The following is a 57,671-nucleotide window of genomic DNA, read 5'->3' as shown; positions in this document are numbered from 1 at the left end:
GGGAAGGGGAGCTGCCAGGGTGGTCAGGACCGTGGTGCCGGGCAGCTGGGCGGCCAGGGATTCGGCTGTGGGGGCCGTGCGGCTCCAGACAAACACCACGTGGTGGCCGGCGGCGACTAGTGCCGGGCCTAGTTGGCTGGCTACGCGGCCCGCGCCAAATAGCCCAATTCGTAATTGTGGGCGAGGTAAACCGCTCATTCAAATGAGGTTATTTGGTTGCCGATGTTGCAGCGAATATATTTTGGGACGGCTCGCCGCACTTCAGCGATACAAAGTGGCCGAGTACTATTCGGGAGCTAGATAGTTATGCTAAAAATTAGCAATTTGTGCACTCAAAATTACTCGATAGCATGCCGCCGCGGCCATTTTCCAGAGTCCTTTTCCTCGCGCTTTATTCTTCATCTTTTTCCAATGCTTTTATGAAAGACAAGTACACCCCTCCGGGGCTGAGGGCCCGCCTTCGGCACCTGGCCTTGGCGGCGCTGCTGGCGTGCGGGGCTACCACGGCCCACGCGCAGTTTTACAGTGCGGCCAACGTACTAAACCAGGCCGGCACCTACACCGACCTGGGCAGCAGCGGCACGGTTATCACCACGCCCAACTTTGATGATGCGAACTCGGCTGTGCAGACGCTGCCGTTCCCGTTTACTTATAGCGGAACGGTATTCAATGAATTTGTGCTGAATACCAATGGCTTTTTGAAACTGGGCTCGGTGGCTCCGGCCGCGCCGTTTTTTTCGAGCTATGCCCAGGAAGCCTCCACGGGCGGCCCGCTGAACTCGGCCACCGAAACCAACCTGGTGCTCCCGTTTAACACGGACCTGGAGGCCGGGACCGGCACGCCCGAGTACCGCATGGCCACCACCGGCACAGCCCCCAACCGGGTGCTTACTATTCAGTGGAAAAACGTGAGCGACAAAACCCGCGCCGCCAGCAGCACGGCCGCGGGCAACATCGACAAGCAATTCGCCAATTTCAGCTTCCAGGTGAAGCTGTATGAGTCGAGCAACGCCATCGATTTTGTGTACGGCACGGCCACGCCGTCCAGCAATCAAACCAATGCCAACTTTATTGTAGTTGGGCTGAAAGGTACCAGCACCGCGGCCGCCCAGGTAATTACGGCCATCAAGGCGTCGAACAGTCCGTGGAGCGGCACGGTGTTTCAGGCCGGCCCCTACACGTCGGCCACCAATGCCTTCAACATCCGCGCCACGCCCACGATACCCGGCGGCGCGCCGCTGCCCGACCCGGGGCGCACCTTCAGCTTCTCCGTTCAGGTAGCCAACGACGCCGCAGCGGCCTCGATTCAGGGCTACGGCTCCATTGCCGTGCCGGTGGGCAATCCGTTCTCGCTGCGGGGAGTGGTGCGCAACTCGGGCTCCACGGCCCTGAGCAACACACCCGTCACGCTGACCATCAGCGGCGCTAATACTTACACCCAGACGCAGACGGTTCCCTCGCTGGCGCTGAATGCCACCGGCCTGGCCACGTTCACGGGCATTTCGCTGCCCAACGTGGGCACCAATACGGTGACTATTTCGGTGGCGAGCGACGGCAACAACGCCAACAATTCCGTCTCGCAGACGATGGAAACCAGCGCTTCGACGTTCTCTTTTATCGTGCCTGGCGTGCCCCAATCCAACAGCTACGGCTTCTCGCCCACTACCTCGGGGTTCACGAGTGCCTTCTGCGCCAAATTCACCGTGAACGGGGCCCGGGCCGTGACGGCGGTGCGCGCCGTGATTGGCAACGACCCCGACCTGGCGCCCAACGCGGGCAACGGGCAGCGCACCACCACGGTGTTCGGCGTGGTAATCAACGCCACGACGGGGGACGTCCTCGGCCGCTCTCCCGATTACGTGCTGACCACGGCCGACATTGGCCAACTGCACACCTTCACGTTGGCGGCGCCCACTACGGTGCCGGCCGGTGATTTTCTGGTGGGCCTGGCGCAGGTAGTTCCCGCCGGCACCGCTGCCGATGCCGTGTTCCCCATGGCTTATCAGGCGGAAGTTCCCGCCCGCCCGGGCTTGTTTTTCAGTACCGGCGTATCGGCCACCGGCCCACCGCACGATAACACGGGCGATAACGCCCGCTACATGCTGGAAGCCGTGACGGCCGCGCCCTCCAACAACGACCTGGCGGTGGTCGAGATACAGGGCTATGGCTCCGTTGCCGTGCCGGTGGGCAACCCCGTGGCGTTGCGCGCTGTAGTGCGCAACAGTGGGGCTGCCGCCCTCAACAACGTGGCCGTGACCCTCACCATCACCGGGGCCAACACGGTGACGCAAACCCAAACGCTGACTTCGGTGGGCGTGGGCGGTACGGCGCTGATAAACTTCACCGGCATTACGCTCAATAACGTGGGCGCCAACACCGTAACCGTATCGGTGCCCAACGACGACAACAACGCCAACAACTCGGTAGCCCAACAAATGGCCACCAGTGCCACGCGGTTCTCGTTCATCACCCCCGGGGTGCCCGCGGTCAGTAGCTTTGGTTTCACGCCGAACACGACCGCCCGCACGTTGGCGTTCTGCGGCAAGTTCACCGTGAATGCTGCGCGCGACGTGACAGCGGTGCGCGCTGTGATTGGCAACGACCCCGACCTGCTGCCCAGGGCGGCCAACGGCCAGCGCAGCACCACCGTGTATGGCGTAGTGGTAAATGCCACCACCGGCGCATTGATTGCCCGTTCTCCCGACTACGTGCTGACGGCGGCCGACCTGGGCCAGCTCCACACCTTCAACCTGTCGGCCAACGTGCCCGCGGGCGACTTCCTGGTAGGCCTGGCGCAGGTAGTACCCGCAGGCACCGCCGCCGATGCGGTATTCCCGATGGCCTACCAAGCTGAAACGCCCGCCCGCCCGGGCACCTTCTTCATTGCGAACATCACGACGCCGGGCGCCCCAGTAGACGGCGCCGTGAACGATGCCCGCTACATGCTGGAAGCGGAAGTATCGGCTCCAGCTACCTGCCCCGTGCCCACGGCTTTGGCCATCACGGGCAGCACGGCCACGTCGGTATCGTTCTCGTTTACGGCCGCGGCCGGGGCCACTGGCTACCAGATTGTGTACGGTCCGCAAGGCTTCACGCCCGGCACTACGAGCAGCACGTCGGCCACCTTCACCGGCACCACTTACACCCTGACGGGCCTCGCCGCCGGTACCACCTACGATTTTTACGTGCGCACCATTTGCAGCGCCACCGACCAGAGCAACCTGGCCGGGCCCGTGCGGGCCACCACGGCCTGCACCGCGCCCACCATCAGCACGTTCCCCTACACGCAAAACTTTGACGTGGTGGCCTCGGGCCAGACCTTGCCCTGCGGCATTACCTTGGCCGACGCGAACAACGACGGCTATACCTGGCAGGCCCGCGGCACTGTGCCCGCCGCCCTCAGCTCAACCAGCGTTGCCCGCTCGGCCCCGAATGCGATGGTATACGTCTACAACGACGCTGACATTACTGTGGGCGCCAACGACTGGTTCTACACGCCGGCGTTGGCCCTGAACGCGGGGCAGAGCTACCGCTTGTCGTTCTACTACCGCGTGGCCACAGGTGGCTACACCGAGCGCCTGGAGGTGAAGTACGGCACCGCCGCCACCCCAGCCGGGCAGACCAACACCATTTTCAGCAACAACGCCATTACCAACACGGCCTATGCCGTAGCCAACAACGCCAGCACCCCCGCCGTACTGGACATTACGCCCACTACGGGCACGTACTACATTGGCTTTCATGCCATCAGCGGCGCCAGTCAAGGCTTCTTGGCTGTCGACGATGTCATGATTTCGGCCAGCCCCCTGGCTACGTCAGAGGCGTTGAAGCGCGCCATCAGCGTGTTCCCAAACCCTTCGGCCTCTGGGGTTTTCAACCTGGAAATCCACGGCGCAAACGCCAGGAAGCTCTTGGGTGTGGAGGTTACCAACATGCTGGGCCAGCGCGTGTACACGGGCACGGCAAAAGACAACTTCCGTAGCGAAGTGAATCTGTCGTCGCTGGCTCCGGGCATCTACAACATCAAGGTGCGCAATGGTGAAGATTACACCATGCAGCAGATTTCCATTGTGAAGTAGGGTGTCGCTTTGTTGATGAAAGGGCCGTCCAGTCTGTGGGCGGCCCTTTTTGTTGGGTGGGGAAGCCTGAGCCCCCGGAAACCTCACCCCCGGCCCCTCTCCCGCGGAGAGGGGAGCCACGGCTCAAAAATCAGCTCAATTTTAAATCAAAAGGCCCGGCTCAATATTGAGCCGGGCCTTTTGATTGGTTAACGCTCAGCTCCCCTCTCCGCGGGAGAGGGGCTGGAGGTGAGGTTCCGCCGGGCCGAGCCGCGAGGAAAACCTAGCCCACCGCGGGCTGCGGCCGGGTATTTCGGTTGCTCGGCTGGCTTTGCGCTTCTGGCAAAAGCTCCACAGGAGCGTCTTTGCGTCCGCGCTGGCGCAGGCTCAAGCCGAAGCCGAGGGCCATGAGCAGCGTGCCGCTCCACAGCAGGTTGATGAAGGGCTTCTCCATGGCCTTCAGGATGACATAGTCCTTCTGCGTAGTGCTCACGGCAAAAGTGAACTTGCCAGCTGTGGGGTCGATGGCGTTTAGGCTCAGGCGCACGCCGAGGTCTTCTACCTCGTCGGGCACGCGGCCCACCATGCGGTTGCGCACCACAAACACTGGGTGGGCGTGGTACTGGCGCTTCTCCCCCGATACAATCATGTCGGCCTGCATGGCGAGGTCGCCTTTTTGCAGGTTGAGGCCGGCAGTTTCGTGGGCCGGCTCAATGGCCCGGAACACCGCGAAGTAGTCGTTCAGGAAAATGGTGTCGCCGACGCTCAGGATGTGCTCCTTGGCCTCGCTCCAGGTCTTTTCCTTGCGCGGGTCGAGCACGGAGCTGATGTGCGAGTAGATGTCGTGGCCCCAGAACTTCTTGATGGCCGGCGAAGCCAGCAGGCCGCCCATTTCCTCATTCACCTGCGCCCTGGGGTACAGCACAAACTGCTCGCCCGACTTCTGGTCTTTGTAGGTGATGCGGTAATAGGTGTTTTCGGGCAGGATGTCGAGCGTGTCGCCGGTCTTGTAGTAGGTCTTGCCTTCGCTAGCGATGGGCGCGCGGGCAATGGCGCGGTAGTCGTCGTCGGTGCGGAACAGGAACTGCTTATCGACGTAGCCGGGCACGCCGGGCACGTCAAAATACTGGCCGGTATAGGTCAGCTCGTAGCCGTGCATGGGCGCGGTCTCGTTGCGCCACAACAGTACGTTGTCGCGGTTCAGCTCTTCCGTGAATTCCCGCGAATACAGCAGGCCCGAGACGTTGCGCGAAATGATTTTTGAGTAGCCCGACGAAGCCAGGATGCCTAGCAGCATCAGGGCGATGCCCAGGTGGGCCACTGCCCCGCCCGAGAGCCGCACCCCGCGCCGCAGCAGCGTGAAGATGGTGCCGAAATTGGCCAGCACCCCAAACAACCCGGCCAGTACCAGCACCACGTAAGCCGGCGAAATCGTCAGGCCATTGTAGCGTACCAGCAGCACCACCAGCGCCGTGCCCAAGAGGGATAGCAGCGTGGGCGCGGTCAGGGAGTTGACCAGGGTGGTCTTGTCGTTGCGCTGCCACCACATGATTTGGGCTAGGCCGGAGAGCAGCGCCACAAACACGCCCATCCAGAGCTGCAGCTTGGAGTAGTGGGCAATCTGGTCGGCGGGCAGGGCCACGTTGGTTTTGATGCCAATCAAGCCCATCAAGGCATTATAAACCGGGATGCTGGTGGTGAATAACACCTGGAAAGCGCCCAGGCACAGCACCGTAGCGCCCACAAATACCCACAGCTCGGGGTTGTAGGCGTTGAGCTCTTTCTCCGAAACCGGGATTTCCTTCCAGCGCCACACCAGCAGCGCCACCGCCAGTACCGTGAACGCGCCCAGGTAAATGAGCAGCTGGCCCGACAAGCCCAGGTCCGTAAAGGAGTGCACCGAGGCATTGCCCAGCACCCCGCTGCGGGTGAGGAAGGTGGCGTACAAAATCAAAATAAACGTGGCCACCACCAGCGCAAACGAAGTGCGCAGGCCCAGGCGGCGCTTCTGCCAGAGCACCATGCCGTGCAGCGAGGCCACCAGCACCAGCCAGGGAATGTACACGGCATTTTCGACCGGGTCCCAGTTCCAGTAGCCGCCAAAGTTCAGGGTTTCGTAGGCCCAGTAGGCACCCATTACCACGCCCACGCCCAGCACGCCGCCGCCGATGAGCGTCCACGGCAGCGCCGGTTTTACCCAGGCGGTCAGTTCTTTCTTCCAGAGGCCGGCAATAGCAAAGGCAAACGGCACCAAGGTGAGCGCAAAGCCCAGAAACAGTGTGGGCGGGTGAATCACCATCCAGTAGTTCTGAAGCAGGGCGTTGAGGCCGGTGCCGTCTTTGGGCACGAAGTCGGGATTCATCTTAAACACCGGCAGATCGGTGAGGAAGTCGCGCAGCAGGATAAACGGCGACGAGCCCACTTTCACACCGCCCAGCACCACGCCCAGAATCATGCTCACCAAGAACAGCTGCACGCCGCTGAACACCGCCATTACCGGCGCCTCCCACTTGCGGTTGTAGCGGATGATGAACCCGCCCAACACCACGTGCCAGAAAATCCAGAGCAGAAACGAGCCTTCCTGGCCTTCCCAGAAGCAGGAAATCATGTACTGCACCGGCAGGTGGTTGGAGCTGTGGCTCCAGGCGTAGTAGTACTCGTAGCGGTGGGCGTGGATGATGTTGAACAAGCACACCACCACCGACAGCACCGCCGCCCCGTGCACAAAAAACGCCCCGCGCGCTATGCGCAGCCAGCTGGCGTCGGTATCGCCCAAGGCCCGGCCCCGCGAGGCCTGGAAGTAGCTGTAGGCAGCCACCAGCGCCGCTGCAAACGCGACGATGACGCTCAAGTGGCCAATGTTTCCTATTAATAAGTTCATAAGCAAAAAATCAAGCGGGAACCGGCGCGGTAGCACCGGGGCGCAGTACTTCGTAGCGGGTTAAAATTCTCTCGTGAAAACTGGCGGGGAGAAGTACCCAGTCGTGAACATCAACAAAAATGGGTAGGTTACTTTCCGTCAGGGCGGCGCGGAAGCGGCTAAGCGTAGCGGCGGGTAATTCCTGCAGTTCGGGGGAGCGTAGTACTAAGTCGAGGTCGCTGCCCTCGTAAGCGTCGCCATTTACGCGGCTGCCATAGGCCCATATGGCTACCGAGACTGGGAGCGTGAGGGCTGCCAGGCGCAGCACCAGGGCCAAGTCTTGGGGGCGCAGGTCGAGCATAAGCGTGGGGTTAGCCTTGGTAGCGCATTCTGACCAGGAAGGAATCCGAGTCAACAATAAAAGCGGGCAGCGTTGTCACAATTTTCTCGGCGAAAAGCGGGCCGTATTCGTGGGCAGTCGTGTTCCGGTTGTCGCGGTACAAGAACCAACGGTCCACTTCGTCTACCGAAAGAAGCCCGTGGCTCGCCGCGAGGCCAAACACATTCTTGTAATTCATCTCGGCCAGCTCGCGCGTGGAGGTGAGGTACTCGCGCAACACCCGGCGCAGCAGCTTTACCACGATTTCCAGAATCAACTCGAATTCCTTCACGCAAGCAGCCCGAAATAAGTCGTGGTCATCCGAGTCGGGACCATGTTGCAGCAGGCAGCTATGCGCCCGCTTCAAAGTGCCCAGGCATCGCTCCAAAGCGCTAAAGTCGAGTCCTTCCATCAACTAGCGCGTAGCCGTGGCCCCCTTCAAATCCTTCTTCACGTACTTGCTGGGGCACTTGAGCAGGATGTTGTCGGCCATGAATACCTGGCCCTTCATGCTGCCGGTAATCACCACCTGCTCCGACGCATCGAAGTCCTGGGGCTTGGGGTTGTTGTACACCACGCGCTGGGCCACGCGGTTGGTGTCTACCAGGGTGAAGGCGAAGTAGTTGGGGTCCGTCATGGGGTCGTATTCCAGCCCAATGGGGCGCTTTTGGCTGTCGCGCAGGAGCTTGCCCACCACGTGTACTTTGGTGGTGTTGCCCTCGGCGGCCCGCTGCCGGGCCTCGCCGAAGCCCACGTACACGCTGGCATCGGCGGTGGTGCTGAGGATGATGGCGGCGGCCACCGCAATGATGGCCATGATGAAAATGTGCGACTTCTTCATAATCACTGATTAGCTCGGATATAAGCGGCTTCCACGAATACTGTAGTCAGCGCTTATGCTCGAAATGGTAACAGCATGCGGGTGGCTTGGGTGCCCGGCTATTTTTTTATTTCCTGCTCCAGTTTGCTCACTTTGCGGTCGAGCGATATCAGGTAGAATAACAAGCCGGCGACGATAATGACTACGGCGGCTACCACCACGTAAATTTTGCCGCTCGCCCGCAGGCCATCGGCCATTTCGGGGGCATCAGTTGCCTGAGCCAGAGCCGCGTGGGAAGTAAATAAGAGGAACTGCAGCAAGCACAGCGCGCCGGCGAGGCGAGCCAGGAGGTTATTTTTCATCGAGTTTCAATTGCAAAAACGCCAGCCGGCTGCTCACTTGGGTCATCCAGAAGGCAAAGAGAATCCAGCCGATAACGGCGGGGTAAAACACCATCCGCATGGTGCTGTCGAGGTCGTACTTGTTGAAGCCCGGGTTGCCGGTCTGGCCGGGGTGCAGGCTGTTGCCCGAAATGCGGGGCAGGATAAACAGTAGCGGAATGGCCGCCGCAAAAGCGAAAATGTTGTAGATGGCCGACACGCGGGCCCGCTGCTGCTCGTCGCGGAAGGAGCCGCGCAGCACCAGGTAAGCCCCGTAGATGAGCAGGGCCACGGCGGCGGCGTTCAGGCGCGGGTCGGGCGTCCACCAGGCGCCCCAAGTGTACTTGGCCCACAGGCTGCCGGTGGCCAGGCCCAAGATGCCCAGCACGATGCCGCTCTTAGCCGCTTCGTGGCTCAGAATGTCGAGCCTAGCCGACGGACTGCGCAGGTACTGCATGGAGCGGAACACCGACGTGCCCAGTATCACCATCATGGCAAACCACATGGGCACGTGGAAATACAGGTTGCGAATGCTCTCATTCACAATGGCCAGCCGCGGCACGGGCAGCAGGAAGCCCGCCACCGCCGAATACAGCAGCAGAATGACGGTCAGGACTTTCCACCAGGTAAATTTCATAATTAACCCCTCCACAAATACGGAAACAACAAATAAGACACGGCCCCCACCAGCATGTTCAGGGCCAGCAGCGTGAGCAGCGACTGCTGGCTCACGCTGTGGTCGAGGCCGTCGAGGGCGTTTTTGCTCACCTTGATGAGCAGCAGCAGCATGGGCACCATTATCGGGAAGCCCAGCACGGCCATGAGGGTGGCCCCATTGCCGCCAGCCTTGGCCGCAATGCCCGACACCAGCGTAAGTGTGGTGGCAAACCCCACCGCCCCCAGCAGCAGGTTGCCCACAAACAGCGGCGCGTCCTGAATGGGATTGCCCAGAAACACCGTGTAGAGGAACAAGCCCAGCAGCGCCACCCCGCCCAGTAGCAGCGCATTGTAGAGCATCTTGGCCAGAATAATGGCCTGGGGCCGCACCAGCGTATAGTAATAGAGGCGCTGGCCGGGGCTTTCCTGCATGAAGCCCTTGGCTACGGCATTGATGGCCGCAAACAACAGGATAACCCAGAGCAGCGCATTCCAGGCGGGCGCCGGAGGCTGCCCACCGCGTAAACTGAAGCTCAAAAAGCACACAAACACCGTGCTGCCCACGTACAGCAGCAGCCCCCCCAGGGCCGCGCGCTGCCGCCATTCGAGGCGGAAGTCTTTGGCTAGCAAGGTGGAAATTTCGTGGAGCAGGGGCACGGGCAGCGTTTCAGTTTCGGGCCGCAAAGATACGACCGAACCCGCCCGGAACGGATGATAAACCAAGGGCAAAAAAGAAGGTCCGGCTGAGTTGAGCCGGACCTTCTTGATATGCGCCACTAGTATTAGAAGTCGTAGCCGAGCGAGAAGTAGAACTTCGGGCCGTGGGTAACATAGTCTTCCTGGCCCCAAGCCACGTCTACCTTGCCGTAGAAGCCCAGCAGCGTGGTGCGGGCGCCCACCCCGTAGCCGATAAGGAAGGGGTTGCGGAAGTTGATGACCGTGGCCGAGAAGAAGTTGCCAGCGGGAATCACCTGCTCGGTGTTGGCCGAGTTGTCGGTGCCGAAGGGGTTGGTGCCCGAGTACGCCGTGCCGGCATCGGCAAAGCCGGTGAGCTGCAGGTTGCGGAAGAAGCCTGAATAAATAGGCTTGCGGGCGAAGTACTGCACAATGGGAATGCGCAGCTCGCTATTGAACAGCACGTAGCGTGGGCCGCTGCGGGCGCTGTAATCGAAGCCGCGCAGGTTGGTCACGAATTCCTGGTTGAAGACCTGGTCCGGCGCCGAGTAGTTTGGGATAAACCGGGTGCCGTCCTGGTAGGCGGCGTTCAGCCAGTCATCCATGCCGCCGAGCCGGAATATCTGGGGCCGGCGCCCAAAGAACTGGCCGTAGCTGGCGCGGTTGGCCCACACAATGGAGCGGCTGATTTTCTGATAGTGCCGCAGGTCCACCACGAACTTGCCGAAGCTCAGGCCCTTGTCGTTGATGTTGGTGTGGTTCAGCACGCTGGCCTTGAGGCGGGTGCCCGACACCATGTTAACCCCCGTGGCAATGCTGTTGTCGAACACGATTTCGCCGTTGTAGCCCAGGTAATTCGTGTTTTTGTCGTCTTCGGTCGATACGTCGCCGAGCAGCGTCCGGGAGATGTTGACGAAGCGGGGGCCGCCGCGCACGCTCAGGTTGTGCGTGAGGGGATAGGCAATGGTGGGCGCTATTTCGTGGCGGCCATAGCGGTAGCGGCCGCTGTTGATGTCAAAGAAATAGGCCTGCTTTTGGTAGGCCACGCCCCAGTCGTAGCGATGGGTGAGGTTGGTATAGGACGCGCGAATGTTGCTGGTGCGCAAATCAAATAAGCCAAACAGGCTGGCGTCGATGCGCTGGTTTTCCAGCACGTCGGTCAGCGCGGCCTTGAACTGCAGGCCCAGCCCCAGCAGCGGGTCCACGTACAGCGAGGTCGAGACGTTGTCGGCCATGAAGCGGGTATCATACCGGAACGGGCCCGTCAGGGTCGGCACCTCGGCCTGGGGTTGGGCCGCGGCCACGGCTGCCGTGGGCGCCGTGCGCCGCCGTCTGGATTGGGCAGGTTGGGCTGGCTCGTCTTCCTCAAACTGGTAGTCGCTGGTGTTCACGGTTTCGCTGGCCTTCTTGCGCGGGGCCGGAGCGGCGGGCGGGGTAGCAGCCGAGTCGGCCGGAGTAGCCGGCGGGGCAGGAGCCGTAGTGTCAGGCGGCGCAGCGGCTGCCGAAACCGGCGCCGGGGCTTGGGCTGGAATTGGAGCTGGCTTGGGCGCGGCCGCGCGCGGCGGAGCCGACCGGTCTTCTAGGGTTTGCTGCCGAGCGGTTTTGGTGAGGGGCAGCGCCGCGGGCAGCGGGAAGGTGGGGTAAACGTACAGGATGTCGCGGGCCTGCGCCGGCGCCACAAACACCAACGCCGAGGTCAGCGCGCTGTAATCAAAGTCCTGGGTGTTGGGCAGCCACTTGGTCAGGAGCGCGCGCTCCTTGGTTTTCAGTGAGTAGCGGTACAGCTGCCGCACGCCGCTTTCCTCGCCCAGGTACAGCACTTCGTCATCGGAAATGGCCCGGGGCCGCGTTTCGTTCGAAATGGTGCTCACTAGCGTTTCCACCGGCGTGGCGCGCCCGTCGAGGTGGTACACAAACAGGTCGTAGTTGTTCACCACGTTCTGGAAAGTGGCGGTATGGGCCCGGCCCGCCGAATCGAGGTAGCGGTTGGAGCTGAACACCAGCCCTTGCCCCCCGGGCAGAAACACCGGCTGCACGTCATCAAACAAGTCGTTGGTGAGCTGCTCGGCCTTGCGGCTGCCGGCCCGCAGCAGGTAAATGTCGTTCTGGCCGTTGCGCACCGCGCTAAACACCAGGGCCTTGCCATCGGGCGCATAGCTCATGCTCAGGACCTGGTCGTAGGCCCCAAACAGCGAGGCGGGGCGCGAAAAGCGAATGGCCTCGCGTACCCGGCGCACCAGCCCGCGGCCGTCGGCATCGCGGAGGTGCAGTGCCATCTCGCCGCGGCTCATTTCGGCCACGGCCACTTGCGAGTTGCCGCGCCAGGCCAAGGCGGGCAGGCGGGTTTCGATTTGCTGGTCGGGGGTTTTGTGGCCGCCGCGGCTCAGTATCCGGCGGTGGCTGCCGTCGCGGTTCATGGCCACCACGCGGTAGCGGCCCTGCTCGTTCTGGGCATAGGCCACCATCTGGCCGTTGGGGCTGATGATGGGCTGCGAGAACACGTCGGCGTGGCGGTTGCGGTCGCTCTGCCGGAATTTCTGGTCCGGCTCTACCAGCGTGGCTACGGGCTGGCCGTTGAGCTCGCGGTAGTAGGTGAGCCAATCCTTCAGGAACACCTTATAGGGTACGTTCAGCGACGAGCTGATGCCCACTTCCACATCGCGGGTGATGCGCGTCAGGTTGAGGATGTTTTGGATGGTGGTGTAGCCGTAGCGCTCGGCCACGTAGTTCCAGATGCTCTGGCCAGCCAAGGTGTGGTTGCGCAAAAAGTACGGGGCCGTGCGGGTGCCGGTGGGGTACTGCTTGCTCATGTCGCGCATGAAGCCGTCCATGTCCACGCTCCAGCCTTCCGCGGCGTAGGCCGAGGCACCCGAAATAAACCAGTTGGGCAGCTGCAGCAAGTAGCTGCTTTGCAGCACTTCCTTCAGCGAGCCACCGTACATCATGTCGTTGAGCAGCACCTCGGTTATCTGGGTGCTCAGCTCGCGCTTAAACTCGGTTTCCTGGCCGGTGAAGGCAATCTGGACCTTGCTCATGCGGGCCAGCGGGGTCTCGCCGCCATTTACCTGCTGCTGGGTGGCCGTCAGGCCGATGTTGCTCTGGCGCAGGTCGCCCACTGAGTTGTAAAACAGCAGGGTGGTTTTGGAGTAGGGGTAGTAGCCGATGAGCGCCGTGATGCGCTGCAGCTCCTTCTCCGCGTACTCGGCTGCCCGGCGGGCGCTGGCCTCGCCGCCTTCGTAGTACATCACATTGAAGTTCTGGGTGCTGAGCTGCTGCCAGCGAAACGGCTTGTACTGAATGCGCACCCGCCCAAACGGCTCCTGCGCCGTCTGGGCTCGGGCCGTAGTGGTGAGCAGCAACGGCAGCAGCACCAGTGTGCCCAACGTGCGCTTCGCGGATAGTAGAATATTCATAAGAGAAACAACGAGCAAAGGCGAAAATTAGTCCGCTAAATCGCTAAAATTTTTGTGGGGTTCAGCCCAAGATTCAGTCGATGGCGGAATGGCCGGGTTGAGCTGAAGTAAAGGCATTTAACGCGAAATTGTTGCCGGGCCCCATTTCCGTTGTTCAAACCAGGAATAACCCCAGCAGCACTATTCTCAATTATACTCAAATTACGCTGGCTGGCAGCAGGGCGTGGTACCGCTCCAAGCCTGCATCCGGCCAAATTTCGCCGTGCCCTTCCAGCCAATCGGCCAGCAGTTGGGCCAGCCGCGGGGCCAGCATCACGCCCTTGGACCCATAGCCGCCGCAAAAGCTTAACGACGGCACCGTGGGGTGCGGGCCCAGCAGCGGGCGGCGGTCGCGCACGGCCGGCCGCACGCCGGCCTGCTGCCGCACCACCGTAAAGGGTAGGTCGGTAATAACGGTGAGCCGGGCCGCCAGCTCTTCGCGCGCTACGGCCGTGATGCCTTCGGCAAAAGGCGGCCAGCGGTACGTCGCGCCTACCCGAAACTGCGCCCCGCCCACTGGCACCACGTAGGCACCCCGATTGAGCACCTGGGCCGTGCTCAGGCCCGCGCATTCCACGTCGAGCACCTCACCCTGGTTGGGGGTGAGGGGCAGCCAGCTGAAATACGGGTTGCGCACGGACGCCGCGCCTTCGCAGCAGATGACCTGGCGCGCCCGCACCTGGCCGGCGTAAGTAGCGCCAGCGGCATCGGTAACGAGGCGGTTCCAATCAAAACTTTCGCGCCGCAGCCAACCGTCGTGGGCACCTTCGGCAGCCAGGGCGGCCAGCAGTTCGCGCACGGCCACGTGCCCGCCATGCCGCAGCCACGCGCCCCCAAACGGGGCGTGGACGCCCGGCAAGTCGGGGTCGGTGGTGGCCAGGCCGGCCACGAAGTCGCCCCAGGGGTGGTCGGCGCTGCGGGCCAGCACGGCATTCTGCTCTTCCAGCGAGGCAAACAGCTTGAAGATGGGCGTTTCGGTGAAGAAGGGCTGGCCGTAGCGCTGCTCCAGCTCGCGGTAGAAGGTGGCGGCGTAGGGCAGCAGCTCGGCGGCCCGCCACGAAAGGGCGAAGCGCTTGCCGGCCACCGGGTTCATGAGGCCGGCCGCTACGTTCGAGGCCGAGTTGTCCTGGCCGGGGTCGTACACCAGCACGTGGTGGCCGCGCTGGCGCAGCACATAGGCCAAGGTGGCGCCCGCAATGCCGTGGCCCACTACCAGAAAATCGCAGACTGTCATGGCCGGAAAGGTAAGGAATGCTGCGCTTAATGTAGAATAACGCTGCGCTTAATGAAGAATTAATAGTGAAGAATGAAGAATTGGGCCAAGGTGCCCGAACTTCCTCATTCCTCATTCCTCATTCCTCATTCCTCATTCCTCATTCCTCATTCCTCATTCCTCATTAACCCCAGCGTCGTACCTTGCCGCATTGCTCAGAGACTCCAATTTCGCATGACCGTCGCCGGATTTACTTTCAACGCTTTTTCCGAAAATACTTACCTGCTGATAGACGAAGCCACGCGGCAGTGCGCCATCGTGGACCCCGGCTGCTACGCGCCCGCCGAGCAGCAGGCGCTCCGGGAGTATATCAAAAGCAATGACTTACAGGTAATACTGCTGCTGAATACCCACGCCCACATCGACCACGTTCTCGGCAACCAGTTTGTGCTGACCACCTGGCCGGGCACCCCTTTCTTGCTACACCGGCTCGACCTGGCCACGCTGCGCGCCGTTTCTACTTACGCGGACAACTACGGCTTTCCGCAGTACCAACCTGCCGAGCCCACCGGCGAGCTGGTGGCCGGCCAGCCCGTTCGCATCGGCGAAACGGAGCTAGAAGTGCGCTTTGCGCCGGGCCATGCGCCGGGCCACGTGGTGTTTTACCACGAGCCCACGGCCACCGTTATCGGCGGCGACGTGCTGTTTCAGCGCAGCATTGGCCGCACCGACTTGCCCGGCGGCAACCACGCCGAGCTGCTGCACAGCATCGAAACCGAGCTGATGACCCTGCCCGATGCCACCGTGGTGTACCCCGGGCACGGCCCGGCCACCACCATCGGGGAGGAGCGGCGCGAAAATCCCTTTTTGAATTAAACAAAACAGGAAAATTGGGCTAAACGCCCGCCCCTGTCCTGACGAGCTTGCCCACTCAGCAGCCGGCGCCAGCCCGGCATCTTTACGGCGCAACTTACCAGAGCCTCTCGCGGTAGAGAAGCCGGGTTAAGCTCAGCAGAACGACCGGCTGCTTCCTTTGCTCATTACCTCACCCTGCACCCCCTTGAAACGTCACCTCCCCAACGCCATTACCTGCCTCAACCTGTTGTGCGGCTGCCTGGCGCTCACCAGCATTTTTGCCGGCCGGCTAGAATTGGGCGCCTGGTTTGTGGCCGTCGCCGCCGCCGCCGATTTTGCCGATGGCCTTGTGGCCCGGGCGCTGCGCGTGTCATCGGCCATTGGTAAAGACCTTGATTCTTTGGCTGATATGGTGTCGTTTGGGGTGGTGCCGGGCGCTATTTTCTTCCAGCTGCTGGCCCGGGGCATCGGTGCGGACGGCCTGCCGGTGTGGGTACCGTATTTTGGCTTTGCCGTGAGCATCTTCTCGGCGCTGCGCCTGGCCAAGTTCAACAACGACACCCGGCAAACCACTTCCTTTATTGGGCTACCTACCCCGGCCTGCACGCTGGTGGTGGCGTCGCTGCCCCTTATCCTGGCGTACGACCAGTTCGGGCTAACGCCTATTATCCTGCATCCGGGGCTGTTGCTGGGTCTCACGGCCCTGCTCTCGGGCCTCTTGGTCGCTGAACTTCCGCTGTTTGCCCTGAAGTTTAAGAACTTGCGGTGGGCCGATAATCGCCGCCGTTTTCTATTTTTAATGCTGGCGGCCGCCTTGGTGCTAGTGCTGAAGGCCGCGGCCGTGCCGCTGGTGGTCTTGCTCTACGTCCTGCTCTCAGTGCCGAAGACGGCGGCCCGCTAGCTATTTGTTCCATGGCTACAATAAATAGATTGTTTGGTAGTTAAGCGGCAAATACCGGGTGAACCTGATGCTATTTGGTGCTGTTGCTAGCGCACGACCAGGCGGCCGCCGTGCAGGCGGGATGGTATTTAACATGTAATGCATCTATGCGTCTAATTTTTCTCTGCGTTGCGTTTGCGGGATTGATACTAGGCGCGGCCACCCCAATAGCGGCCCAACCGGGCGGGGAGGCCACGGCCCACGGCGTTATCAAATGGGGCGGCTACGCGGAGGTGCCCACGCTGAGCTCCCGCAAGCAGAAAGTGCCCACGTTCGATGAAGCGCACCCGGCCCTGGACGACCAAGTGGGCTGGTTTAGCCTGCGGCTGAACGGCGAGGTAGGTGCGGGCGAGCTGGTGAACCTAGTGTACGAGCCCTTCCCGGCGGCCGATGCCAAGCTGTTTGATGCCGCCCGACTGCCGGCCGGGCCAGAACCAACGCTCAGCTCCGGCACCGAAATGAAGCGGGTGGTATCGCACCTGAGCCTGCGTCCCGTGCGCCGCAACCCCCAAACCGGCCGGCCCGAGCGCCTGACGTCGTTCGACTACCGCTACTCGCCAGGCACCAGCCCAATCGCGGCCCGCGGCTCAACGGCCAACCGCCCGCACGCTTCGCATTCGGTGCTGGCCACCGGCGACTGGTACAAGATGGGCGTGGCCGAAAGCGGCATCTACAAGCTCGACAAGGAAGCGCTGCTGCGCATACTGGGCCGCAAAGACCTGCAAGGCATCAACCCCAACAACCTGCACGTGTACGGCAACTCCATGGGCATCCTGCCTCAGGCCAATGCTGTGCCCCGCCCCGATGACCTGGCCGAAAACAACGTGCTGCTGGTGGGCAACGGCGACAACGTGTTCGACGACAACGAGTACTTTCTGTTTTACTCGCCCGGCGCCCACACCTGGGAGGCCCAGGGCGGCGTATTCCGGCACCGCAACAACATTTACACCGACACGACTTACTACTTCGTGACGGTGAATAACACGGCCGGGCGCCGGGTGCCCACCGCCACGGCGCCCGCCGCCACCGCCACCACGCCTACCATCAACGCGTTCACCTACCGCGACTTTTACGAGCACGACCTGCTGAACCTGATGCACAAGGCCAGCTCCAGTGGTTCGGGCTCGGGCCGCAACTGGGTGGGCGAAGTCTTTGGCAATGGTGCCCAGAAGGAGTTCGTCTTCGGCAATATCCCCGACCTGGTGCCCAATTCGCCCATCCGCGTCACGTCGTCGCTGGTAGCCAATTCGGCCACGGCCAGCGCGTTTCAGCTCACGCTGAACGGCAGCGCGTTGGGCAGCCAGTCGTTGGATGCGCGGCCCAACTACGATTTTGGGGCCATTGCCACCGTCAGCACCGTTACCCGGCAGCTCACGCTGGCCAACCCAGGAGTTGAGCTAAAAGTTGGGCTAACCTACAACAGCAGCGACCCCGCGGCCAGCGCCTACCTCGACTACCTGGAAATCAACGCCCAGCGCCAGCTGCGGCTGAGCGGCAGCCAGCTTGAGTTTCGCTCGCTGTCGAACATCGCGCCGAAAGCGGTAAACCGCTTTGAGCTTGCCAATGCCACCGGAGCCACGGTGTGGGACGTGACCAACCCGCGCCAGGCCACCGCCCGCGCGCTCGCCCTGGCGGGCAGCACCGGCACTTTTCTGGCGCCGGCCGATACGCTGCGCGAGTACGTGGCCTTCCAGCCCAACGGCACCTTCGGCAAGCCCCGCGAATTTGGGAAGGTTGCAAACCAGGACCTGCACGCCCTCAACAGCAACGCGGCCGCTCTGGTCGACTTGGTCATTGTGACGTATCCGGCCTTCAAAAGCCAGGCGCAGCGGCTGGCTAACCACCGCACCAGCCACGACAACCTGCGCGTGGCCGTGGTGACAACCTCGGAAGTGTATAATGAGTATGGCTCGGGCGGCCAGGACATTACGGCCATCCGCGACATGATGAAGCAGCTCTATGATCGGGCGCCCCAGGGCAAACAGATGCAGCTGCTGCTGTTCGGCGATGCCTCGTTTGACTACAAGTCGGACCCCTACAACAACAAAAGTTTTGAGCCCGCGTGGTGGAAAGACCGGACGCCGTTTAAGAACGACGCGGACTTCGACGCCGTCAACCAAAACTACGTGCCCACTTACGAGTCGCGGGAGTCGTTGGCGCCTTTTTACGGCGGCGCTTTTGGCCAAGCCAGCTACTCTTCCGACGACTACTTTGCCTTGCTCGACGACGACGAAGGCGAATGGAGCGAGCAGAACCCAGGCAGCGAGCTGCTCGACATTGGCGTGGGCCGCCTGCCGATACGCACGCCCAAAGGCGACCGGACCAACGCCGAGCAAGCGAAGCAGGTGGTTGATAAGCTAATAAGCTACGATGCCCCGGCCGCGTATGGCAAGTGGCGCAACCGCATCACGCTGGTCTCGGACGACGGCAACGGGGACTTGTTTGTGGGGCAAGGCTCGGAGCTGATTGCCAAGGTCATCCAAACGGACTACCCGGTCTATAACGTGCACAAGGTGTACCTGGACCTCTACCCGCAACTGTCGGTATCGGCGGGCCAGCGCTCGCCCGAAGCCAGCCGCGCCATCGACCAGTCGGTGGAGCAAGGCTCCTTGATTGTGAACTACTTGGGCCACGGCGGGCCGAAGGGCTGGACCGATGAGCAGATTTTGACCAATGCCTCGGTGCTGGCCCTGCGCAACGCCAACAACCTGACGTTTTTCACCACCGGCACCTGCGATTTCAGCACTTACGACAACCCCGATTTTACCTCGGCCGGTGAGCAGTCGCTTACCGACAACCCCACCGGCGGCGCCATTGGCCTGTTTACCACCACCCGCGTGGTAGATGCCGGCCTCAACGCTGGCCTGAACCAGGCCTATTTCAACCGGGTGCTGCGGCCGCTGGCCAACGGCCAGATGCCCAGCATCGGCACGGTGGTGATGCTGAGCAAGAACGATTACCCCGGCGCCGGGCAGCCGGGCGTTATCAACAACCGCAACTACACGCTGCTGGCCGACCCCAGCATGACGCTGGCCTACCCCCGGCAAACGGTGGCCCTCGACAGCATCCGGACGCGGGTGGGCGCCGGCCCCTGGACCTCCACCGATACCCTGCAGGCGCTGGCCCGCGTGCGGCTGCACGGCCGCCTGCTCAACAACGGCGCCGTCAATTCGGCCTTCACCGGCGTGGCCCAGGTCACCATTTACGACAAGCCCAGCACCGTGAAGACGCTCGGCAACGAGGCCGGCGGCGACCCCAACTCGGCCGATGCGCCGCGGCCGGTGGTAATCCAGGAAAGTGTGATTTATGGCGGGCAGGCCAACGTGGTGAACGGCGAGTTTAACCTCACCTTCGTGGTGCCCAAGGACATTAACTACAACGTCGGGCTGGGCAAAGTCAGCCTCTACGCCTTCGACGGGACGCACCGCATCGACGCGCACGGCTACCAGCTCAAGCAAGTGGGCGGCGCGGCCCGCGATTTCCTGAAGGACACCATGCCCCCGGTCATTAAGCTGTTCATGGACAACGAGTCCTTTGTGTTTGGCGGCCTCACCGGGCAAAACACCACGCTGCTGGCCCAACTCAGCGACTCGAGCGGCATCAACACCACCGGCGCGGGCATTGGGCACGACATCACGGCCGTGCTCGACAACGACCCCACCAAGCTCATCGTGCTCAACGACAGCTACGTGGCCAAGGTGGGCGACTTCCGCTCCGGGCAGGTCAACAACCTGTTTAAGGACCTGCCCACCGGCCCGCACACGCTGCGCCTGAAAGCCTGGGACACGTACAACAACTCGGCAGAAAAAGAAATCGAGTTTATTGTGGCGCACAACGAAAAGCTGGCGCTCGACCACGTGCTGAACTACCCCAATCCGTTTGCCAGCTCAACTACGTTCTTCTTCGACCACAACCAGGCCGGCAGCGAACCCACCAACTTAGACGTACAAGTCCAGATTTTCACCGTATCCGGCCATTTGGTGCGCACGCTCACGGCGGTAGTGCCCAGCACCGATGCCCACCAGCGAAGTATTTCCTGGAATGGCCGCGATGAATACAATGACCAGCTGGCTCGTGGCGTTTACGTGTACCGCCTCAGCGTGCGGTCACAGCTCAACGGTAGTTCGGTCTCGAAATACGAAAAACTCGTCATCCTAAATTAATCTGCTTTTATTTGCTCTCAGGCCGCGTGTGGTCTTCTTTCCCTCATCTATGCACCCTTCCTTTTCCCGTTCGCGCGTGGCCCTGTTTGCCGGCTTGCTGGCCATTGCAGCCACTGGCCAGACCAAGGCCCAACTCAGCCCCCACGCCATTACCACGGCCGTGCCGATTCTGACGCTCAGCCCCGATGCACGGGCCTCGGCGCTGGGCGAGGCCGGCGTGGCCACTTCCCCGGATGCCAACTCAGCTTATTTCAACGCGGGAAAGTTGGGCTTTGTGCCGTATAAATACTCGGCGGCGGCCTCCTATTCGCCGTGGCTGCGCAACATCACCGACGACATGAGCCTGTCGTACCTGTCGGCCTATGGCAAAGTAGGGCAGCGTTCGGCGTTTGGCGGGTCGCTGATGTACTTCGATTTGGGCACCATCGACTACCGCAACGGCCAGAATATTCCGCAGGGCTCTTTCAGCCCCAAGGAGTATGCCCTCACGGTTTCGTACGGCATTCAGCTCACCGATAACTTCGGGGTCGGCGCCTCGGCCCGCTACATCCGCTCCAACCTGGTGGGCACCGTGAACGGCAACGATGCCAAGCCCGGCAACGCGGCGGCCGTCGACCTGGGCGCTTATTACTCCAAGGACGCCACCATCGGCTCCGGGCTGTACAACCTGGCGTTTGGGGCCTCCGTTACCAACATTGGCAACAAGATTACCTACAACGACGCCGAGAACCCCAGCTTCCTGCCCACTACCCTGAAGTTGGGCACGGCCTTGACGCGGGAAATTGACCAGTACAACAAAATCACCCTGGTGTTCGATGCCAGCAAGCTGCTGGTGCCCTCGCCCTACTACGACGTGAACGGCGTGCTGCTGGAAAACGACCCGGAAATAGTGGCAAAGAACAAGGAGATTGCCAACAAGTCCATCGTGAGTGGCATGCTGGGCTCGTTCAGCGATGCCCCCGGCGGGTTTAAGGAAGAGCTGCGCGAAATCAACCTCTCGACCGGCCTCGAGTACAACTACAACGACCTGCTGTATGCCCGGGGCGGGTATTTCTACGAAGCCCCTGACAAAGGCGACCGCCAGTACGTGAGCATGGGCCTCGGCGTGCGCTACCAGGTGTTTGGCATCGACGGCACGTACCTGGTGCCCACCGGCGGCAACTCCCAAAACAACCCCCTGGCCCAAACCATCCGGGTGTCGCTGCACTTCAACCTGAACAAGCTTTCCCAGGCCTTCGACGAAAACGGCGCCGGTGGCACTAGCGGCGAAGCCCCCTCGAACTAAGTCGCCTACTTTCGGTTGACGAGCTGATAGCAGAGCGTCATGCCGGGCCCAGCCCAAGCCCCTCTGCCACAGTACTAATTCATTCGGTTGGGTTAGCTGGGCAGGAGAGAGGCTTGGGCTGGGCCCGGCATGACGTTCTTTTTGCTGTTATTTATCCCGTCCTTTCAATCCATATTTCCTTCCTGATGCTCGACCGTACCGTCGCTCCTCCCGTTCAGCCACTGGCCCGCGTAACGCTGCCAGCGGCCGACGTATTTTCATTGCCCAGCGGCGCCCGTTTGCACGTGATGGCCAACGATGCCCAGCCGGTGGTGCGCCTGCAGGCCGTGTTCCGGGCCGGCAAAATGGCCGAGCCACGCTTCGGCCTGGCCTCTCTCACCGCGCGCATGCTGCTGGAAGGCACCACCACCCGCACCGCCCGCCAGATTGCTGACGAAGTGGCCTTCTACGGCGCCTCTCTGGAGTGCGACGCCGGCTTCGACCGCTCCACCCTCACGCTCTACTGCCTCACGCGCCACCTGCCGGTGCTGCTGCCTTTGGTGACGGACGTGCTCACCAACCCCGCCTTCCCGGCCGCTGAGCTGGAGCAGCTGAAAACCCGCACCATCCAAAACGTGCGCGTAGAACGCCAGAAGACCAGCTTCCTGGCTTCGGAGCGTTTCAATGAGCTGCTGTTTGGGGCCGACACCCCATACGGCCGGCCCTTCGACAGCGAGGCCTACCAGGCCCTGACCGTGGAAGAAGCCCAGGCTTTCCATCGCGCGGCCTATTCCTTTGGCAACGTCGAGGTGTTTTTGTGCGGCGATGTGGCCGCCGAACGCGAATTGGTAGCCGCCGCCTTCAGCGTGCCCGCCACGGCGGTGCATTCGGCCGCCGACCTGCCTATTTTTACCAATGGCGCCGCCCATGATTTTACGGGCCGCTCCGCTACCGACCGGGTGGCCGTGGCCGGCAGCCTGCAGGCCTCGGTGCGCATGGGCCGTGCTTGGCTCGCGCCCACGCACCCCGAGACCCACCACCTGAAGTTGCTGGTGAACGTATTGGGCGGCTATTTTGGCTCGCGCCTGATGCGCAACATCCGCGAAGACAAAGGCTTGACCTACGGCATTTACGCCAGCGTGGGCCCGCGCGAGCACGGCACCTCGCTCGTCATCGCCACCGATGTGAAGGGCGAAAGTGCCGACGTGGCCGTGAGTGAAATTGAGCTGGAACTGCGCCGCCTGCAGGAAGAAGCCATTCCCGCCGAAGAGCTGTCGACGGTGAAGAATTACATCCTGGGGAAATTCGCCAACGAGTTGTCCACGGTATTCGAGCAGTGCGATAAATACAAAACGCAGGTCTTCCTGGGCTTGCCCGCCGATTACTACACCGAATTCGTGCGCCAAACCGAAGCCGCCGACGCCGAGACGCTGCAGAAGCTGGCCCAGCAATACCTCAAGCCGGAGGATATGCAGATTGTCATTGCCGGCCCGGTGGAGGTGGTGGAGGAGCAGGAGTAGACCTGCGGCTGGGGAAGCCCGCGCCGGTAGAACCTCACCCCCGACCCCTCTCCAAAAGAGAGGGGAGCCACGGTACAAGGGGCAGCTCATTTCCTAACAAAAAGACCCGGCTCAATATTGGGCCGGGTCTTTTTGTTGAATGGTTAACGACAGGCACTCCTCTCTTTTGGAGAGGGGGCGGGGGTGAGGTTCCCAACAGCCAGCTCAACCCTACACCGGAGTCTGAATGGCTGGCGGCGTGGGATTGTATTCCGGCGTCGCGGTGCGGTGTTCGGCGCTTTTCTTGCCTTTGTCGTCTTTCACATCGCGGCGGCTAAAGGGGCGGATGATGAGCCGCAGGGCCTGGTCAGAATTGAAGTAGCTGAAGGCCCAGTCCACGAGCGCCACCACGCGGTTGCGGAAGCCCACCAGCGTCATCAGGTGCACGAAGAGCCAGGTGAGCCAGCCGAAAAAGCCGTTGAAGTGGACGTTCTTGGGCAGGTCCACCACGGCTTTGTTGCGGCTCACAATGGCCATAGAGCCTTTGTTGGTGTACACAAAATCCTTGGGGGCTTCGCCGCGCAGCAGGCGCTCGATGTTCTTGGCCAGCTGGTCGGCTTGCTGTTGGGCCACGGGCGCAAGCATGGGCATGCCGCGGGGCATGTCCTCGGTCACCATGTTAGCCACGTCGCCGATGGCGAAGACGTTGGAAAGGCCTACCACTTGGTTCCAGCGGTTCACTGTCACGCGCTTGTTGCGGGTAATAGCCTCGGCGGGCAGGCCGGGCACTTCGGCGCCGTTCACGCCGGCGGCCCACACCAGGTTTTCGGTCGGAATAAACTCGGTATCTGAGAAATAAGCCCGGCAGTTTTCAAATTTCTTGATGCTGGTGTTGAGCAGCACCTTCACGCCCAGCTCGTCGAGGTAGCGTTTGGCATCGGCCTGCGAGGCCGGCGACATGGGCCCCAGCAGCACGGGCGCGGCTTCAACCAGAAAAATCTGCATGGTGCGCAAGTCCAGCTCCGGGTAGTCCTTGGGCAGCACGTGCTTGCGCATCTCGGCCAGCGAGCCGCTGATTTCGACGCCGGTAGGGCCGCCGCCCACCACCACAATGTTGAGCAGTGCCTGCCGCTCCTCGGGATTCTCGGTGAGCAGGGCTTTCTCGAAGTTCTGGAAGATGAAGCTCCGCAGGTTCAGGGCGTTGGGGATGCTCTTAATCTGCATCGCATTGCGCTCAATGCTTTCCAGGCCGAAGAAATTGGTGAGCGAGCCGGTGGCCAGCACCAGGTAGTTGTAGCGAATGTCGCCGACGCTGGTCACCACCGTATTGGTGCTGGGCTCCACCCGGTGCACGTCGGCCATGCGGTAGAAGAAGTTCTTCTGGCCCGCAAAAATCTTGCGGATGGGGTAGGCAATGCTATCGGCCTCGAGGGCGCCGGTGGCCACCTGGTAGAGCAGGGGCTGGAAGTTGTGGTAGTTATTGCGGTCGACCACCACCACCTGCACGGGAGCGTGGCGCAAGGCCTTGGCCAGGCGCAGGCCTCCAAATCCGCAGCCGATGATGACAACGCGTGGATTAGCCGAGGCGGGAAGATTGGTATCCATGGAATAAAGCAAAAGTTAGCCCTTGCTTTACCCGTAAACTCCTCAAGAGGTTATGCCCAGCCCGTTGAGCGGGCCCCGCTGGCGGAAAATTGAGCTAAGCCGCCGGCTTAGTCGTCGGTGTCCTTCTTCTTGAATTCGCCCTTTTTCACCTGCTGAATCAGCTGGAGCCAGCTGAAAGGGTTGAGCAAGGGGTTGTTGGAGTACTGGTTGGGGGCCATGCCCTGGCGCGCGTCGTGGTTGTACTGCTGCCGGTCCATGGTTTGGCGGAAGTTGGCCACGGCGCCCATGGGCTGCGTGTTGAAGATGCGGCGCATGAGCTGCTCGTTCAGGTTGGCGGCGGCGGCACTGCCGCGCTCGGTGGGCAGGCGCAGGGCCAGAAAGGCCTTTTTGAAGTCGCGCTCGGTGGTGTAGGGAAACACGCGCACTTCGCCGAGCATGGTGGCGTCTTCCCGCAGCTGAATGATGACGGAGTAGCTCTGGCGCTGGAAATCGGCCGGGATGACAATGGTCTGGTTGGCGTAGCCCAGCGAGCGAATCACCACGCTGTCGCCGGCCAGCACGGCCATGGAGAAGTAGCCGTAGGCGTTGGAGGCCGTGCCGCGGCCGGCCTTGGGCACGTAGATGGTGGCGCCGGGGATGCCGAGCAGGCTGTCGCCGCTGGCTACAATGCCCGTGAACTGGATAATGCGGCGGTTGCCCTGCGCATGTGCCGAGGGCGCCGCCAAGAGCAGCACGCCCAGCAGGGCCACAGCAAAAAAGAAAGAGAAGCCACGAAGGCGCAATAAATCAGGCATGTTCAGGGGTAGGTAGGACAAATATACGGCGGCCGGGTTCGGGGCCGACCGTAACTTTGGGCGATAAGAACGAAGGGCGCACGTCCCTTCCCAGACAGCAGATGCGCTTGAAACATTTCACGGTTGCTTTTGGGCAGCAACTTTTTAAATCGTTGGGCGACGAAAGCCGGGTTCGCATCCTGCACTTGCTCTGGCGCAACCGCGAAATGGTGGTGGCCGACCTGGAGCAAGTGCTGGATTTCACCCAGACCAAAACCAGTAGGCAATTATCGTACTTAAAGAATGCAGGTTTGGTGAACGTGCGCCGCCTCGACAACTGGATGTACTATTTCCTGAAGGAAGAGGCGGCCGAATTGCTCCAGGAGTTGCTTGGCTTCATGGAAAAAGACCCCCAGCTGCTCCACGACCAGCAAGTGTACCAAACACTCTGGTCGAACCGCGAGCTGGCTGCGTATAAGCTCCAGAACCGGCACTGGCACGGGGCGAAGTAGTCTGCTACGGTTTTTATTAAGAACGTCATGCTGAGCGCAGTCGAAGCATCTCGCGTGCAGCATTAAGCCCGATGATTGCAACGAAGCGGGCGAGATGCTTCGACTGCGCTCAGCATGACGGTTCTTTCCTCTTATAATTACCTCAATGAGCACCGACCGCCGCCTTTTCGTTTGCACCAACCAAAAATCTGGCGTGGGGGACGACGTGGCCAAAGCGCTGAAAAAAGAGCTGAAGCACCAGGGCCTGAAAAAGCAGGAAGTGAAAGGCCAGAAGGTGCGGACCCAGGTGCAAACCTGTGACTGCCTAGACCTGTGCCGCAGCTGCAAGAAAGGCCCCGGCGCCGCCCTGATTGTGTATCCCGAGGGTACCGTGTACGGCAACGTGCGGCCCACCGACGCCGCCGAGCTGGTGGCCGAACACATCGGCCGCGGCCGGGTGGTAAAGCGGCTGCACCTCGACCAGTAAACAGGGGAGGGGCCGAAAACCTGATAATTAACTGCTTACTTGGCGGCTGAAATCCTCCTGCCGTCAAACCGTAGGCAAGGGGAATCCGTTGTTAGCTCAACCCAAAGATTTTACCCCTTTATTCATGCGCTTCCCTTACGCAGCCCTGGTCTTGGCCGGGCTGGCCTTTGCCGCCACCGCCCAGCCCGTTGCGCCTCCCGACTCCGTCATTACGGCCACGCCGGCCGCCACCGACCCGCCGGCAAAACTGGTGCGTGGGGTCAAGGACGTCGACCGAACCAAGCGCCTCACGATTCTGCCCATTCCGGTACTGTTCTACCAGGCCGAAACCGGCTTGGGCTATGGCCTGGGCGGCTTGCTCAGCGGCCGCTTTTCGAGCGATACCCTCACGCGCCCTTCCAACATCCGGGCGCAGTACTGGACCACGCAAAACAAGCAGTCGCTTATCCAGCTGGTGCACACGGTGTATACACCGGGCGAGAAGTTTTACCTCAGCGGCGAAATCAGCGCCTACGACATTTTGCTGTACTACTACGGCATCGGGCCCAAAAGCCTCAGCGACGACGAGTCGGAAACGGGCTATAAGCTGTTCATCATCAACCAGCGGGTACAGAAGCAGGTGGCACCCAAGGTGTTTTTTGGGGCGCAGTACCGCCTCACCGACGTTCGCAACCTTGAGATTCCGGCCGGCACGGTAGACGCCAAGGGCACCAACGTCAACGTATTTTTGCGCGACCCGCGGCTCACGGCCCGCGAGCGGGAAAATACCCGCGTCTCGGGCCTGGGTCCGGTTATTACCTACGATACCCGCGACGTGCCCTTGGCGGCCTTTCGCGGCAACCTGCTCGATGCCAGCGTCATGTTCAACGGCACGGGCCTGGGCTCCGACTACCGCTTTGTGCGCTACCAGCTCGACGCCCGCCATTTCCAGCCAGTATTTTCCGAGCGCACCATTCTAGCCCTGCAGTTCCTGGGGCAGTTCCATACCGGCGAGGTGCCCTTCCGGGAACTGGCCGGCCTGGGCGCCAACCTGGGCGGCAGCTTGTACAATAACGCTAACCTGCTGCGCGGCATCTACGAGCAGCGGTTCCGCGACCGGCAGATGATAACCTTCCAGGCCGAGCTGCGCCAGAAGCTGTTCTGGCGCCTCGACGGGGCCGTATTCGGGGGCGTTGGCAACGTGAGCAACTACATCGATAAGTTCGCGCTCAACCAAACCAAGTTTGCGGGCGGGGCCGGCATCCGCTTCAACTTCATCCGGCGCGACCGGCTCAACCTCCGCCTCGACTACGCTGGCGGCACCGGCAGCAAGCCGGGCATTCTCTTCGCCATCGGCGAAGCGTTTTAGGCCGCTCCTGAGCGATTGATTTAGCCCAACGAATCCCCTCCTGCTCCCAGGAGGGGATTTTTTGTGACCACGCCCGGTGCGCAGCTTCCCGGCTGCCATGGGCAAGGGCAGAAGGTGGCCCATAGGAGCAGATTTTAGCTCAATCCACGCGGCTGCACCTGGGCGAAGTTGCATTATGGCGGGGGCGCCGCGATTTGGCGGGGATATATTTTGGGGCGGAGAAAGATTTTAAAACAGCCTGTCCGTCAGAACAAAAACAATTATTCACTGTTCCGAATACATAAAATAAACCGGTTTAAGTATAAGCTAAGCATTATCCTTTGATAATTGCTGGCGTAGATAGGCCTGATGGAACACGCTGCGCCTGCCCGCTTCCTTGGCTCCCACGAAGCCACGGCCCCTGGCCCGCAGGTTCAGGTCAATTTCCGGCCTGCCGTGCCGCGTCGGGGGCGCCATGCCGAGCTGCTACACCGGCAGCTGCCGCCCCCTCATGCCGGCTTGCAGGTATGCGTCATCATCCCGGCCAAAAACGAAGCGGATTCCCTGCCGGCGACGCTGGCTGCCCTGGCCGCCCAAACCGATTGGCACGGGCAGCCCTTGCCCCCGGGCAGCTACGAGGTGATTGTGCTGGCCAACAACTGCACCGATGCCACGGCTGCCGTAGTGCGGCGGCAGGCAAAGCGGTACCCCCACCTGCCCGTGCACGCGGCCAGCCTGTATTTGCCCAGGCCCGATGCCCACGTGGGCCGGGCCCGCTGCCTGCTCATGGACGTGGCCTGCGCCCGCCTGGAGCAAATGGGCAGCGCGACTGGCATCATCGCCAGCACCGACGCCGATACCCGCGTGGCCCCGACCTGGGTGGCCGCCATTCAGGCCGAAATTGCGGCTGGGGCCGATGCCGTGGGCGGCCGCATCCTCACCGAGATAAACGCGCCGGCGCTATTGCCGCTGCGCCGCATCAAGGACCGCGACACGGCCTACCGCCTGATGTGCGCCCGCCTGGAAGACCTCATCGACCCCAATCCGGCCGACCCCTGGCCCCGCCACCACCAGCACTTTGGCGCCAGCCTGGCCCTCACCGCCCGGGCCTACTGCCAGGTGGGCGGCCTGCCCGCCGTCCGGTTTTTGGAAGACGAGGCCCTCTGCCAGGCCCTGCTGCGGCACGATTTGGCCGTGCGCCACAGCCCGCGGGTGCAGGTGCTCACCTCTGGCCGCCAGCAGGGAAGGGTTGAAGTGGGGCTGTCGTGGCAGCTGCGCGAATGGCTCCGCATGAGCCAGCGGCAGTGCGAGCCGCAGGTAGACAACCCCGTGCAACTGGCGGCGTTGTGGCAAGCCCGGCGCCACCTGCGCCACCGGTGGGCCGGCGGCTCCACGCGCCGGCTCGATGTCCTGGCTATCTGCCTGGGGCTGCCGGCGGCCACGCTAGCGGCGCATATGCAAGCCGCCGCCACGTTTGGGGAGCTCTGGGAGGCAGTGCTGCCCACCGCCCGGGCGGCTGCGGTATCGGCCATCCCGTTGTCGCAGGCCTTGCGCATGCTACCGCAGCTTATCAGGCACTACCAGCCGCGGGGCGAAGCGCGGGGGGCGGCTTATGCTGAGGCTAGCGCTTTTCCAGCAGGTCTAGCCGATAGTTCTCGTGCCGTTGCCCGGTGAGGTGGCGCAGTGGTCCGTCTGCAGTGGCTTTTTGCAGGAAAAACTCGTGCACGTCGTCGCCGGTCAGTGGGTAGTCGTGCACGGCGGGCGTCCAGTGCACGAGCAGCAGCTGGCCCGCGGGGCGCAGTCCGGCCACCACCTTATCGGCCGCCCGGGCCAAATCGGCCGGCGACCAGAAGTAGCCAACTTCGGACACCAGTATCAGGTCGAACTGCTGGCCGGGAAACTGGTCGGGTACCTGCATGAGCTCGAGGTCCACGTGGGGCAGGCCGGCACAGCGCTGCCGCGCCTGGGCCAGGGCGGCCTCGTTGACATCCACGGCCAGCAGGTGGCCCGTGCGCGCGGCCAGCTGCGCCGTGAGCACTCCCAGCGAGCAGCCAATTTCCAGCGCCTCGGCGTAGTTGGGATGGGGCAGGGCCGCAAGCGTGGCGGCGTACTTGTCCCGCTCATACGGGCTGGACTCGTAGTTCCACGGGTCACGGTTGGCTCGGTACACGTGGTCAAAATACTCTGGCGGCAGCGAGTTGGGCTGGTTTTGATTCATGATTCTAGGGCCTCAAAATAAACTTCGTAGGGCGCGGCAAAGTGAGCCAGCATTTCGGGAGATAGCAGAAAGCCGGAGGGGTCGTCGGTAAAAATACCGGGCGCCACCTGCGAGCGGTGGGCGGCAATGGCCCGCTGCTTCTGCGGCACCACCGGCCCAATATCCAGCCGAAACCCGCGCACGCCGTCTTCGGGCGTGGGCAGGTCGTCGGGCGCGGCGCGTTCCCAGGCCCACACGATATATTCCAGGCAGCTGGGCGGCTCCGGCTGGGCCGCCAGGGCAGCTTGCACCAGCTGGCTGGTGGCGCGGTGGTCGGGGTGGGGGTCGCGCCGCCAGGGCACCAGCACGGTAGCAGCCCGGTGGCGTGTTAGAAAATCACGGAGTTGAGCTACCGCTTCGGCAAAGCCCGGCTCAGCGTCCGAACCGGGCACTAGGCTATCGGGCAGGCCCAGCAGAAGCGGCTCAGTCATGATGCCCAGGCTGCCGAGGGCTTGCCGAAATTCCGCTTCGCGCACCGCGCGGCGAGCCGGAGCCAAAAACCGCTCCGAAGCCGGATGCGACATGGTGCCATCGCTGACCAGCACGGCCGCTACCGGTTGCTGGGCTTGACGCAGCAACGCCAGGAGCCCGCCGCAGCCCAGGGCTTCGTCGTCGGGGTGCGGCGCAACGACCACGGTGGAGCCCAGTTCAGCCGCGAAGCTGCCGGGCCGCACCGGATACGAAGAGAAAGGCAGCAAGGGAGAAGGAGCCATGAAGGGAAGTTGCCAGTTCATTCTACCCCAGATGGCCCCGGGTGGTTGCTGTTAGGCTTCCAGCACAAACCGGCCCACATCAGCCAACGAGCCATCGGGGGCAGGCTGGCGCAGGTAGTGGGTGAGGTCGCGGTGCAGCCGCTCGAAAGGCAGGGGCTCCAGCAGGCCCCGGGCTCCCACACTGCGCTCAGCCAGCTGCAGCATGTCGAGGCAAATGGCTTCAATGGCGGTGCGCGTCATGTTGGCGTAGGCCACCGTGGCGTCGGCGGCTTCGGGCGTGGCGGCGCCTGGGCGGGCAGCGTGCTCGGCCGCGGCGCGCAGCCACTGCCGGCCGCTTTCCAGCCCAATGGCCATTTGGCCCAGGCGCTGGCGCTGATAGGGGTCGTTGGTGCGGCCCAGGCCGCGCAGGAAGGCGCGGGTTTCCTCAAACACTGCCTCGGCCCCGCCCAGCTGCACGGCCGCAAACCGAATGGCCCCGCCGCTGAAGGCCGGCTGCCGGTAATACGCGTTGGGCTCGCCAATGAGGTCGTCGGGTCCCAGCTCCAGCCCGGTCAAATCGGCGCGGAAGCTGGCGGTGGCGCGCATGCCCAGCGGCCGCCAGAAGGAGCGGTCCAGCACCGGTGGCTGGGTGTCGGCCGGAAGCACAAACAGCTGCCAGCCCTGCCCCTGGGGCAAGGCCCCGCTGATGAGCGGACGCGCCAGGTGGCCGGCGCCGGAGGCGAAGGTTTTGGCGCCGTGCAGGCGGTAGCGGCCATTGGCCAGAGGCTCCAGGCGCACGCCCTCGGCCGGGTCCTCGGTATTCCAGACGCCGAATAGCCGGCCCGCGCGGGCATCGGCGGCGTAGCGGCTCACCTGCGCGGCACTGCCCAGCTGCTGAATGAGCTGCAGCGCGTTTACGTGCCCTTCGTAGAGGCGGCCCACCGCCAGGTTGCCCCGCCCGATGTGCTGTAGTACCTGCAGCAGCGGCCCCGTGGCAGCCGGCTGGTGCAGGCCCGCACCGCCCAGCGCGGGCGGCAGCGCCGCGGTGAGCAGCCCAGCCGCTTGCAGCCAGTCAAATTCCTGGGTAGGAAACGCGCCCACCACATCCGTTTTGGCGGCTTGGGCAAACAGGCGAGGGGCCAGTTGGGCTGCTGCGACTTCTGCCTGCGCCGGGCTAGCCCGGCGCGGCGCCGCGGTGCGGGTCGCCCGCTCGGGCGCGGCCGGCCTCAGCGCCGGGGCGACACCAGAATAAAGTGAAAGCGGGGCAGGCATCTGCGTGGGAAGCAAAAGGGAAAAACCTAAGCTATAATTTGAAAGGCGACTTAATGTTTGGGTTATGATGAAACAAGCGGCGGGCCGGGGTAATAAATCGGTAATGCCCGGGCTAGGTGCCTGCCGGGCGGACGGTGTACCTTTGCGGCGGCAATTCCGCCCTGCTTATTCGCCCGATTTATGTCATCCCGTCCCATTCGCGCCGCGCTGCTTTCCGTGTACCACAAAGACCGGCTGGCGCCCTTGGTGCAAGTGCTGCGGCAGCACGGCGTGACGCTGTACTCCACTGGCGGCACCCAGAAATTCCTGGAAGACGAGGGCGCGGATGTAACGGCCGTAGAAGACCTGACCGGCTTCCCCGAGGTGTTTGGCGGCCGCGTCAAAACGCTGCACCCGAAGGTGTTCGGCGGCATTCTGCACCGTCGCCACGAGGCCGGCGACCTAGCCCAGGCTGAGCAGCACGGCATTCCACCCATCGACCTGGTAGTAGTGGATTTGTACCCGTTCGAAGAAACCGTGGCCAGCGGCGCCGACGAAGCCGACGTCATCGAGAAAATTGACATCGGCGGCATCTCTCTGCTGCGTGCCGCCGCCAAAAACTACCGCGACGTGCTGGTGGTGAGCAGCCGCGACCAATACGCGGCCGTAACCGAGCTGCTCACGGCCAAAAACGGCGCCACCGACCTCGAAGACCGCCGCCAGTACGCCGCCGCCGCCTTCGCCACCACCTCGCACTACGATACCGAGATTTTCGGCTACCTGAGCCAGAATACGGCCGTGGCCGGCACCGTGTTGCGCATCAGCGCCCAGCCCGCCACGCCCCTGCGCTACGGCGAAAACCCTCACCAAGCCGGCACGTTCTACGGCGACCTCTCGGCCCTGTTTGACCAGCTCCACGGCAAACAGCTCAGCTACAACAACCTGGTGGATGTAGACGCCGCCGTGGCCCTGATGGCCGAGTTTGCCGACGGCCAGCCCGCCTGCGCCATCCTCAAGCACACCAACGCATGCGGCGTGGCCCAAGCCGCCACGCTGCACGACGCCTACCTGCACGCCCTGAGCTGCGACCCGGTGTCGGCCTTCGGCGGGGTCATCATTGTCAATAAGGAAGTGGACGCGGCCACGGCCGCCGAACTCAACCAGCTGTTCTTCGAGGTGCTGATTGCCCCAAGCTTCGCGGCCGATGCCCTACCCGTGCTGCAAAGCAAGAAAAACCGGATTCTGCTGCGGCAAAAGCCCGTGCAGTTCCCCGCCAAACAGGTTAAGACCCTGCTCAACGGCTTCATCGAGCAGGATGCCGACCGCCAGACCGAAACCGCGGCCGACTTCCGCGTCGTTACGCAGTCGGCGCCTACCGAAGAGGAGACGGCGGCGCTGGAGTTTGCCGGTAAAATCTGCAAGCACACCAAGAGCAATACCATCGTGCTGGCGCGGGCGGGCCAGCTGCTGGCGTCCGGCGTGGGCCAAACCTCCCGCGTCGACGCCCTGCGCCAGGCCATTGAGAAGGCCCTCAGCTTTGGGTTCGACCTGCACGGTGCCGTGATGGCGTCGGATGCGTTCTTCCCGTTTCCCGACTGCGTGGAAATTGCCGGGGCGGCCGGCATTCGCGCCGTGGTGCAGCCCGGCGGCTCCATCAAAGACGCCGACAGCATCCGCGCCTGCGACGAATTGGGCATGGCCATGGTGCTCACCGGCGTGCGCCACTTCAAGCACTAGCCCAATTTTGAGGGGCGGGAGGGGACAGCATTTCCCCTTTTTAGCTCCACTTATTAGAAATAAAAAAGCCCCGCCAGCTACCAAGCCGGCGGGGCTTTTTTGTGCGGCGTGCTCCAGCGCGTTCTTGGGGCCTAAAGCACGGAAGGCACCGTGGCTGGGACGATAATAGTTGGGCTTGGGCCGCTCAAACCGCCCGGAAGTTATGCTGAACCTCAGCCAAAACCTTCCGTACCTTTGCCCATTATTTTGCCCAGGCTCCTGCCGGGGCTTCGCCTTATTGCAGCTAACTCAATGGGTTTCTTTAATTTCCTTACCAGCGATATAGCCATAGACCTGGGTACCGCTAATACGCTTATCATTCACAACGATAAAATCGTGGTGGATGAGCCGAGCATCATTGCAAAAGACCGAACCACGAATAAAGTCATCGCGGTGGGCCGCCAGGCGCAGCAGATGCACGAAAAAACCCATGACAACATCCGGACCATCCGGCCGCTGAAAGACGGGGTTATTGCCGATTTCCACGCCGCTGAGGAAATGATTAAGGGCATGATTAAGATGATTGACACGCGGACCCGGCTGTTTCAGCCCTCGCACCGCATGGTCATCTGCATCCCGTCGGGCATTACCGAAGTAGAAAAGCGCGCCGTGCGTGACTCGGCCGAGCACGCTGGTGCCAAGGAAGTGTGGATGATTCAGGAGCCCATGGCCGCCGCCATCGGCATCGGCATCGACGTGGAGCAGCCCGTGGGCTCGATGATTATCGACATCGGAGGTGGCACCACCGAAATTGCGGTGATTGCCTTGTCGGGCATTGTGTGCGACCAATCCATCAAAACGGCCGGCGACGTCTTCAACCAGGACATTCTCGACTACATGCGCCGGCAGCACAACCTGCTCATCGGCGAGCGCTCGGCCGAGCGCATCAAAATTGAAGTGGGCGCCGCCCTTACCGAACTCGACGTGCCGCCGCCCGACCATGAAGTGCGCGGCCGCGACTTGATGACCGGCATTCCGAAAGTAATTAAAGTGACCTTCTCGGAAATTGCCATTGCCCTCGATAAATCGGTGGCAAAAATTGAAGAAGCCGTATTGAAAGCCCTGGAAATATCGCCGCCCGAGTTGTCGGCCGATATTTACGAGAACGGCATTCACCTCACCGGCGGCGGCGCCCTGTTGCGCGGCCTCGACAAGCGCCTGGCGGCCAAAACCAAGCTGCCCATTCACATTGCCGAAGACCCGCTGCGCGCCGTGGTGCGCGGCACCGGCAAGGCCATCAAAGACATTCAGGCCTTTAAAGGCGTGCTGCTGACGTAATTTTGGGCTAAAGCACCCGTTCGTCATGCTGAGCGCAGCCGAAGCATCTCTACCGCGAGAGTAATTAATTACTGCTGCACGCGAGATGCTTCGGCTGCGCTCAGCATGACGTTCTTAATTACTGTAATCAATTAAAATACCCCGTGCGGAATTTATTTCTATTCCTATATCGCTTTCGCGGGGTGTTGGTATTTGGCTTGTTGGAAATAATTAGCCTGTATTTATTTGTCACCAATAACTCGTACCAACGGGCGGCATTTTTTAATTCGGCTAATTCTTACGCGGGCCAGGTGCTGGCCAAGCGCACGCAGGTAGCCGATTACTTCCATTTGGCCGAGATGAACAAGCAGCTGGCGACCGAAAATGCCGCCCTGCGCCAGCAGCTCTACCTGCCCGATACCGTTGGCCGCGAAGCCGATTCGGTGGCCGTGCCGCCGGCCCGCACCGACTCGCTGAAGCGCATTCGCTACCAGCGGCCGGCGGCCAAGCCCGATACGATTTTGCTCGGGTTGCAGCGGCTGGCGGCCCGGGACCCGAGTTATCCACTCATTCCGGCCCGGGTTATCAACAATATGCTCCGGAATGTGGACAACTTCCTCACGTTGAACGTGGGCAGCGCCAACGGCGTGCGCCCCGGCCTAGGCGTGATAGCGGCCAACGGGGTGGTGGGCCGCGTGAAGGTGGTGAGCGAGCACTACGCCACCGTAACGAGCCTGCTCAACTCCAAAACCAGCATTGCCTCCAAGATTAAGCGCGACGGCACGTTTGGCACCATTCGCTGGGAGGGCGACGACCCCACCCACGCCACCCTCGACAACGTGCTGCGCGAAACCCGACTGGTGAAGGGCGACACGGTGGTGACGTCGGGCTACAACGCGGTATTTCCCGAAGGCATCTTCATTGGCACCATCGATTCCTTCGTTAAAGAACCCGATAAGAATTTCTGGACGATACGGGTGCGGCTGGGCGTCAACTTCGGCAACCTGACGCATGTGTACGTGGTAACGCCCCGGCCCAAGGCCGAGCGCGACACCGTGGAAGCTCACGCGGGGCTGAAAGTGGAAGGAGCCCCCCGCCCATGAGTGGACTGCGGTTTCTCCTGATTCAGACGCTACGCTTTTTTCTTTACGCGGGGGTACACGTGCTGCTCATCAGCCGGCTGGTGCTGTTCGACCTGGGCTGGTGCTTTTTTTACCTGGGCTTCCTGTTGTTTCTGCCCATCGCCACGCCCATTGTGGTGCAGCTGCTGCTGTCCTTCGGCATGGGCCTGACGATGGACATTTTCTACGACACGGGCGGGCTGCACGCAGCGGCGGCGGTGCTGCTGGGCTTCCTGCGGCCCTGGGTGCTGCGCCTACTCACCCCGCGCGACGGCTACGACAGCGCCGACACCGTGAACGTGCACCAGATGGGCTGGCAGTGGTTTAGCGTGTACCTGCTCCTGCTGGTGCTGCTGCACCACGCGGCGTTTTTTCTGCTGGAGCTGGGCAGTTTCCGCCACATTGGCCTTACGCTCGGAAAAATTCTGGGGAGTGCACTCTTTACCAGTCTTGCGTTGTTGATTGTGCAACTGCTGTTCTTCCCCGTGCGAAGGGGCCGGAACTAGCGGTTTGGCCCAACACCATCCGGGAACATCAGGATTTTGCTTGCGTCGGTGCCGCGGGCGCTTCTGGTGTGCGCTGGTACCTTCATGGATTGTAATAGTTGAGTAGTAGAAATGCTTCGGCTGCGCTCAGCCCTTCCCCTTTTTTATAGTATAGAAAACCGATGCAATACCTGGAAGGCCGGAAATACGTCGTGCAAGGCATTTTTCTGGTGGTCGCCCTTATTTTCCTGACGCGGCTGTTTTTCATGCAGGTGCTGGACGGCACCTATAAGCTGGCCGCCGACAAAAACACCCTGCAGCGCATCGTTCAGACGCCGTACCGGGGGCTTATTTACGACCGCAAAGACCACCTGCTGGTGCAGAACACGGCGGTGTACGACCTCGTGGTGGTGCCCCGCGAGGTGAAGCAGCTCGATTCGGCCCGCTTCTGCGAGCTGCTGCAGATTCCGATTGAAGGCTTGCGCACCAGCTTGCGGGCGGCTAAAAAATACTCGCGCAACAAGCCTTCGCCGATAGTTCAAAACCTGACCACGCCCGACTTGGCGGCCATTCTGGACCGGCTGGGCGATTTTCCGGGCTTTCATATTCGAGACCGCATGGCGCGGGCCTACCGCACGCCCAACCTGGCGCACGCCCTGGGCTACGTGGGCGCCATCACGCCGGCCTTTCTGGAGAAGCCCAAGTACGCCAAGTACCAAGCCGGCGAGAACATCGGCATTTCGGGCCTGGAGTCTTACTACGAGCAAACCCTGATGGGGCGGCGCGGCGTGCAGTACAAGATGGTGAACGTGCGCGGCGTGGAGAAGGGCAAGTTCCGCGGCGGCGAGTTCGATACGCTCTCGGTGGCCGGGCAGGATTTGCACCTGAGTATCGACGCCGAGCTGCAGGCCTACGGCGAAAAGCTGCTCGCCGGCCGGCGGGGCTCCATCGTGGCCATCGACCCCAAGACGGGCGAGATACTGGCGTTTGTATCGGCGCCGCACTACGACCCCAAGCAGCTGACGGGCAAGGGCTCGGGCAACCGCTACATGGCCCTGCTCAACAACCCCGACCGCCCGCTCTTCGACCGCCCGCTGATGGCCACCTACCCGCCGGGCTCGGTATTTAAGCTGGTGAACGAGCTGGTGGCGCTGCAGCTGGGCGTGGTTAAGCCCGAAACCGGCTTCGAATGCAACCAGCGCCTGGTGCACTGCACCCACCAGCACGAGTATCCGGCCAACGTGAGCCTGGCCATCAAAAACAGCTGCAACCCGTATTTCTACCAGGTAATGCGCGCCGCGGTGGTGCGCGGGCAGTCGCCTAACCGGTTCGAAGACGCCCGCCTGGGCCTGGGCCAATGGCAGAAAATGGTGAAGTCCTTTGGCTTGGGCGAGAAGCTGGGCGTGGACATGTCGCAGGAGAAGCGGGGGCTCATTCCCTCGCCCGAATTTTACGACAAGCTGCGCGGCTACCACCACTGGAACTTCAAAACCGTGTACTCGCTCAGCATCGGGCAGGGCGAAATCGGCATCACGGGCCTGCAAATGGCCAACGTGCTGGCCACCATCGCCAATCGGGGCTGGTACGTCACGCCGCATTTCGTGCGCGGCATTGGCAACGGCGGCCCCTTGCCGCAGTACCGCGAGCGGCACTACACGGCCGTCGATACCGCGTTTTTTAAGTACATCATCCCCGGCATGCAGATGGTAGTGGACGGCAGGGGCGGTACCGGCAACCTGGCTTCGTTGGCTCAATTCGGCATTTCGGTGGCCGGCAAAACCGGCACCGTGCAAAACCCGCACGGCTTCGACCACGCCACGTTTGCGGCTTTTGCGCCCGTGGAAGCTCCCAAAATTGCCATTGCCGTCTTCATCGAAAACAGCGGCTTTGGCGGCGTGAGCGCCGCCCCAGCCGCCGGCCTTATGATAGAGCAGTACCTGCGCGGCAAGGTGGCACCCCACCGCAAAACCTGGGAAAACTGGGTGATGTACGGCGACTTCACCAAGCACCTGCACTAACGCGGTACGAGGTAGAGACGCATGCTTGCGTCTTGGTGTGGAACGACTTGCGCTGAACAGTTGGGCTGGGAAATCACTAAGAAGCGCGGCCGCCGAGACGCAAGTATGCGTCTCTACCACGTACTACGTACCGCCAGGCCAACAATTCCTGCGTAATAAGGTTGTAGCACCTCCTTATTCAATATTCGAAATACACATGGAATCTCTGCAAGGAAAAGTCGCCCTCGTTACGGGCGCGGGCAAAGGCATTGGCCGGGCCGTGGCCCTGGCGCTGGCCGCCGAAGGCGTGAGCGTGGGCTTGCTGGCGCGCACCGATAGCGACCTGCAAGTGCTGGCGGCCGAAATCATCGCCAACGGCGGCATCGTGGCCACGGCCGTGGCCGACGTGGCCGACCGCACCGCCGTGAACGTGGCCGTGGCCAAGCTCCACCAGGACCTGGGCCCGATTGACATCCTCATCAACAACGCCGGCATCGGCAGCTTCGCCAAATTTCTGGAGATGGAGCCGGAGCAGTGGGAGCACATCATCCAGGTCAACGTGCTCGGGACGTACTATGTCACCCGGGCCGTGCTGCCGGACATGATAGCGCGGCAGACCGGCGACATCATCAACATTTCCTCGACGTCGGGGCAGCGGGCCGCGGCCGGCAGCAGCGCCTACAGCGCCTCCAAGTTTGCCGTGCTTGGCCTTACCGAGGCGCTGATGCAGGAGGTGCGCAAGCACAACATCCGTGTGACGGCCCTCACGCCCAGCACCGTGGCCACGCCCCTGGCCCTGGAAAACAAGCTCACCGACGGCAACCCCGACAAGGTGATGCAGCCGGAAGACTTGGCCGAATTCATCGTGGCCCAGCTCAAGCTTAACCGCCGCATCTTTATCAAAGAAGCCGGCATGTGGTCGACAAATCCCTAATCGGGAATTTCAATAAGTAACCAAGCGCCCGCGTCACGTAAGTAGCGCGGGCGCTTTTCTTTTACAGGAAATTGAGCTAAAAAGGCAGGCGCGGTTCAACTAGATTTTATTGAACGGCACGTTTTGAATGCGGTAGGATTTCCAGCCCTGGAAGTCGAAGTGCCACCACTCGGCCTCGAGCACAGTGAAGCCGTTTTGCTCCATTTTGCTGCGGAGCAAGTCTCGCAGGGCGCGCTGCGCGGGCGTGCCGCCGGCGTAGTTGGCATAGGAGCGTGGGCTCATCTCATCGTATTCGCCCGTCATCTGCACTTCTTTGGCCGCGGCAATATCCCAGAGGCTTAAATCGACGGCACAGCCGCGGTTGTGGCGGGAGCCTTTTTTGGGGTTGGCTACAAATTCCCGCTTGGCTTTTGGGGTAATATCCCAGAATACTTTGGTGACACTCCAGGGGCGGTACCCATCGAAAATCAGCAGTCGGTAGCCCAGGGGCTCCAGCTCCTTGTTGACTCTTGCGAGGGCTTCAGCAGCTGGTCGCTGCAGAAAGGCCTGGGCTTCGGAATAGACCGGGCGGCCCGCAAAGTTGTTGCTCGTGGCGTACCGAATGTCCAATTGAATAGTCGGGTCGAGCCGCTTTAGCTCCACCAAATCAGAGGACTTAAAGGTTCCGGTTTCCTGCGGTGGTTTGGCCGCGCAGCTGCTAATTAGAACCACTGCACTAAGTGCCCAAACCTTGCGAATCGCCCGGTATTTATTTTCGAAATTGTACATGAAATAGCGTTCGAATTTCGGTTAAATATAACCCTCAATTAAATTCTGTTTCTTTAAATCAATTAAGTCAAAATCAATATAGCTCAATTAATCACGGCGGTGGTAAAACAGGAGGTGATTTTAAGTTGTGGCTAGTCGGCAGTTACGAGACGCCGGTTAAACACACAATGGCGCGTTGCGAGACGCGTTCCAGCAAAAGCGTCGCCACCTGAACGGTAGGCCCATGCTTTGCCAAGGGCAGCCGGAACAAACAGGGCCTGATGGCGGCAGACCGTGCACTGGCACTTAGGTCGGCCCTTGCGACTGCCGTTTTTGCGCACCGCCGTACTACCACAATTGCCACACGTTAACGTTGTTTGAAATTGGCCTTCGAGCTAAAAAATACAGTTTTTAATTAAATATTATTGGACTTTATAAAAAAGAGCTGCCCCTAAAATAAGGGGCAGCTCTTTTTTATAAATCATCTGTTTTTTCTTTAGCCCTTCGGATTTAAGGCTTCTTCTATCCTATCCGAAATATCCTGTAAATGGTAGCTGCTTAAGGAATCTTTTTGGCTGGGCAACGAAGATTTTACGAGGGCATTAATTGTACGTAGCTCAGCTTTGGCCACGGAAACTACATCACCGTATTTCGCATTACTGGCGGCCACTGTGTTGCCAGACATTGGCATACCAACCGGAGGAGAAGCTGGCGCAGGTTTAATCAACTCAATTAACTTCTCAACGTAAATTTTCTGCAGGTTGCGGCGGTATACGTCAATGGGTTGGTTGATTTTAACCTCCCTAAAAACGGAATTGTTTATATCCGTAAAAAACGAAGTTATTTTATATGCTTTATCCCCATCAAAAGCCTCGCCGGCAATTAGTTTAGATAACGTATTGTTGCTGATTAGGCGGGAAAGGATAGTTTCCTGGCTCCGCGACACCACCGTTAACGGGTTGCCGCCAATATTATCCAACACCGGCTTATCTACTAGCCACATCGGCGTGGTAAATAAGTTTTTGTCTAGAAAAGCCAGCGCTTCTTTTTGCGTGTCCGCCGGAGTGCGTTCGTAAACCGGGCCCGCCTGGTCAACCGTTTTCGGGTTTTCGTAAATGCCCCCAATATTTTTGGCCACGTGGCCCATATAGCGGTTGTATTGCGCGGTTAACTGCCCGTACATGGTTTCCAAATTTTTGTAGTCTTCGTTGGGCTCGCGGGTCCACTCAGGCAATTTGGTTAAAATGTGCTGCAAGTTTTTAATGCCATACTCGCTGGCTTTCATGGCGTTGTCGCCTAAGTCCTCGTTTTGCGAGTGCGGGTCGTCTGGGTTAATTTCAGTGCCAAACCAGTTCCGGCGGTTTTTTAATTTTTCGACCGTTGTTTCATTTAAAATACCTACTTCATCGGCGGCGCTTTTGGCCTTCGGCAATACTTTATAGCCCCACTCTATCGCCCACAAATCATAATCGCCGATGCGGGGGTAAATGCCTTTGGCGGTAATGTTGTCTCCGGGCTGGGCTACGTAGTTAAAGCGGGCGTAGTCCATGATAGAAGGCGTATGGCCGTTGGCTTCCACCCACTTTTTATTCCGCAGGTTTTCTACGGGTACCGTGGAGCTGGAGCCGTAGTTATGACGCAACCCAAGGGTGTGGCCCACCTCGTGTGACGACACAAACCGGATTAAGTCGCCCATCAGTTCGTCGCTGAATTCCATTTTACGGGCCCGCGGGTCAATCGCCGAAGCCTGAACCATGTACCAGTCGTGCACTAGTTTCATGACGTTGTGGTACCAGTTTATGTGGCTTTCCATTATCTCGCCGCTGCGAGGGTCCGAAATACTGGGGCCGCTGGCATTGGATATTTCGGAAGGCTTGTAAACAATTGCCGAGTGCCGGGCATCGTCGAGACTCCAATTGGGGTTTTCTTTTGCGGTGGGGGCCACTTTGCCAATAATGGCATTTTTAAAACCGGCTTTTTCGAAAGCTTTCTGCCAGTCATTTACACCCGCTATCAGGTAAGGCACCCACTTTTTGGGCGTAGCCGGGTCGATATAAAATACTATCGGGTCGCGCGGTTCAACCAACTCTCCTCTTTTGTAACGGGCCATATCCTGGGGTTTGGGTTCCAAACGCCAGCGTTTCACCATCTGAATATCTTTTACGCCCTGCGGGTTGGTATCAAAGTCGGTATAACCCACGGTAAAATAACCGACCCTCGGGTCGAAGAAGCGGGGCTGCATGGGTTTTTTAGGCAACACCACCAGCGACGTGTTTACTTCAATGGTAGCAGAACCAGTCAAGTTATTAGGTCCGCTCCCAGCCGCCGGCGTTCCGGGGCCGCTCGGGGCTGATGCCGTAGCCGGAGCCGGCGTAAGCGCGTAGGTTTTAACAGTAGTTACTTCTACGTTGGTTGGGAAACTGCGTACGTTTTCGATATAACTCCGGTCGCCAACAAAATTACCCAGCCGGATGCGGGTTTTGGCGGCCGCCGAACTGAAAGAGAATATTTCGTTTTCACCGTTGATATAATCGGTAATATCAATTACGCTGCCTTTATTATTGGGGGTGTAAGCGGCAACGTTAAATGCTGCTACAATGGCCTGAATATTTGAGCGTCGCACGGCCTGGTACATGGCCTTGGTGCTATCGGGGCTGTAGGTGCTAAACGATATTTTGCGCAGAAAAACACGGTTGTTCGGCCCTTTCACGAATTGAACGACCGAGCTGCCAATTTGGTCGCCGGCGTAACCGGCGGCAGCCCGCACTTCGGCACCGGCTTTCGAAATCCGGTTTACCACCAGTATTTCCCGGCCCATAACCGAATCGGCCAGCTCGAAAAAATATTTATCGTCGACTTTATGAACTGTAAAAAAGCCGGCTTTGGTAATTGCTTTATCGGTAATTACCGTTTTGTATGGTTTGGGCTGCGATTTCTGGGTGGCATTGCCCTGCAGGCCGGCAGCACCCGCCATTTTTTTTACCGTATCGGCAACGGTAGGAATCGGGCCGGGCGTTGGGTGGGTTTGGCTGTAAGCTAGGCTGCTAATGGTGGTAAACAGTCCTATTATTAGTAAATTTTTATTCATGCAAATTTATTGGGCTGTGTTTATTTAATTAGTGATTTTTAGCTAACAAACTGACGGCAGGAAATACCAAAGGTGTATTTTTTTATTCTTTCCTAAGCAGGCTTATTATCCCGCAAATCAACTTTTTAAAAATTTAAATAACCCAAATTTTTTACGCAGGGGTAAAGTAGATAACTTACAATATCCCGCTCAGGAAGCCCGGGGCAATGCCCAGCAAGATGGTGAGCAGCGCCAGCACTGCCAGCGTCACGGTTTGAATGCCGTCTACCGGTACGGGGGTGGCGTCGCCATCCACGGGACGCAGGTACATGGCGATGATGGGGCGCAGGTAGTAGTAGAGGCCCACCATGCTCATGATTACCGCAAAAACGACGAGACCGATGTAGCCTTGCCCGGCCGCGGCGGCCAGCAGGAAAAACTTGCCGAAGAAGCCGCCCGTGAGCGGAATACCAGCCAGCGAGAGCATGGCCACCGTCATGGTGAAGGCCAGCAGGGGGTTGGTTTTGCCCAGGCCATTGAGGCTGGCGTAGTCGTCGCGCAGGCGGTGCTCGGTTACCAGTTTCAGCACGCCGAAGGCGGCCACCGTGGCAATGGAATACGCCAGGGAGTAGAAGAAGATGCCGTTGGCGGCGTCACCGGTGAGGACGCCCTTGCTGGCCACGAGGCCGATGAGCAGGTATCCGGCGTGGCTCACGCTGGAGTAGGCCAGCATGCGTTTGGTGTTGGTTTGGGCGGCGGCGCCCACGTTGCCGAGCAGTAGCGTGAGGGCGCACATGGCTTGGATGGTGGGCAGCCAGAAACCCTGGGCCGCGGGCAGGGCCACGGCCAGCAGCTTGAGGAAAGCGGCAAAACCAGCCGTCTTCACCACGGTGCTCATGAAAGCGGTGAAGAAGGTGGGCGTGCCCTCGTACACGTCGGGCGTCCAGAAGTGGAACGGGGCGGCCGATACTTTGAAGCCGATGCCGATAATCATCATCAGGATGCCGATGTAGAGCATGGGCTGCAGGCTGGCATTGGCGGGGGCAGCCACGGCCGTGGCCAGCTGCGAAAGCACGAAGGTGCCGGTGGCCCCGTAGAGCAACGCAATGCCAAACAGCAGGATGCCCGTGGCAAAGGCGCCCATCAGGAAGTACTTGAGGGCGGCCTCGTTGGAGCGCGAGTCGCGCTTGCTCGAGCCGGCCAGCACGTACATGCAGATGCTCAGGATTTCGATGCCCACAAACAGCATCAGCAGGTGGTCGTAGCCCACCATCATAATGGCGCCGACCAGCGAAAAGAGCAGCAGGGCGTAGTATTCGGCCAGGTTGGTTTCGCCCGACAGCACGTAGCTGCGCGAGAAGGGCAGCAGCACAATGGTGGTGAGCAGCACGATGCCGGTAAATGCCACCGTGTAGTTATCCACCACCAGCATGTTGTTGAAATACGGCGCGTGCACCACGTTCCAGTCGGCCAGGTTGGCCCCGAACACGGCCAGCAGCAGCAGCATGGCGCCGGGGAGCAACACCTTGTTCGAGCGCAGGAAGCCCAGGAACAGGTTGAGGATGCCGAAGACGGAGAGAAGAATGATGGAGGTCATGTAATAACTTCAAAAAGGACGTTGGGCGGTGGGCCGGGCCCAATGGAACGTCATGCTGAGCGCAGCCGAAGCATCTCTACCGCGCAAGTATTAAGTTAGTGTTGAGGTAGAGATGCTTCGGCTGCGCTCAGCATGACGTTCCTGTTTTGTTGTCAAAAACGAAGGGGGGTTAGCGGCCGACCAGTGCCAGGATGTTGGTCACGGCGGGCTCCGAGAGGTGCAGGAACGTGCCGGGGAACAAGCCCAGCCAGAACACCAGGGCAATGAGGGGCACCAGCACCAGCAGCTCGCCGCCGGTCAGGTCGTTAATGGTTTCGGAGAAAGCAGAATCCGGGCCGAGCATCACGCGCTGGAACATGCGCAGCAGGTACACGGCCGAGAAGATGATGGTGAGGCCGGCCACGGCGCCCACCCAGGCATTGTATTGGTACACACCCGCCAGCAGCAGGAATTCGCCCACAAAGCCACCGGTGAGGGGCAGGGCCACGGTGCTGAGCAGCATCACCAGAAAGCACACCGACAGCACGGGCGTGCGCCGCGTAAGGCCGCCCAGGTCGGGGATGAAGCGGGTGCCGGTGCGGCGCTCAATGGCGTCGGCCACGAAGAACATGCCTACTACGTTTACGCCGTGGGCCAGCATCTGTACCACCACGCCTTGCAGGCCAATCTGGGTGAGCGAGAACACGCCGGCCGCCATCAGCCCCACGTGGGAGAGCGACGAATAGGCGATGAGGCGCTTCATGTCGCGCTGCCGGATGGCAATGATGGCGCCGTAGATAATGCCGATGACGGACAGGATGATAACCAGCTTGCCCCACTGGCTCACGCCGAGCGGCACCACCGGCAGCAGCCAGCGCATGGTGCCGTAGATGCCCATTTTCAGCATGATGCCCGAGAGCAGCATGGTGGCCGGAGCTGGGGCCTCGGTGTAGGTATCGGGCTGCCAGGTGTGGAAGGGGAAGATGGGCATCTTCACGGCAAAGGCCGCGAAAATCAGCCAGAACAGCCACGACTGCTCGGCCGCGCTCAGCTTCAGGTTGTAGAACGCCGACAGCTCCGAGGAGTGGGAGGCCAGGCTGCCGGCGGCGGGGCCGGTTTGCAGGTACAGGTACACAAAGCCCGCCAGCATGAGCAGCGAGCCCACCACCGTGTACAGGAAGAACTTGAGGGTGACCGCAATGCGACGCTCGCCGCCCCAGGCGCCGGCCAGGAAATAAATCGGAATCAGGGCGACTTCCCAGAAGAAGTAAAACAGGAAAGCGTCGAGCGACATGAACACGCCCAGCAAGCCCGTTTGCATGAACAGCACGAGGGCGTAGAAGGCCGAAGGGTTGTCGTACTTGTGCCGGAAGGCGGCCAGCAGAATGAGCGGCACCAGAAACGTGGTGAGCAGCACCAGCAGCAAGCTCAGGCCATCCAGCCCAATGTGGAAGTTGATGCCGGCCGAGGGAATCCAGGCGTAGTCGAGGTTAAACCCGGCCGTGCCAGTGCTTTTGAAGGCGAACGCGGCATATACCGCAAGACCAAATTCGAGGAGGGAAGCACCCAGGGCCAGGGCACGGGCGGTGGCTCCCTTGGTGAAATGCAGCAATAAAGCGGCAGCAAGAGGGAGGAAAAGCAGTACAGCAGTCAGCATGAACGAGCGGGTTGGGCGCGTTGCAGGGTGGGGGAACCCACCCGCAAATTGAACGCAAACTTACGCACGGACCCGTAAGGCTCCGCTGTAATTGTGTAACTTCTGCAGTAGGGCTATCTTGTAATGCTTATTTACGCCATTCTAGTCATCATGCAAGTTCCCACGCTGCGCATTGCCCGGCCCACCGATGATTTAGCGGCCCTGCTTCGGTTTTACTGCCACGGGCTGGGCTTGCAGCAATTGGCTTCTTTTGCCAACCACAACGGCTTCGACGGGGTGATGCTGGGCAGCCCGCAGGCGCCGTACCACCTGGAGTTTACGCACCGGCCTGGCCACCGCGTGGGCCGGGCGCCCACGGCCGACCACCACCTGCTCGTGTTCTACCTGCCCAATCTCATCGAATGGCAAACCGCCGTGGACCGCATGCAAGCCGCCGGCTACGCGCCCGTGCCGTCGTATAACCCCTATTGGGACCAGCACGGGCGCACCTTCGAAGACCCCGACGGGTACCGCGTGGTGCTGCAAATGGCTGCGTGGACCTTGTGATTAAGCCTTACTTGACCACGAAGCCCAGGCTGACACCCATGGTCCAGAACGTGCCGGAGTGGCCATAGTCGGCCCGGGCCGAGCGGTAGCGGCTGGCTTCGCCGGCGCTCGAGCGGCTGTTCAGGGCGTTGAGGCTGAGGAAGGTATCGAAGCGCAGCCGCGGGTGAAACACCTGGCATTGGTAGCCCAGGGTGGCCGCCCCGCCGTAGCGGTTGATGGTTTCGGAGTAGTCGCGGAGGCGGAATTTGTAGTAAAGCAGGCCATCGGTGGCGGATGGGTCTTCGCCCCAGCCTTCCTGCTGGTAGCTGAGGCGCAGGTGCTGGTACTCGGCTTTCAGGCCAAGGTACACGCCGGCCAGCTTGGCGCCTTCGGTGCCGGTGTTGGGAATGTAGTAGCGGGAACCCAGCCCCAGCCCAACACCCCGCACGTGGTCGTCGGAGTGGCGCGTGCTTGGCGGCGTAGAATAATCCACTGCTGTGCCGGCCACCACCCGCGGCAGCAGCGACACGCTTAAGCGCGGGGCGCAGCGGTACTCCACCTCCGCTTCGTAGGTGCTCGACAGCAGCCGAACCAGCGCCAGCTTCACGGCCAGTTGAGCGGAATCGGGGGCTATCTGGGCTTGCACAGCGCCGGCATTCAGCAGCAGGAACAGGCCCGCCAGCAGCTGCAACCACGTTTTGAGCTGGGGCCGGCTCATGGTTTCGTGGTCACGGGAATTCGGCTCAACTGCTGCAGCGTGGCGGCGCTGGTGGCCGTGGCGGCGGTGTAGCGGTACTGGTACAGGCCATCGGTGCCCGTGACGAGCAGCACCCCTTTATGGGCAATGACGTCGGTAGCGGCGATGGAAAACGACTGGACCTGAACCAGCGTGGGCGCGTTGCGGGCGTCGAATACCTTGATGCCCTTATCGCACACAAACACCAGGGAGCTGTCTACACCCAGGCCGTAGGGCTGCGACAGCGGATAGGATTTGGCCAGCTGGGGCCGGGTCAGGTTTACTAGGTCCACCACGTCGAGCTGGTTGAGGCCGCGGGCGCAGGGACCGTCGCTCCGCAGCGTTACGTAGGCGTAGCGGTCGGCCACTACCACCGGGTCGCAGCTGAAGGTGTGGGTGTAGGTGCCCACCAGCTTAGGCGCGCCCCCAACCGTGTTGTAGATAAACATGCCCTGCTGGCTGCCGATAAACAGGTAGGGGGCTTGTGGGAAGATGGTTTCGACGCCGATGCCCACGTTCACTACCGGCCCGGGCGTGGGTGTTTGCGGGGTGCTCAGGTCGAAGGTGCGCAGACTGACGTTGTCCACCGCATACAGCGTGTTGCCCATGAGGGCGAAGCGCGCCGTGGAGCCGGCTTGCCCTTCGCCGCCCGGGGCGGCATTGGCCGCGGAGGGTGAAGCCGAGTCGCCGCAGCCGCCGCTGCTGAGGGTAATGGCCAAGCCCAGAAACACGCCGAAACGGATAAGTAGGAGGGTTTTCATGGTTTAGCGTTTTTCCCAGCCCACAATCACGGAGTTGGCGGGGCGGTTGGCGGGTTGGTATTCGGCGGGCAGGGAGAAGTTGCGAATGGGGGCCGCCAGCTCGGGCAGGGCGTTGCGGGTGCGGCCCACCACGCGGGCCTGGGCGGGGTCGCCGATGTCGATGACCACCAGGTCGGGGCCGTTGTCGGCGTAGAGCAGGCTGCCGCGCACGGCCAGGTCCACATTGCCGGGAATGCGCAGGAACTGCACCTCGGTGGGCTTGGCCGGGTCGGCGTTATCGTAGATGTGGATGCCCTGGTACAGTTCGTTGACGAACAGGTAGCGGTTGCTGATGAAGATTTTGCCCGGCACCTGCAGGGCGCGCGGCGGCTGCCCGGCCACCGACGTTTCCAGCTGCTGCCGCGACATCAGAATGGGCCGGTACGACACGGGCGGCGTGCCGGGCGCGGGGTTTTGGGTGGGGCTGACGCAGCTTTTCAGCAGCAAACACAGGCCCAGCAACGGCAAGTAGAAGAGGCGCATAGCACGGGGCGGATAAAGAGCTGTTCTGTTTAACTGCAAGTCAAGCAGTTGAGCCGTTGCAATTGCTGCCTAAGGTAAGGGATTTTAATAGTTATATACCTGACTTTATTAGCTCAACAATTCCCTGCGTGCCCGCGGCTTATACTTGCGCCTCCAAGCCACCCCATGCCATTGCCCCCTGCTGCTTTGCCTCCCGTCGTTTCGCGCCTGGCACCCACGCCCAGCGGCTACCTCCACCTCGGCAACGCCGTGAACTTTGTGCTGACCTGGCTGCTCACCCGGCAGGCCGGGGGGCGGCTGCACCTGCGCATCGACGACCTGGACCGCGCCCGCCTGCGTCCGGCTTACCTGGATAATATCTTCCGCGTCATCGACTGGCTCGGCCTCGACTACGACCAAGGCCCCCGCGGCCCCGACGATTTCCTGCGCCACTACTCGCAGCTGCTGCATCTGCCCGAATACAACGCCGTGCTCCGCCGCCTAGCCCTGCTGAGCACAACCAAACAGCCCAACCTGGTGATGGCAAGCACCCGCTCCCGCACCAACAGCACTGACGCTCCGGTTCCCCTCGAAACGCCCGGTGCCGCTTGGCGAGCGCACGTACCGCCCGGCACAACCGTGGCTTTCACCGATGGCTGGCAGGGCGAAACGAGCCTCTCGCTCGGGTCGCTCATGCCTGACTTCGTCATCCGCAAAAAGGACGGCGTGGCGGCCTACCAGGTCGCATCGGTAGTCGATGATTTGTGCCTGGGCACCACGCTCATCGTGCGCGGCCTAGACCTGCAGCCCAGCACAGCCGCCCAGCTCTGGCTGGCCGGGCAGCTATCCGAAACAGCTCCATTTAATGCCACGCGCGTGCACTTCTATCACCACGCCCTTCTTACCGATGCGACGGGGCAGAAGCTCTCCAAGTCGCAGCAGCTGCCGCTGGATGCGGGCGTATTGAGCCAGGTGCAGGGAAAGCAGGTGGTATTTCAAGCAGTAGCCAGGCTGTTGAATCTTCCGGCTGAAGCGGCTGAGAGTCTGCAGACACTGCAGGGGCATCTCTGCCGATAGAACCTCACCCCCGGCCCCTCTCCCGCGGAGAGGGGAGCCTGACGTTATTCAGCAAACAAAAAGCCTCAACTCAAGATTTAGCTGGGACTTTTCTTTATAATGAGATTAGTTCTTGTGCCGTGGCTCCCCTCTCCGCGGGAGAGGGGCCGGGGGTGAGGTTCCCCACTACTGAGCCTGCCGTACCTCTTTCTTAAACTGCTCCGCCCAATGGTCGGCCAGGCGCGTGGGCTCCGGCAGCTTGTAGCCGCGCAGGCACGCCAGCGTAAGCCGGGTGGCGGTAGCTTGGTCGCAGCGGTGGCCGGGGCTCACAAAAAGGGGCAACACCTTGTCTTTGCTGCGGATGACCTGGCCAATGAGCTCACCGGTTTTGGCGTCGGTGAGCGGCGAAATCTGACCGCGCTCCGGGCCGGGCTCTACGAAAGTGCCGGTCAGCTTTTGCTTGGCTACGCCGAAGGTGGGCATGTCGAGCAGCACGCCGAGGTGCGCGGCAATGCCCATGCGGCGCGGGTGTGCAATGCCGTGACCGTCGACCATGATGACATCGGGCTTGTTCTGGAGCTTGGCGAATGCCTCGATAACGTTGGGCGCTTCGCGGAAGGAAAGGAAGCCGGGCACGTAGGGCATGTCCACCACTCCATAGTTGTACACTTTTTCCACCAGCTCCAGCGAGGGGAATTTCAGCACCACGAATACCGATAGAATGGTGTCGGGCGTGGGAAAAGAAGAATCGCAGCCGGCGATGAGGCGCGGCTCTTGGGCCAACGGCTCGGCGCGGACGCGCAGGCGCATTTCCTGCTGCTGCTGGGTGAGCGTCTGCACCAGAACGGGGTCGGGTGGGGGGCCGGGCGGGCGGTAGTAAGCCATAGGAGAAGGGATGAGTTGTGAATTAGAAGGTGTGATTTTGGGATGTGTCGTCGGCCATGTCCCGAAATGCCCAAACGGCGTATACGCAAGCTGTGCAGTTGGTGCCCAACTCCTAATTCATCTCTCACAACTCATCATTCCTCCGTGGAACAATCTGAACAGCCCGCAGCCACCGGTTCGGGCCCGTGGCTCGAGCGCCGCTACTTTATCGACGTGGCCCGGCCGCGCCACACGCCCACGCAGCTGATGCGCGATGTGCAGGCCAACGTGGCTGACTTTGCCCCCGAGATGCTGGCCGATTTCAAGAAGAAAGACGGTCCGGACGACTGCCTGCGGGTAGGCGAGGAGTTCGAAATCACCATTCTGGGCCCCTGGAACGGCTGCGTGCGGGTAACCGAAGTGGGCGACACCCACTTCGAGTTCATTACGCTGGAAGGCCATCCGGAAGCCGGCCGCATTCAATTCGAAGCACATTTTCTGGACGAGTCTCCGGACGTGCTGCGGTTTGAAATCCGCTCCCGGGCGCGTTCACGCGATGGGCTGGTGGCCTTTGCCTACAATACCATTGGCGTGGGCAAGCGCGTGCAGGAAGCCACCTGGGTAGAATTTTGCCGGCGGGTGGCGGCGGCCAGCGGCGGCCAGGCCCTCGGCGACGTCACCGTGGAAACCCTTACGCACACCGAAACCGGCTCCCATGACCACGAGCGCCACGCCTAACCCGCCCCTCACTAGCGCCGCACCGGCCAAGCCCGGTACTACACCGCCGCTCTGGGAGCAGCAGCGCGCCCGCCTCGAGTCCTACGCCAATGCCGAAGTCAACTACGACTTCAGCCGCCAAAACGAGTACACCAGCGCCACCGGCTGGCGCATCGACGACTACGAAACCGCCCTGCCCGCTGAAGCCCCCGGCCCGCCTGCGGCGGCCGGCTCCTTTGCGGCCGCCCAGGACGTGCTGCGCCGTTACGCCTTCCCGCCACCCGACCTCATCACCGGCATCTTCTCGCCCGATGGCCCCCTCGAAAAGCGCATTATGGTGCTGCGGGCGCAGTTTCTGTTCTTCAAGTTTTACTTCGGCGTGCGGGTGAGCGGCGTGACCGACGAGGCCGCCCGCGCCACGCCCGACGGACCGGAGCGGGTGTGGGGCTACGGCTACCGCACGCTCGAAGGCCACTTTGAGCGCGGGCAGATTGACTTCACCATCCACAAAAACCTGGGCACCGGCGCGGTGCAGTTTCGCATTCACGCCGTGTCGCAGCTCGGCCAGATTCGCAACCCCTTCTATTGGGTGGGGTTCAAGCTGTTTGGGCGCAGCCTGCAGCGCAAATTTGCCCGCGAATCATTGCGCCGGATGCAGGAAATGGTGGCCACGGCTCTGGCCCAGGGCACGCCCGCTCCGCCGCCGGTGCCTGTAGTCACTGCCTGACGGGCCTTAATGAAACAGGCGCCGGTCGGCCCAGAACGTGCCGAAGGGCACCACGGAAGCCAGCAGGGCCAGCGCCGTTTTGCTCAGAGACCAGCGCTGCTGCATCGCCACCTGAATGACCAGCACCACGTACAGTATAAACAATAGGCCGTGCGCCATGCCCACGTAGCGCACGGCGGTGGGCTGGCCGGCCAGGTACTTCAGCGGCATAGCAATGCCCAGCAACACCAACAATGAAGCCCCTTCTAAGAAAGCAATTAGCCGCAGGCGGCCCAAAGACGTAAGCAACAACTGACTTGAAATAGCGGGCATAGCGGAAGACCTACAGGTATAATAATGCTGCAAAGCTACCCCGGACTTTTCTGCCCACCGCCCCAAACATTGGTTGGCTGCTTCGGTTTAGCCCCCTGCGGCCTTCGGCCCATTTTTACCCTTATCCCAGATTTATGATTCCTACGAAAGCTTACGCAGCCCCGGCTGTCAGTGCCCCGCTTACCCCGTTTGATTTTGAGCGCCGCGAGGTTGGGCCGCACGACGTATTGATTGACATTCAGTTTTGTGGCGTGTGCCACTCCGACCTGCACCAGGTGCGCGACGAGTGGGGCGGCTCCATTTTCCCCATGGTGCCCGGCCACGAAATCGTGGGCCGAATCACGAAAGTGGGCGACCACGTGAAAAACTTCAAAGTGGGCGACCTGGCCGGCGTGGGCTGCATGGTCGACTCCTGCCGCACCTGCCCGAGCTGCCTGGAAGACCTGGAGCAGTACTGCGAAGTGGGCATGGTGGGCACCTACGGCGGCCGCGAGCGCGGCACAGGCCAGCCCACGTATGGCGGCTACTCCAGCCAGATTGTGGTCGACGAGAAGTACACCCTCAAAGTATCCGACAAGCTCGACCTGGCCCGCGTGGCCCCGCTGCTGTGCGCCGGCATCACCACCTACTCGCCCCTGCGGCAGTGGAAGGTGGGCCCCGGCCACCGCGTGGGCGTGATGGGCCTTGGCGGCCTGGGCCACATGGCCGTGAAGCTGGCCGCCGCCATGGGTGCCGAAGTCACGGTGCTCAGCACCTCGCCCAACAAGGAAGCCGATGCCAAGGAGCTGGGCGCCCACAACTTTGTGGTGACCAAGGACAAAGACCAGCTCAAGTCGGTCACCAACTACTTCGACTTCATCATCAACACCGTGTCGGCCCCGCTCGACCTGGCGGCCTACCTGAACTTGCTGCGCCGCGACGGCACCATGATTCTGCTCGGCGTGCCGCCCGAAGCGCCCCAGGTGCACGCCTTCAACCTCATCGGCAAGCGCCGCCGCATCGCCGGCTCGCTCATCGGCGGCATTGCCGAAACCCAGGAGATGCTGGACTTCTGCGCCGAGCATAACATCATGTCGGATATTGAGCTGATTGACATTGCCGACATCAACGAAGCCTACGAGCGCATGCTGAAGGGCGACGTGAAGTACCGCTTCGTCATCGATTTGGCCACGCTCAACTAAGCTCCGTAGCCCAACTGGCGCCAGCCCAAACGGCCGGTCTTCTAAGCGGAAGGCCGGCCGTTTTTGTTTGCTCTTCCGAGTTCGCCAGACAATGGGTAGAGCTGGGCTGGTAGCCGAAAAAAAGCCCTGCGCCATTCGCAGGGCTTTTTATACTCGTCACGCTGTAGGGTGCGGGGCTTGGCCCCGCCCGCCGTTCGCGCATACCCAAGGATTCTGTTCAACGGTGGGCGGGGGCAAGCTCCGCACTCTACAGTGTTTTTCGCAAACCACTTTGTGATGTGTATAAGGAATACACAAAGCGGTTAGTCCTTCACCAGTTTCACGCGCTGGGTTTGCCCATCCGGGTAGCGCACCTGCACCACGTACATCCCGTGGGACAGGGCGGCCAGGCTGGGCAGCTGCAGGCTGCCGGTGCCCACGGCCAGCGTGGGCTGCCAGGTCCGCACCACGCGGCCCAGGCCGTCGAGCAGGCGCACGGTGGCCGGGCCGGCGGCCAGGGATTGCAGGGTCAGGTTGATTTCCGACGTAAACGGATTGGGGTAGCCCTGCACCAGGGCCAGTGCCGCCTCGCCGAAGGTGACCACGCGCGGGCCGTAGAAGCTTTGCTTGCCGTCAAGGTCGAGCTGGCGCAGGCGGTAGTAGCGGGTGCCGCCGTGGGCGCTGGCCGCCACGTCGCGGTACTGGTAGGTGCGGGCCGCGCTGCTGTTCGGGGTTTCGGAAGCCACAAAGCCCAGTTTCTGGAAGCTGACCCCATCGGCCGAGGCCTGCACCTCAAAGCCCTTGCTGTTTATCTCCTGGGCGGTGCTCCAGGTGAGCACGGCATCGGCCCCGCTGGCCACCGCCGCAAAGCTGGTCAGGGTCACGGGCAGCGGCGTGCGCCGGTCGCCGAGGGTGAAGGTGGCGGCCAGGGTGCCGTCAATGTTGGTGCGGATGAGCACGTTGGCAAGGGAGTCGATGCTGGTGCGGAACAAGGGCGTGAACGGGATGCCGCCCGACAGCGAGCGGAACAGCACCAGGTCGCTTTCAAAAATCCCGTTTATCTCCGAATCCAGGTAATGGAAGCCAATGGAGTAGCTGGTCACGTTGGGGTTTTCGGGCGTGAAGCTGAAGCTGCGCTTCACGCTTTTGCTCGGCGGCACCCCGTTGTACACGTACCCGGTGAGGCGGGTGGCCAGGGTAATCCGGGAGGCGGTGGTGGTGGTGAGGTCTACCCCAATGTTGCCGAACGAGTTGGTTTGCCCGGCCTCCACAAAGCGCTGGGCGCGCAGGATGCCCAGCACAAAGCTGGTTTCGGTCTCGCCCGTGATGGTGGCGTTCACGCCCAGGTCAACGTTGTACACCACCGAGTTGTCGGTGCGCGTGGAAATGACCCCGCCCTGGCCGATAAAGGCCAACCGGGCCAGGACGTCCATCCGGTTGGTGAGCAGCTTGGTGCCGCCGCCCTCGATGTGCATTTCAGTAAAAGCGGCGCCGTCGAAGGTTTGCGTGCCGCCCGCCAGGGTAAACACCCCGCCCGACTGCCCAAACCCGCCAAAGGGGTCCTGGAAGTCGCCGTAGACCCGCAATTCGCCACCGGTCAGGAAGTTGCGCGCCCCCAGGCTGCCGTTGTTGCCCAGAATGCGCAGCGTGCGCACCTGCGCGGCCACCGGGTTGCCTTGGGCATTGAATTGCGCTCGGACGGTGGGGTAGGGGAACGCACCACTGGCAAAGAAGGCAATGGTGGCATCGGTGGTGCTGGTGGGAATGGTGTTGGGGCTCCAGTTCAGGGGGTTAAACCAGTCGTCGCTCACGGCCCCCGTCCACAGCACGGGCACGCTGCCGGTTACGGTGAAGGTGGTGGTGTAGTTTAGCCCGCCACGGTTGTCGAATATGAACGCCGTGCCACCGCCACCGCTCTTAAAATCGTAAGCACCCTGGAAATACAGCTCCAGCACGTACACCCCAGGGCCGCTGGTAGCGGCCAGTAGGTTGGGGTTGCTGGTGATGTTTTGCCATTTTTTGTCCCGGGAGCCCGGGCCGCTCGCTTCCACAAAAGTCAACGGCAGCGAGGTAAACGCACCCTGCGTCGAGCCCTGCAGATACACCCGGTAAAACAGCTGCACGGCCTGCACGTCGTCGTTGCCGGTCTCGTTGGTGTTGGCCTCGGCCCCCAGGGTCAGAATGCCGGTGCCCCGGTCGTAGCTGCCCAGGCTGCTGATGCCCAAAAGCGGGGGCTCAGGGCCGCCGCCGTTGCTGTTGGTGTAGTACCGCGTCCCGTTTAGGATAACGAAATCCTTAACAAAGCCGGTGGCCCGGGCGGGGTTGGCAAGCCCGGAAAGCAGCATCAGGACCAGCCCCGCCAAGAGCTGAAGCGTAGCAAATTTATTCGCTTTTCTCAATAGTGAATAAATGCTATATGTATTGTCGATTATAGCTGTTTTCATGGTAGTGGGCTATAAATAGTGTAAATGAAAAATCGATAGACAAAGTATTTTACGGAATTTACTGAAAAAAAAGTGTCGATTAATCAAAGAAAATCTTTCTTTTATACTGTCGAGTTTGTGGCTTGCTGGCAGTTTGGCTGCTGTTGAGGTAGGAGGGCGGCTTGGCAGTGAGGCGTGGCCCTTGGGCGCCAGTTTCGAGGCTTGTTGGATGGTTGAGCTTACCTGGCGGCGCAGCAATGAAACCGGGGATTACAGCCCAACATTTTTCGTTAAGGCACAAAAAAATGCCCTTCCGTCGGAAAGGGCATTGGGCGGTACTTGCCAGGAAATTTGGGCTGGGTTTTTAATGCGGTGGCCTTTGAATCGAGGACGGCCCGCGAGAAAACGCGGCAATCAATCCGATACCACGAAGCGCTTTTGGATGGGCGTGCCGCTGCCAAACAGCGTGAGGACGTAGGTGCCCGAGGCTAACCCTGCCGGCAGGGGAAGCGACGCGAGGTAGTACGCTTCCGTCGGGGCCAGGGTGCGGGCCAGCAGTACCCGCCCCAGGGCATCGCTGACGCGCAGCCCAACCACTTCATCGTCGTAAGCCTGCAGCAACAACTGCACGAGTTGGCCGGCGCTCGGCACGGGGTACACCTCCACCCGGCGGGCCAGGCGCGGCGCCGGGGCCAGGGCCACCACGGCGCTGTAGTGCACCGCGCCGTCGCGGTCTACCTGCCGGAGGCGGTAGTACGTGGGCTGCGTGAGCCGCTGCAGGTCGGGCCACTGGTAGGTTAGCGGGCGGGTGCTGGTGCCCGCCGCGGCCACCCGGCCGGCTTCGGCAAACGTGGAGCTGTTGAGCGAGCGTTCCAGCCCAAAATAGGCCGTGTTGCGCTCGGTGGCGGTGGTCCAGTGCAGCAGGGCCATGCCGCGGGCATCCACGGTGCCGGTAAACGAAGTTAGCTCAACGGGCAGGGGAGCGGGTGGCGCGCTGCGGGTGGCGATGGAGATGCTGGTGCTGCGGGTGTTGTAGGCAATGCTGGCGCCGGCGGCGTTGTACTCGGCGTTGGTGATGTAGTAGTACGTGTTGGGCTGGAGGCCCGTGACCGTGACGGCGTGGCCCGCGCCGCTATACACCGCATAGCCGGTCCCGAGTGCAGTGCCCTGGCCA

47 protein-coding genes (2 of these 47 only partly in view) are annotated in these 57,671 nt (G+C 61.4%); 21 read left to right on the top strand and 26 right to left on the bottom strand.

Annotated elements, in window-relative coordinates:
- On the bottom strand, positions 1 to 198 hold the 5' end (the start) of the coding sequence (locus AUC43_RS01485; protein ID WP_068188923.1) for a Rossmann-like and DUF2520 domain-containing protein. The gene continues 597 nt to the left of window position 1, outside the view; 198 of the gene's 795 nt are visible here — the first part of the coding sequence; it begins with the start codon at positions 196 to 198; its stop codon lies off the left edge, out of view.
- Between the two features lie 221 nt (positions 199 to 419).
- Here AUC43_RS01485 and AUC43_RS01480 point away from each other — a divergent pair, with 221 nt between their 5' ends.
- Positions 420 to 4,079: a T9SS type A sorting domain-containing protein gene (locus tag AUC43_RS01480; RefSeq protein WP_068188920.1), complete on the top strand. Its 3,660-nt coding sequence runs from the start codon at positions 420 to 422 to the stop codon at positions 4,077 to 4,079.
- 262 nt (positions 4,080 to 4,341) lie between these two features.
- Here the strand turns inward: AUC43_RS01480 and ccsA (AUC43_RS01475) are convergent, their stop codons facing one another.
- The 9 genes from ccsA (AUC43_RS01475) to AUC43_RS01435 form a co-directional block, all read right to left on the bottom strand.
- Positions 4,342 to 6,939: a cytochrome c biogenesis protein CcsA gene (ccsA, locus tag AUC43_RS01475; RefSeq protein WP_068188918.1), complete on the bottom strand. Its 2,598-nt coding sequence runs from the start codon at positions 6,937 to 6,939 to the stop codon at positions 4,342 to 4,344.
- Positions 6,940 to 6,949: 10 nt separating this feature from the next.
- Positions 6,950 to 7,279: a nucleotidyltransferase family protein gene (locus AUC43_RS01470; protein WP_068188913.1), complete on the bottom strand. Its 330-nt coding sequence runs from the start codon at positions 7,277 to 7,279 to the stop codon at positions 6,950 to 6,952.
- Positions 7,280 to 7,289: 10 nt separating this feature from the next.
- Positions 7,290 to 7,709 carry a nucleotidyltransferase substrate binding protein gene (locus AUC43_RS01465; protein ID WP_071886001.1) on the bottom strand — a complete coding sequence of 140 codons (420 nt, stop codon included), beginning with the start codon at positions 7,707 to 7,709 and terminating at the stop codon, positions 7,290 to 7,292.
- 3 nt (positions 7,710 to 7,712) lie between these two features.
- Positions 7,713 to 8,138, bottom strand: coding sequence for a cytochrome c maturation protein CcmE domain-containing protein (locus AUC43_RS01460; protein WP_068188907.1), 426 nt, complete (start codon positions 8,136 to 8,138; stop codon positions 7,713 to 7,715).
- Between the two features lie 98 nt (positions 8,139 to 8,236).
- A complete protein-coding gene (locus AUC43_RS01455; protein ID WP_068188904.1) occupies positions 8,237 to 8,479 on the bottom strand; it encodes a CcmD family protein in 243 nt (80 codons plus the stop codon).
- Positions 8,469 to 9,134: a cytochrome c biogenesis protein CcsA gene (gene ccsA / locus AUC43_RS01450; protein WP_068188900.1), complete on the bottom strand. Its 666-nt coding sequence runs from the start codon at positions 9,132 to 9,134 to the stop codon at positions 8,469 to 8,471. Before ccsA (AUC43_RS01450) ends, AUC43_RS01455 begins: the two co-directional genes overlap by 11 nt.
- Before the next feature lie 2 nt (positions 9,135 to 9,136).
- Positions 9,137 to 9,838 (bottom strand): heme exporter protein CcmB, encoded by a 702-nt coding sequence (locus tag AUC43_RS01445; protein WP_227784314.1) that lies wholly within the window; start codon positions 9,836 to 9,838, stop codon positions 9,137 to 9,139.
- 98 nt (positions 9,839 to 9,936) lie between these two features.
- Positions 9,937 to 13,242 (bottom strand): PD40 domain-containing protein, encoded by a 3,306-nt coding sequence (locus tag AUC43_RS01440; RefSeq protein ID WP_068188897.1) that lies wholly within the window; start codon positions 13,240 to 13,242, stop codon positions 9,937 to 9,939.
- A gap of 196 nt (positions 13,243 to 13,438) precedes the next feature.
- On the bottom strand, positions 13,439 to 14,515 hold the full coding sequence (locus AUC43_RS01435) for an NAD(P)/FAD-dependent oxidoreductase (RefSeq protein WP_068188893.1): 1,077 nt from the start codon (positions 14,513 to 14,515) through the stop codon (positions 13,439 to 13,441).
- Between the two features lie 213 nt (positions 14,516 to 14,728).
- Between AUC43_RS01435 and AUC43_RS01430 the strand changes: the two genes are divergently transcribed.
- The 5 genes from AUC43_RS01430 to AUC43_RS01410 all read left to right on the top strand — a co-directional run bounded on the left by AUC43_RS01430 (position 14,729) and on the right by AUC43_RS01410 (position 23,236).
- Positions 14,729 to 15,370, top strand: a complete 642-nt coding sequence (locus AUC43_RS01430; RefSeq protein WP_068188889.1) for an MBL fold metallo-hydrolase — start codon at positions 14,729 to 14,731, stop codon at positions 15,368 to 15,370.
- A gap of 184 nt (positions 15,371 to 15,554) precedes the next feature.
- Positions 15,555 to 16,250: a CDP-alcohol phosphatidyltransferase family protein gene (locus AUC43_RS01425; protein ID WP_068188887.1), complete on the top strand. Its 696-nt coding sequence runs from the start codon at positions 15,555 to 15,557 to the stop codon at positions 16,248 to 16,250.
- Between the two features lie 146 nt (positions 16,251 to 16,396).
- Positions 16,397 to 20,452, top strand: coding sequence for a type IX secretion system sortase PorU (gene porU, locus AUC43_RS01420; RefSeq protein ID WP_082684836.1), 4,056 nt, complete (start codon positions 16,397 to 16,399; stop codon positions 20,450 to 20,452).
- Positions 20,453 to 20,501: 49 nt separating this feature from the next.
- Positions 20,502 to 21,737, top strand: a complete 1,236-nt coding sequence (porV, locus tag AUC43_RS01415) for a type IX secretion system outer membrane channel protein PorV (RefSeq protein WP_068188882.1) — start codon at positions 20,502 to 20,504, stop codon at positions 21,735 to 21,737.
- A gap of 185 nt (positions 21,738 to 21,922) precedes the next feature.
- Positions 21,923 to 23,236, top strand: coding sequence for a M16 family metallopeptidase (locus AUC43_RS01410; protein WP_068188879.1), 1,314 nt, complete (start codon positions 21,923 to 21,925; stop codon positions 23,234 to 23,236).
- A gap of 210 nt (positions 23,237 to 23,446) precedes the next feature.
- Here the strand turns inward: AUC43_RS01410 and AUC43_RS01405 are convergent, their stop codons facing one another.
- Positions 23,447 to 24,820: an NAD(P)/FAD-dependent oxidoreductase gene (locus tag AUC43_RS01405; protein ID WP_068188877.1), complete on the bottom strand. Its 1,374-nt coding sequence runs from the start codon at positions 24,818 to 24,820 to the stop codon at positions 23,447 to 23,449.
- A gap of 107 nt (positions 24,821 to 24,927) precedes the next feature.
- Positions 24,928 to 25,614 (bottom strand): carboxypeptidase-like regulatory domain-containing protein, encoded by a 687-nt coding sequence (locus tag AUC43_RS01400; RefSeq protein WP_071885792.1) that lies wholly within the window; start codon positions 25,612 to 25,614, stop codon positions 24,928 to 24,930.
- Positions 25,615 to 25,715: 101 nt separating this feature from the next.
- On the opposite strand from AUC43_RS01400, the gene AUC43_RS01395 reads away from it, so the two are divergent.
- The 4 genes from AUC43_RS01395 (at position 25,716) to AUC43_RS01380 (ending at position 29,572) form a co-directional block, all read left to right on the top strand.
- Positions 25,716 to 26,105 carry an ArsR/SmtB family transcription factor gene (locus AUC43_RS01395; protein ID WP_068188870.1) on the top strand — a complete coding sequence of 130 codons (390 nt, stop codon included), beginning with the start codon at positions 25,716 to 25,718 and terminating at the stop codon, positions 26,103 to 26,105.
- Positions 26,106 to 26,250: 145 nt separating this feature from the next.
- A complete protein-coding gene (locus tag AUC43_RS01390; protein ID WP_068188866.1) occupies positions 26,251 to 26,571 on the top strand; it encodes a (2Fe-2S) ferredoxin domain-containing protein in 321 nt (106 codons plus the stop codon).
- Between the two features lie 124 nt (positions 26,572 to 26,695).
- Entirely contained in the window at positions 26,696 to 27,919 is a 1,224-nt protein-coding gene (locus tag AUC43_RS01385) for a BamA/TamA family outer membrane protein (protein ID WP_068188863.1), read from the top strand.
- Between the two features lie 348 nt (positions 27,920 to 28,267).
- Positions 28,268 to 29,572 (top strand): glycosyltransferase family 2 protein, encoded by a 1,305-nt coding sequence (locus tag AUC43_RS01380; protein WP_068188861.1) that lies wholly within the window; start codon positions 28,268 to 28,270, stop codon positions 29,570 to 29,572.
- On the opposite strand, the gene AUC43_RS01375 is transcribed toward AUC43_RS01380, so the two are convergent.
- The 3 genes from AUC43_RS01375 to AUC43_RS01365 are packed head-to-tail and all read right to left on the bottom strand — an operon-like array spanning position 29,520 to position 32,119.
- The gene (locus AUC43_RS01375; RefSeq protein ID WP_068188857.1) at positions 29,520 to 30,116 is read right to left on the bottom strand and encodes a class I SAM-dependent DNA methyltransferase; all 597 of its coding nucleotides are present in this window, start codon (positions 30,114 to 30,116) and stop codon (positions 29,520 to 29,522) included. The genes AUC43_RS01380 and AUC43_RS01375 overlap by 53 nt on opposite strands.
- Entirely contained in the window at positions 30,113 to 30,868 is a 756-nt protein-coding gene (locus AUC43_RS01370) for a PIG-L deacetylase family protein (RefSeq protein WP_082684835.1), read from the bottom strand. Before AUC43_RS01370 ends, AUC43_RS01375 begins: the two co-directional genes overlap by 4 nt.
- 51 nt (positions 30,869 to 30,919) lie before the next feature.
- Positions 30,920 to 32,119, bottom strand: coding sequence for an acyl-CoA dehydrogenase family protein (locus tag AUC43_RS01365; RefSeq protein WP_068188849.1), 1,200 nt, complete (start codon positions 32,117 to 32,119; stop codon positions 30,920 to 30,922).
- Positions 32,120 to 32,299: 180 nt separating this feature from the next.
- On the opposite strand from AUC43_RS01365, the gene purH reads away from it, so the two are divergent.
- From purH to AUC43_RS01335, 6 genes are all read left to right on the top strand, one after another.
- Entirely contained in the window at positions 32,300 to 33,835 is a 1,536-nt protein-coding gene (gene purH, locus AUC43_RS01360; protein WP_068188848.1) for a bifunctional phosphoribosylaminoimidazolecarboxamide formyltransferase/IMP cyclohydrolase, read from the top strand.
- Positions 33,836 to 34,126: 291 nt separating this feature from the next.
- Positions 34,127 to 35,152, top strand: a complete 1,026-nt coding sequence (locus AUC43_RS01355) for a rod shape-determining protein (protein WP_046244199.1) — start codon at positions 34,127 to 34,129, stop codon at positions 35,150 to 35,152.
- A gap of 143 nt (positions 35,153 to 35,295) precedes the next feature.
- Entirely contained in the window at positions 35,296 to 36,234 is a 939-nt protein-coding gene (mreC, locus tag AUC43_RS01350) for a rod shape-determining protein MreC (protein ID WP_071885790.1), read from the top strand.
- Complete coding sequence (locus tag AUC43_RS01345) at positions 36,231 to 36,758, top strand: hypothetical protein (protein ID WP_068188842.1); 528 nt, start codon at positions 36,231 to 36,233, stop codon at positions 36,756 to 36,758. The genes mreC and AUC43_RS01345 overlap by 4 nt, the downstream gene beginning before the upstream one ends.
- A 161-nt stretch (positions 36,759 to 36,919) precedes the next feature.
- Positions 36,920 to 38,755 carry a penicillin-binding protein 2 gene (gene mrdA / locus AUC43_RS01340; RefSeq protein WP_068188839.1) on the top strand — a complete coding sequence of 612 codons (1,836 nt, stop codon included), beginning with the start codon at positions 36,920 to 36,922 and terminating at the stop codon, positions 38,753 to 38,755.
- Between the two features lie 196 nt (positions 38,756 to 38,951).
- Positions 38,952 to 39,668, top strand: a complete 717-nt coding sequence (locus AUC43_RS01335) for a 3-ketoacyl-ACP reductase (RefSeq protein WP_068188836.1) — start codon at positions 38,952 to 38,954, stop codon at positions 39,666 to 39,668.
- Between the two features lie 99 nt (positions 39,669 to 39,767).
- On the opposite strand, the gene AUC43_RS01330 is transcribed toward AUC43_RS01335, so the two are convergent.
- The 4 genes from AUC43_RS01330 to AUC43_RS01315 all read right to left on the bottom strand — a co-directional run bounded on the left by AUC43_RS01330 (position 39,768) and on the right by AUC43_RS01315 (position 46,715).
- Positions 39,768 to 40,379, bottom strand: coding sequence for a M15 family metallopeptidase (locus tag AUC43_RS01330; RefSeq protein WP_199243490.1), 612 nt, complete (start codon positions 40,377 to 40,379; stop codon positions 39,768 to 39,770).
- A gap of 532 nt (positions 40,380 to 40,911) precedes the next feature.
- Positions 40,912 to 43,503 carry a zinc-dependent metalloprotease gene (locus AUC43_RS01325; RefSeq protein ID WP_068188831.1) on the bottom strand — a complete coding sequence of 864 codons (2,592 nt, stop codon included), beginning with the start codon at positions 43,501 to 43,503 and terminating at the stop codon, positions 40,912 to 40,914.
- A gap of 175 nt (positions 43,504 to 43,678) precedes the next feature.
- A complete protein-coding gene (locus AUC43_RS01320; protein WP_068188828.1) occupies positions 43,679 to 45,079 on the bottom strand; it encodes an NADH-quinone oxidoreductase subunit N in 1,401 nt (466 codons plus the stop codon).
- Between the two features lie 169 nt (positions 45,080 to 45,248).
- Positions 45,249 to 46,715 carry a complex I subunit 4 family protein gene (locus AUC43_RS01315; RefSeq protein WP_068188825.1) on the bottom strand — a complete coding sequence of 489 codons (1,467 nt, stop codon included), beginning with the start codon at positions 46,713 to 46,715 and terminating at the stop codon, positions 45,249 to 45,251.
- Between the two features lie 150 nt (positions 46,716 to 46,865).
- Between AUC43_RS01315 and AUC43_RS01310 the strand changes: the two genes are divergently transcribed.
- Entirely contained in the window at positions 46,866 to 47,261 is a 396-nt protein-coding gene (locus AUC43_RS01310) for a VOC family protein (protein WP_068198056.1), read from the top strand.
- A 7-nt stretch (positions 47,262 to 47,268) separates the two neighbouring features.
- On the opposite strand, the gene AUC43_RS01305 is transcribed toward AUC43_RS01310, so the two are convergent.
- Genes AUC43_RS01305 through AUC43_RS01295 form a run of 3 tightly spaced genes read right to left on the bottom strand, consistent with a single transcriptional unit; the run spans position 47,269 to position 49,259 of the window.
- Positions 47,269 to 47,958, bottom strand: a complete 690-nt coding sequence (locus AUC43_RS01305) for a DUF3575 domain-containing protein (RefSeq protein ID WP_068188822.1) — start codon at positions 47,956 to 47,958, stop codon at positions 47,269 to 47,271.
- Positions 47,955 to 48,737 (bottom strand): LVIVD repeat-containing protein, encoded by a 783-nt coding sequence (locus AUC43_RS01300; protein ID WP_071885789.1) that lies wholly within the window; start codon positions 48,735 to 48,737, stop codon positions 47,955 to 47,957. Before AUC43_RS01300 ends, AUC43_RS01305 begins: the two co-directional genes overlap by 4 nt.
- Positions 48,738 to 48,740: 3 nt before the next feature.
- Positions 48,741 to 49,259 carry an LVIVD repeat-containing protein gene (locus tag AUC43_RS01295; protein ID WP_068188811.1) on the bottom strand — a complete coding sequence of 173 codons (519 nt, stop codon included), beginning with the start codon at positions 49,257 to 49,259 and terminating at the stop codon, positions 48,741 to 48,743.
- Between the two features lie 186 nt (positions 49,260 to 49,445).
- On the opposite strand from AUC43_RS01295, the gene AUC43_RS01290 reads away from it, so the two are divergent.
- The gene (locus AUC43_RS01290) at positions 49,446 to 50,315 is read left to right on the top strand and encodes a glutamate--tRNA ligase family protein (protein WP_068188808.1); all 870 of its coding nucleotides are present in this window, start codon (positions 49,446 to 49,448) and stop codon (positions 50,313 to 50,315) included.
- 165 nt (positions 50,316 to 50,480) lie between these two features.
- Here AUC43_RS01290 and nfi read toward each other — a convergent pair whose 3' ends face one another.
- Complete coding sequence (gene nfi, locus AUC43_RS01285; protein ID WP_068188804.1) at positions 50,481 to 51,179, bottom strand: deoxyribonuclease V; 699 nt, start codon at positions 51,177 to 51,179, stop codon at positions 50,481 to 50,483.
- A 144-nt stretch (positions 51,180 to 51,323) separates the two neighbouring features.
- On the opposite strand from nfi, the gene AUC43_RS01280 reads away from it, so the two are divergent.
- Together AUC43_RS01280 and AUC43_RS01275 are read left to right on the top strand one after the other, a co-directional pair.
- Positions 51,324 to 51,896, top strand: a complete 573-nt coding sequence (locus AUC43_RS01280) for a DUF1990 family protein (protein ID WP_068188801.1) — start codon at positions 51,324 to 51,326, stop codon at positions 51,894 to 51,896.
- Positions 51,874 to 52,602, top strand: coding sequence for a DUF1990 family protein (locus tag AUC43_RS01275; protein ID WP_068188799.1), 729 nt, complete (start codon positions 51,874 to 51,876; stop codon positions 52,600 to 52,602). Before AUC43_RS01280 ends, AUC43_RS01275 begins: the two co-directional genes overlap by 23 nt.
- A gap of 6 nt (positions 52,603 to 52,608) precedes the next feature.
- On the opposite strand, the gene AUC43_RS01270 is transcribed toward AUC43_RS01275, so the two are convergent.
- A complete protein-coding gene (locus tag AUC43_RS01270; protein WP_068188796.1) occupies positions 52,609 to 52,914 on the bottom strand; it encodes a DUF3817 domain-containing protein in 306 nt (101 codons plus the stop codon).
- A gap of 134 nt (positions 52,915 to 53,048) precedes the next feature.
- Between AUC43_RS01270 and AUC43_RS01265 the strand changes: the two genes are divergently transcribed.
- Positions 53,049 to 54,095 carry an NAD(P)-dependent alcohol dehydrogenase gene (locus AUC43_RS01265; protein WP_068188794.1) on the top strand — a complete coding sequence of 349 codons (1,047 nt, stop codon included), beginning with the start codon at positions 53,049 to 53,051 and terminating at the stop codon, positions 54,093 to 54,095.
- A gap of 302 nt (positions 54,096 to 54,397) precedes the next feature.
- Here AUC43_RS01265 and AUC43_RS01260 read toward each other — a convergent pair whose 3' ends face one another.
- Together AUC43_RS01260 and AUC43_RS01255 are read right to left on the bottom strand one after the other, a co-directional pair.
- The gene (locus AUC43_RS01260) at positions 54,398 to 56,518 is read right to left on the bottom strand and encodes a T9SS type A sorting domain-containing protein (protein WP_082684832.1); all 2,121 of its coding nucleotides are present in this window, start codon (positions 56,516 to 56,518) and stop codon (positions 54,398 to 54,400) included.
- A gap of 393 nt (positions 56,519 to 56,911) precedes the next feature.
- Positions 56,912 to 57,671, bottom strand: partial view of a T9SS type A sorting domain-containing protein gene (locus tag AUC43_RS01255; protein ID WP_082684831.1) — the 3' portion only. 260 nt of this gene lie beyond the right edge of the window; the window shows 760 of its 1,020 coding nt (coding positions 261-1,020); its start codon lies off the right edge, out of view; it ends in the stop codon at positions 56,912 to 56,914.

Source organism: Hymenobacter sedentarius, assembly GCF_001507645.1.
GTDB classification, from domain to species: Bacteria; Bacteroidota; Bacteroidia; order Cytophagales; family Hymenobacteraceae; genus Hymenobacter; species Hymenobacter sedentarius.
This window is presented reverse-complemented; position numbering and strand designations above follow the sequence as displayed.

Excerpts from the sequence above, each read along its gene's own strand:
- AUC43_RS01480 (WP_068188920.1), top strand. The coding sequence starts at position 420 with ATGAAAGACAAGTACACCCCTCCGGGGCTGAGGGCCCGCCTTCGGCAC.
- ccsA (WP_068188918.1), bottom strand. The coding sequence starts at position 6,939 with ATGAACTTATTAATAGGAAACATTGGCCACTTGAGCGTCATCGTCGCG.
- AUC43_RS01470 (WP_068188913.1), bottom strand. The coding sequence starts at position 7,279 with ATGCTCGACCTGCGCCCCCAAGACTTGGCCCTGGTGCTGCGCCTGGCA.
- AUC43_RS01465 (WP_071886001.1), bottom strand. The coding sequence starts at position 7,709 with ATGGAAGGACTCGACTTTAGCGCTTTGGAGCGATGCCTGGGCACTTTG.
- AUC43_RS01460 (WP_068188907.1), bottom strand. The coding sequence starts at position 8,138 with ATGAAGAAGTCGCACATTTTCATCATGGCCATCATTGCGGTGGCCGCC.
- AUC43_RS01455 (WP_068188904.1), bottom strand. The coding sequence starts at position 8,479 with ATGAAAAATAACCTCCTGGCTCGCCTCGCCGGCGCGCTGTGCTTGCTG.
- ccsA (WP_068188900.1), bottom strand. The coding sequence starts at position 9,134 with ATGAAATTTACCTGGTGGAAAGTCCTGACCGTCATTCTGCTGCTGTAT.
- AUC43_RS01440 (WP_068188897.1), bottom strand. The coding sequence starts at position 13,242 with ATGAATATTCTACTATCCGCGAAGCGCACGTTGGGCACACTGGTGCTG.
- AUC43_RS01435 (WP_068188893.1), bottom strand. The coding sequence starts at position 14,515 with ATGACAGTCTGCGATTTTCTGGTAGTGGGCCACGGCATTGCGGGCGCC.
- AUC43_RS01430 (WP_068188889.1), top strand. The coding sequence starts at position 14,729 with ATGACCGTCGCCGGATTTACTTTCAACGCTTTTTCCGAAAATACTTAC.
- porU (WP_082684836.1), top strand. The coding sequence starts at position 16,397 with ATGCGTCTAATTTTTCTCTGCGTTGCGTTTGCGGGATTGATACTAGGC.
- porV (WP_068188882.1), top strand. The coding sequence starts at position 20,502 with ATGCACCCTTCCTTTTCCCGTTCGCGCGTGGCCCTGTTTGCCGGCTTG.
- AUC43_RS01410 (WP_068188879.1), top strand. The coding sequence starts at position 21,923 with ATGCTCGACCGTACCGTCGCTCCTCCCGTTCAGCCACTGGCCCGCGTA.
- AUC43_RS01405 (WP_068188877.1), bottom strand. The coding sequence starts at position 24,820 with ATGGATACCAATCTTCCCGCCTCGGCTAATCCACGCGTTGTCATCATC.
- AUC43_RS01400 (WP_071885792.1), bottom strand. The coding sequence starts at position 25,614 with ATGCCTGATTTATTGCGCCTTCGTGGCTTCTCTTTCTTTTTTGCTGTG.
- AUC43_RS01395 (WP_068188870.1), top strand. The coding sequence starts at position 25,716 with ATGCGCTTGAAACATTTCACGGTTGCTTTTGGGCAGCAACTTTTTAAA.
- AUC43_RS01390 (WP_068188866.1), top strand. The coding sequence starts at position 26,251 with ATGAGCACCGACCGCCGCCTTTTCGTTTGCACCAACCAAAAATCTGGC.
- AUC43_RS01385 (WP_068188863.1), top strand. The coding sequence starts at position 26,696 with ATGCGCTTCCCTTACGCAGCCCTGGTCTTGGCCGGGCTGGCCTTTGCC.
- AUC43_RS01380 (WP_068188861.1), top strand. The coding sequence starts at position 28,268 with ATGGAACACGCTGCGCCTGCCCGCTTCCTTGGCTCCCACGAAGCCACG.
- AUC43_RS01375 (WP_068188857.1), bottom strand. The coding sequence starts at position 30,116 with ATGAATCAAAACCAGCCCAACTCGCTGCCGCCAGAGTATTTTGACCAC.
- AUC43_RS01370 (WP_082684835.1), bottom strand. The coding sequence starts at position 30,868 with ATGGCTCCTTCTCCCTTGCTGCCTTTCTCTTCGTATCCGGTGCGGCCC.
- AUC43_RS01365 (WP_068188849.1), bottom strand. The coding sequence starts at position 32,119 with ATGCCTGCCCCGCTTTCACTTTATTCTGGTGTCGCCCCGGCGCTGAGG.
- purH (WP_068188848.1), top strand. The coding sequence starts at position 32,300 with ATGTCATCCCGTCCCATTCGCGCCGCGCTGCTTTCCGTGTACCACAAA.
- AUC43_RS01355 (WP_046244199.1), top strand. The coding sequence starts at position 34,127 with ATGGGTTTCTTTAATTTCCTTACCAGCGATATAGCCATAGACCTGGGT.
- AUC43_RS01345 (WP_068188842.1), top strand. The coding sequence starts at position 36,231 with ATGAGTGGACTGCGGTTTCTCCTGATTCAGACGCTACGCTTTTTTCTT.
- mrdA (WP_068188839.1), top strand. The coding sequence starts at position 36,920 with ATGCAATACCTGGAAGGCCGGAAATACGTCGTGCAAGGCATTTTTCTG.
- AUC43_RS01335 (WP_068188836.1), top strand. The coding sequence starts at position 38,952 with ATGGAATCTCTGCAAGGAAAAGTCGCCCTCGTTACGGGCGCGGGCAAA.
- AUC43_RS01325 (WP_068188831.1), bottom strand. The coding sequence starts at position 43,503 with ATGAATAAAAATTTACTAATAATAGGACTGTTTACCACCATTAGCAGC.
- AUC43_RS01320 (WP_068188828.1), bottom strand. The coding sequence starts at position 45,079 with ATGACCTCCATCATTCTTCTCTCCGTCTTCGGCATCCTCAACCTGTTC.
- AUC43_RS01315 (WP_068188825.1), bottom strand. The coding sequence starts at position 46,715 with ATGCTGACTGCTGTACTGCTTTTCCTCCCTCTTGCTGCCGCTTTATTG.
- AUC43_RS01310 (WP_068198056.1), top strand. The coding sequence starts at position 46,866 with ATGCAAGTTCCCACGCTGCGCATTGCCCGGCCCACCGATGATTTAGCG.
- AUC43_RS01305 (WP_068188822.1), bottom strand. The coding sequence starts at position 47,958 with ATGAGCCGGCCCCAGCTCAAAACGTGGTTGCAGCTGCTGGCGGGCCTG.
- AUC43_RS01300 (WP_071885789.1), bottom strand. The coding sequence starts at position 48,737 with ATGAAAACCCTCCTACTTATCCGTTTCGGCGTGTTTCTGGGCTTGGCC.
- AUC43_RS01295 (WP_068188811.1), bottom strand. The coding sequence starts at position 49,259 with ATGCGCCTCTTCTACTTGCCGTTGCTGGGCCTGTGTTTGCTGCTGAAA.
- nfi (WP_068188804.1), bottom strand. The coding sequence starts at position 51,179 with ATGGCTTACTACCGCCCGCCCGGCCCCCCACCCGACCCCGTTCTGGTG.
- AUC43_RS01275 (WP_068188799.1), top strand. The coding sequence starts at position 51,874 with ATGACCACGAGCGCCACGCCTAACCCGCCCCTCACTAGCGCCGCACCG.
- AUC43_RS01270 (WP_068188796.1), bottom strand. The coding sequence starts at position 52,914 with ATGCCCGCTATTTCAAGTCAGTTGTTGCTTACGTCTTTGGGCCGCCTG.
- AUC43_RS01265 (WP_068188794.1), top strand. The coding sequence starts at position 53,049 with ATGATTCCTACGAAAGCTTACGCAGCCCCGGCTGTCAGTGCCCCGCTT.
- AUC43_RS01260 (WP_082684832.1), bottom strand. The coding sequence starts at position 56,518 with ATGAAAACAGCTATAATCGACAATACATATAGCATTTATTCACTATTG.